Raw genomic sequence first — 57,086 nt, 5'->3', positions numbered from 1 at the left:
AATCCGGCAGCATTCATGTCCGGCAACTCGCCATCGACCATGACCAGGTCCCAAGGCTCGCCGACATAGCCCAGCGCCGCCTTGCCACTGTCGACACAGGTCAGATCGACACGCCACGGCAGCATGATGCTTTTCAGAAGCTGCTGGCTGATGAGGTCATCCTCGACCACGAGAATGCGCTTGCCGACCCAGAGACGCTCCGCCTCGGCCAGGGCGCGTCCATCCAGCGCCGGTGATCTGCCGGCAAGTGGCTGGGGCATGCCGCGCAGCCCGCTCTCCATGGCCTGGGCGGCATCGCGGGCCTGGGCAACATAGTGCTGCTGCTCATCATCAAGCGGTGTGCTGGCGAGCAGCTCCAGCATGCCGGAAACGCCATGCAACGGCGTGCGTATGTCATGTGACCACTTGCCCCAGGCCGCCTGCTGGCTCAGCAGTTGCTGCCAGCGCTGTTCGCGTTCCCGCAACTGCTGCTGCAGATCCTCGATGACGCCGAGCTGACGCGCCGCTTTCTGCTGCCGGCTCAGCTGCTCGGCGTAACGGGCACCCTGCCCCCAGACCAGTGCGCCGATCAGCAGCAACACGGCAATGCCCAGAAGCACGGCACGAAAGATCAGCCCCAGCTCGGTGCGCAGGATGAGTCCGCCATCAAAACCGACACTGACCCGCCCTATGCGCTCCTGTGCCGGCGCCGTCACGCCGTCGAACCAGTCATCCTCGGCCGGCAACGCCAGCGGCTGCAGGATGTCGGCCTCATAACGCTTGACGTCCTCCGGCATCACCGTCAGCGCGTTTTTGCGCTGCAGCCAGAGTGCACCGGAATGGTCCGTGATGGTCAGGCTGACCACGCCGGGGTACTCGAGGAAGCGCCTGACTGCACCATCCAGCAACCCCGGCTGATTGGAAAGCAGCGCGTAATCGGCACCCGCCGCCAGCTGGCTGGTGAGCTGGCGGGCTGAGGCTTCGAAACGCTGGTTCTGCTCGACCACATGACTCCAGGTCGTCAGCGACAGAATCAGCACCATGACCAGAATCGCAGGCAGGGTACCCAGCAGCAGCAGACGGCGACGCCAGCGCAAGGGATTCATGTGCCACCTCGAACCGGTACGCAGGGAACACGCGAGAGATCCACGGCCAGCGAGCGCGCCACCTGGACATTGCAGACCACTTCGCCAGGCGTCAGCGTGCGCGCAGGCAGGAACGTGCCTGTGCGCTGCCAGTAGCGAAACTGCTCGACAACTGCCGCGATGAGGTCGGCCTTGGGGACGGCACGGGACGCCACGGCGCCTGCCGCGACAAACGCCGGTGTCGGACCGATCCAGGGCCGCTGATGGCGATAGGCGGAGAGCAGGATGACCTTGGCGGTTTCACGCGAGAAGAACCTGGTGTCACTGATGCCGAGCAGCACATCAACCCGCTGGGCGAGCTCCGCCACATCGCGGGCAGTCGGCATGCCGGACAGTCGTCTGGCCACAACACGAGTCTCGCCCGCCTCCTTGCGCAGCGCCAGCACCTCGGCTTCATGCGCCGGAGGATAGAGCACACCGACACGCTGCAGACCGGGAAGCACGGTACGCGCCAGCTGCCACTGCGCGACCAGGTCAACGCCCCAGTACAGCGCCGAGTCTCCAGCACGCAGAGGCCAGTCCGATGCATTGCGGGCAAGCACCAGCTGCGGACGCGAATCAGCGCGTTGCCGCGATGCCGCATCGTCGGTACCCGCAAGCCAGCGCAAGGTGACGGCCGCAGCCGCACCATCGCCGGCATCGGGAACCCAGACAATGTCGGGCGCCGCTGCACGCAAGGCGCGCAGGGCAGGCTCGGGTGCACCCACCACCTGCACAGTCAGGGCCGCATGCAATCCGGGGGAGACGCAAAGACAAAGCCACACCAGCATGGCATGAAGCACGTGCTGAACACACCTGCGCCAGCGCAGCTGCGGGGCCATCATCCGTGACTGCCTCCTGCCTGATGCCTCAATAACGCCACGCTGCACTCGCCCAGATTCGATGCCGGCTGTCGACACCGTTGGCGGTGCGCAGCTCCGGATCATCGGTCAAACGGTACTGGGCAGTGACACCCAGATCGAGCTGCTGGCGCTGGCCTAGCGGAACCACACGTCCGATGTGCAGATCCAGCCGATCATAGAAGTATTGCTGACTGTCGTTCAGGTCGTTGTAGAAGTTGTAGGCGACACTGCCTCGCCAGCCATCCGGATCCATGAGTGACCACATCAGACTACCACTGTGACGGGCAAAGATATCCGTGTTGTTGCTTTCCGGCTGTCCCTTGGGGGCATCGATGTCGAGATGCGAATAGTTGAGCAGCAGGCGCTGAAAGGGCGTCAGACGCCACTGGCTGCCCAGCTCGGCTCCCTGCAGGACATAGTTCTCGATGGGTCCAAGGATGAATTCGTCCAGACCAAGCGTGTTGTCGACCAGCTCCAGATCGTCGCGGAAGAACTTCACGTCGGCTGCAACGCGACTGAACTGGGCGACATACGCCAGTTCATGGGAGCGGATGCGCTCGGTACGCGCCGTGCCGTCAGACTTCACGCGCTGATAGAACACGCCATCAAAGCGGGACTGCGACCGGTCTGCCGTACGTGCCTCGAATGCGGCATCGACCTGGTTCTCGAAGATGTCGGGCGTGTGCACCGCTTCGGAATACCCCAGACGCAGGGCCTGACGCGGATCGAACTGCCAGGACAGGGCCGCTCGCGGCGAAAAGTAGCTGCCGGCGATGTCGTCACGCTCGACGTTGCCACCCAGATTCAGCAGCCATTGATCGGCGAATCGCCACTCGATGTGCGAGAACAGCGACATCACCGTGGATGATGCCGACCCCTGCAGATAGGTTTTTGACGTGGTACGTCCCAGCAGCGCCTCGCCCCCCAGCACCATGCGGAAGCGCTCATTTGGCGTCCATGTGTTGCTGAGCTCGATGTCAGTGCGCTGGTCGCGGTAGCTGACATCGGTGTTGTAGTCCAGCAGCGGCAAGGTCGGCTCACCGGTCTGCGGATCAATTTCCAGCATGCTGATGGTCAGCAGACAGGTGTCACGCAGTGCGGCATTGGTCAGCAGCGGGCCTGGATTGGTACAGGCCGCGACCGGGTCATCGACAAAGGCACGGGCCTGATCCGGATCCTCACGCTGCAGCCGATTCAGCTCGGGTGACACGACGACATAGGGCAGCCTTACTTTCCACGGCTCGTCACGATCAAAGTGATTGAAGGAGACCTGGGCATTGAAGGTATTGCGCTGCCCGATTGGCTGCAGCAGGTTCATCGTGGCATGCGCGTTGTCGACGGTTGCCACCGGCAATTCACGGTACAGATCCTGGTTGTTCAGTCGCTCCTGCTGGGCCGTCGAGCGCGCCCCGCCAATGCTGAAGGTGAACTCGCCATTCTGTGCCGTGGTCCACACGCCCTTGCCATAGAGGCCTTCGCTGCGCGTGTCGTCACGATAGGACGCCTCACGCTTGAGGTTGGTGTCAAAGCCCCGATCGCCGCGACGAAACGCCGACCAGGACCAGTCGCCACCGAGTCCGGACAACGAGAGCCGGGCAAAACTGTCACCAATGCCATCCTCGCCAGCACGATGCACCAGCTCGGCATTGGGGACATCCTGCGGATGTCGGGTGATGATGTTGATGACCGCGTAGAAGCTGTTGGCACCGTGCGTGGCCGAAGACGGGCTGCGCACCACCTCGATGCGTTCGACGTCCTCGATGTCCAGGGGCAGGCCGATCCAGTCCACCACCGCGAGACCGGTCTGGTACAGCGAGCGCCCGTCGACCTGCACCTGCATGCGGCGGTTGCCGAAGGTGGAGGTACCGTGATAACCGACGTAGGCCTCGGAGCCGGACTCGCGAGCGACGATCATGCCCGGCACCAGGCGCAGCACGTCGTAGATCTGGCGTGCGCCGGAGGCGCGGATGGTGGCACGGTCAATGACCGTGACCGCCGATGGCGCATCCAGGGGCGACTGCTGCAGACGCGTGGCCGAGATCACCGAAACCGGCGACACCTCTGCCGGTGCCTCCTCGAACCCGAGATCATCGGCCTGCGTCAGTGTCGGGCCGACGATCAGCCCGAGGCAGGCGAGGCGCAGCAGATCAGCGTTTCTTTTCGCGCTTCTTGTGGAACTGGACATGGCGGCGTCGGCGCTCGGCTTGGGCTTCGGTCAGCTTGTTGACCCTATCCTTGAACGGGTTGTCCGTGGTCTTGAACTCGAATTTGACCGGCGTGCCCTGCAAACGCAAGGCCTTGCGGAAGACGTTCTCGAGATAGCGCTTGTAATCCTTGGGCACCGATTCGGTCTGGTTGCCATGAATCACGAACAGCGGCGGGTTCTGGCCACCCATGTGGCAGTAGCGCAGCTTGATGCGACGACCGGACACGAGCGGCGGCTGGTGCTGCTCGAGCGCATCCGCCAGCAGCTGGTTGAGGCGGTTGGTCGGAACCTTGATCATGGCCGAGTCGTAGGCGCGGTGGATGGACGGATACAGATCCCCCACGGCGGTGCCGTACTTGGCCGAGATCAGATGGATCTTGACGTAGGGCAGGAAGTCGAAGCGACGCTCCATGTCGTTGCGCAGCTTCTTCTTCTCGTCATCCGTCATGCCGTCCCACTTGTTGATGGCGATGACCAGCGCGCGCCCGGTTTCCAGCACGAAGCCGAGCAGGTTGAGGTCTTGGTCGACGATGCTTTCGTGGGCATCCATGACCATGACCACGACATGCGCGTCCTTGACCGCCTGCAGGGTCTTGATCACCGAGAACTTTTCCACGGTCTCGTTGACGCGGCCACGGCGTCGGATGCCGGCGGTGTCGATCAGCGTGTAGCGCCGCTCCTGGCGCTCGAACGGAATGTAGATGCTGTCGCGGGTGGTACCCGGCATGTCGTAGACCACCACGCGCTCTTCGCCGAGCAGGCGGTTGACCAGCGTCGACTTGCCCACGTTGGGGCGTCCGATGATGGCGATCTTGATGCCGGCCTCGGGGTCCTCGACGTCCGGATCATCCTCGGGGTAGTCCGCGAGAATGGTCTCGATCATCTGGGTCACGCCACGGCCATGGCTGGCGGCAATGCCGTGCAGCTCGCCGAGGCCGAGGCGGTGGAAGTCGGCCAGCGCGACCTCTTCCTGGATGCCGTCAATCTTGTTGACCACCAGCTGCACCTGCTTGTTCAGCGTGCGCAGCTCGGTGGCGATCTGGGTGTCGGCGGGGGTCAGGCCGGCACGCGCATCGACCAGGAACAGGACGATGTCGGCCTCTTCGATGGCCAGACGCGACTGTTCGGCCATGGGCGCATCGATGCCCTGCTCCGATTCGCCGATGCCGCCGGTGTCGATGACGATGAAGGACTTGTTGCTGATGCACGCGTCACCGTACTTACGGTCACGCGTCAGGCCCGGCAGGTCGGCCACAAGGGCATCACGGCTTCGCGTCAGCTGGTTGAAAAGCGTCGACTTGCCGACATTGGGGCGCCCGACCAGGGCAAGCACAGGTTTCATCAATCATCCACTCAGGGTTTCAGGTCCCAGGCCGCCAGTCTGCCTTCGACAGACAGGGTAAGCAGCTGGGGTGCATCTACAACAACGCTCATCAGGGGCGCGCCAGCGGCACGCTTGCGACCGCGCGGGGCACCATCACGGGGGCTGAACACATGCAGCCAGCCATCGCTGTCGCCTACCACCACCAGACCGCGCCAGATGACCGGGGCCAGCAGCTTGCGACCCTTGAGGCCATCCTGCAGCCAGACCACGGCACCGGTGATCTTGTTGATGGCCGCCAGCGAGCCATCGGCATCGACTGCATAGACATGGGCGCCGTCAAAGGCGACGCTCTGCGTGGTGGAGACATTGATCTGCCAGCGGCGACGCACCTGCTGGGTATCGGTGGCGGTGAGCTGCGACTGGTAGCCGGCGGTGTACAGGGTCCCGTTGCTGTCGAGCACGAGGTCACCATCGATGTCCATCAGGCGCTCGAGTTCGCCACGACCGCGCGAACTGGTGACACGGGTCTGCCAGACCGGCAGGCCGTTCTTGAGGTCGAGCTGGTACAGGTCGCCCTGGCCACTGACCGCGAACAGCTTGTCACCGGACGCCACCGGGGCCGCATTGCCGCGCAGTGACAGCGGCGGCACCGGGGTGTCGAACTTCCAGCGCGGCTGACCGGTGTCACGGGCAAAGACCTGGATGCGACCATCCAGGGTCTGCACGATGACATCGGTGGCAGTGATGCGCGGCACCGACAGCAGCGAGGCGCCCAGCGGCGCGCGCCAGACCGGCGAGCCATCCTTGCTGCGCAGCACCAGCAGGTCGGACTGATCGGTGCCGACGGCGAGAATGTCACCATCAACCGCGACGCCACCGGTGATGCCGGTGGTCAGACGGGCCTTCCAGCGCAATGCGCCACTGGCGCGCCCGATGGACTTGATCACGCCATCGCGACTGGCGGCATAGACAGCGGGCGCCTCGACTGCCGGCTCCAGCGAAAGAAACTCGTTGTCTGCGCCATCCCCCACCGAAGCGGACCAGCGCTTGTCGATCTCCACGCCCTTGCCGGCGATCTCGGGGAGCGGGGCAGCACCCGATGACGCCGGGTTGCTGCTGCAGGCGCCGAGGGCCAGGGTTGCGAGAAGTGCCAGGGCCAGTGGCAGACGGGTCATGGCATTCATTGGGCAGTCTCCTGTGACACTGCGGCCTCGGCAGCCTTGCGCGGCACCGGAGTCAGGCCGACATCGGCAAGCTTGAGCTCAAGCACCGGGCGCTGCTCGTTGCGCGCCGCCAGCGCCCGGTCAGCCTCGGCATAGGCCTTGGCAGCAGCGGCCCGATCATTCTTCTGCAGGGCGAGATCGCCACGAATCTCCGCCACCAGCGGCAGAAGTGCCGGCGAATCGACTGCCTGCAGCTGCTCCTCGGCCGCCTTGAGATCGCCCTTGGCGATCAGCACGCGCGCCAGGCGGGTACGCACCAGCAGCACGGTTTCCGCATCAGGCTTCTGCTCCAGCACCCAGCGCAGGTGCTTTTCGGCCTGAGCCAGCTGACTGGTCTCGACGGCATGACGGGCCAGCATCAGGGCAGCATCGACGGCATAGGGCGTGCTGGCATGTTCATCCATGAGCTGACGCGCGAGACGCTGCAAATCGGTGTTGGCGGCCTTGTCATCGGGATTGGCCAGGCTGCGCTGGGCAGCCGTGTTCATCTGCTGCTGCAGGGTCTGCGCCACGGTAGCCGAATTGATCTGCTCGGCCTGCCACCAGCGCCAGCCAGCCACGCCGGCACCCGCCACCGCCACCCCCAGAAGCAGTGACATGCCATAGCGCTGCCACCAGGTCTTCAAGCTCTCGACGGCTTCATCTTCGTTGTAGGCCACCCGCAATCCCTCATTCTTCGTTGTCGTTGAGAACCGCAGACACGGTCGCGACCACGTCGGTCAACGCCACGCGCTGCTGGTCACGTGCTTCACGCAGCCATTTCAGGGTACAGACCCCGGCCGCCAGTTCCTCGTCACCCATCATCAGGGCCAGACGGGCACCCGATTTGTCGGCCTTGCGGAACTGCGACTTGATGCTGCCACCGCCGCAGTTATACACGATTCGCGCCCCGCCACAGGCATCACGCAACGACTCCGCCAGCTGCATCATGGCCGGCACCGTGGCATCGCCCAGCGCCATGACGAAGACGTCGGCCTCGGCGGCCGGGGTCTGAGGCGCGACAGCCTCCAGCAGCAGCACCAGACGCTCCAGTCCGATGGCAAACCCCACCGCGGGCGTGGCCTGGCCACCGAGCTGCGACACCAGGCCGTCATAGCGACCACCGGCACACACCGTACCCTGCGATCCCAGTGCCGTGGTTACCCACTCGAACACGGTCTTGTTGTAGTAGTCGAGACCACGCACCAGCGAGGGGTTGACCCGGTAGCTGATCCCGCAGGCATCAAGCAGGCCGCAGAGACGCTGGAAGTGCTGGCGCGAGCCCTCGTCCAGGTAGTCGGTCAGCACCGGGGCATTGGCCAGGATCGCGCGCGTGGCGGGATCCTTGCTGTCGAGAATGCGCAGCGGGTTGCTGTGCAGGCGACGCTGCGAGTCGTCATCGAGCTGGGTGCGGAACTGCTCGAGATAGGCCACCAGCGCGGCGCGATAGGCGGCACGCGCTTCCAGCTCGCCGAGACTGTTGATTTCCAGCGTCACGACGTCGCTCAGGCCCAGCTCGCGCCACAGGCGGGCACTCAGCAGGATGAGCTCGGCGTCCATGTCGGCACCGCTCTGGCCGAAGGTCTCGACGCCGAACTGGTGGAACTGGCGGTAGCGGCCCTTCTGCGGACGCTCGTAGCGGAACATGGGGCCGGCATACCACAGCTTCGGGCTCTGGTTGTGGGTCAGGCCATGCTCCAGGCAAGCGCGCACACAGCCGGCCGTGCCTTCCGGGCGCAGGGTCAGCGACTCGCCGCTGCGATCCTCGAAGGTATACATCTCCTTCTCGACGATGTCGGTGACCTCGCCGATGGCGCGCTTGAACAGGGGCGTCGGCTCCACCACCGGCAGACGGATTTCCTGATAGCCATGGCGCTGCATCAGCCCGCGCAGCACCGACTCGACCTGCTGCCAGCGCGCCGTGCTGTCGGGCAGGATATCGTTCATGCCACGAATGGCGTTTATGCGACTCATCAAACCATCCCAGTCAGGCGGTCGCTGACGACCCCCTGATCACTCAATGCGTTATTCAGCGGCCGTGCGCGTGATCAGCCGCGCGGCGTCCGCCTCTTTCTCGGCCACGCGCTCGCGCACCATGGCCTCGATCTCGTCGACCAGCTTGTCGGTGTCGATGAGGTGGCTCTTTTCGCCATTGCGGTACACCAGCGAGCGCGGCAGCGCGCCGACCACGCCGATATCCGCTTCCTTGGCCTCGCCCGGGCCGTTGACCTTGCAGCCGATCACCGACACGTCCATCGGCGTGCGGATATCCTCGAGCCGTGCCTCCAGCGCGTTCATCACGCGGATGACGTCGAACTCCTGACGCGAGCAGCTCGGGCAGGCGATGAAGTTGATGCCGTTGGAGCGAATCCCCAGCGACTTCAGGATATCGAAGCCGACCTTCACCTCGTCCTCCGGTTCAGCCGCCAGCGACACGCGCAGGGTGTCACCGATGCCGTCCAGCAGCAGGCCGCCGAGCGCGATGGCCGACTTCACCGTGCCCGAGCGAAACACGCCGGCCTCGGTCACGCCCAGGTGAAGCGGGTTGTCGATCTGCGCCGACAGCAGACGGTAGGCATCCAGCGTCAGGAACACGTTGGATGCCTTCACGCTGACCTTGAACTCATGGAAGTTGAGACGATCGAGGATGTCGATGTGGCGCATCGCCGATTCCAGCAGGGCCTGGCCGGTGGGCTCGCCGTACTTCTTCTGCAGGTCCTTCTCCAGCGAGCCGGCGTTGACGCCGATGCGCATGGAGATGCCATGGTGCCGGGCCGCCGCGACGACCTCGCGTACCTTGTCATCGGAGCCGATGTTGCCCGGGTTGATGCGCAGGCAGTCCACGCCCTGCTCCGCCACGGCCAGCGCGATGCGGTGGTCGAAGTGGATGTCCGCCACCAGCGGCACGCCCGGCACACGCTTGCGGATATGCCCGAAAGCCTCCGCGGCCTCCATGGACGGCACCGACACCCGCACGATGTCGGCACCCGCCGCAACGCAGCGCTGGATCTGGCCGACCGTGGCCTCGACATCGCAGGTCTCGGTGTTGGTCATGGTCTGCACCGTGATCGGGGCATCACCACCCACGAACAGGTTGCCGACCCGGATCTTCCGGGTCAGACGACGCTTGATGGGGGACTCATGCATGGTGTCAGGTTCCTCGTGCGGCTGTTCCGGACTCAGCGTGCCAGACGGAAGCTGGCGATATCACCACGCGTGTAGGGCTTCAGATTGACCGCCTTGCCATTGCGCGCCATCGACGTGACATGGACATTGCCGATGTTGATGGTGAAGGGCGGCTGGCCGCTGACCGATACGGTCTGACCCGGGTTCTTCAGGCCATAGACCAGCTCCTGGCCAGTGGCATCACGCACGCTGATCCAGGAACGACCGGAAAAATTGAAGCTGAGATTGTCGATGCTGGGCGCAGCCGTGGCAGGCGCCGCCGGGCGAGTCGAGGCAGTGGTTGCCGTCGATGGCACGGCAGCCACCGGCTTGGCTGCCACCGCAGCCGGAGCTGTCGCTGGCGCCACCGGAGCCACGGCCTGGGTCGCGAGCGGACGCGCGGCAGCAGGCGCCGCCGCCGAGGGAGCCGGCAGCGCAGATGCCGGAGCAGACGGTGTGACGCCAGATGCAGGCACGGTCGCCGGAGCCGTTGCCGGTGCCGGCGCAGTTGCAGGTGCGGTTGCTGGCGTAGTGGCCGGAGCAGGCACAGCCCCCGGTGCTGGCGCTGGCAGCGGCAGACCATCCGGACCGGTTTGCGGGGCCACCGGGGTTGCCGCCGCCGGATCGGTCACGACAGGCGTCGGCTCCGGGGTCAGCGGCTCGGGCAGGGAAGCAGACAGCTCGTCAGAGGGGAGGTCCAGCACGATGGGCTCTTCCGGATCGACCACCACGGCCTCGGGCTCGTCGGCCTGCCAGAACAAGGCACCGAAAAGCAGCGTCAGCAGCAGCAGGATGGCGCCCCAGGACATCAGACGCGCGACACTGAACTGGCGCGCCTGGCTAAGGAACATTTGCTTGGGCAGCTGACGACTGCCGGCACGCACCGCCTCGCTCGCCGAGCCGGCCAGCACGGTGCTGCCCAGCGGCGACACCGCACCGCCTGCCTGACGATCGAATGCCGCCACCAGCACATCACTGGCAATGCCGAGCATGTCGGCATAGCGGCGGATGTAGCCGCGAACAAAGGTGGTGCCCGGCAGCGCCGCGTAGTCATTGGCTTCCAGCGCCTGCACATAGCGCACCGACAGCTTGGTTTCTGCAGCCACCTGTTCGACGCTCAAGCCCTGCTGACGACGCGCATCGGCCAGCTTCTGCCCGGGCAGATCCGCAGGCGGCAAACCGTTTGAGGGGCTCAGCGATTCATCACTCACGTTCACGGAAATTCATCCTCGAAACAATCAGGTTCAGGTATTGGAGGTACGGATAATTTCCTGATCACGGGTTCGCGCCTGCCAGCGTTCGGCACGGCGAGTCCGGTCCTTCACCTGGCCAACCAGCTGACCACAGGCGGCATCGATGTCATCGCCACGCGTGGTGCGTATGGTGGTGGTGAACCCGGCCCGGATCAGGCGGTTCTGGAACTCGACAATGCGCTCACGCGGCGTGCTGCCATACGGTGCATGCGGGAACGGATTGAACGGAATCAGGTTGATCTTGCTGGGCACGTTGTGGAGCAACCGGGCAAGCTGGTCGGCATGCTCAGGCTGGTCATTGACGCCATCGAGCATGACGTATTCCATCGTCACCTTGCGACGACCGACATCGCTGCCCTGGTGATGGATCAGCCAGCGCCGGCAGGCCGCCATCAGCTCGCTCAGCGGATACTTGCGGTTGATTGGCACCAGCTCGTTGCGGAGTTCGTCGTTGGGCGCGTGCAGTGACACCGCCAGCGACACGTCCATGGTCTGGGTGAGCTTGTCGAGCATGGGCACCACGCCGGAGGTCGACAGCGTGACGCGACGCTTGGACAGGCCGTAGGCAAAGTCATCCAGCATGATCTGCATGGCCGGAACCACGGCATCGAAGTTGAGCAGGGGCTCGCCCATGCCCATCATCACCACATTGGTGATGGCGCGGGTACGCGTCAGCTCACCATCAGCGTTGCGACCGCTGAAGGCGCCCTCGTCGAGGTAGGACTTGTTGGCAATCCAGACCTGGGCAATGATCTCGGCAGGTGTCAGGTCACGCTGGAAGCCCTGCTTGCCGGTCGAGCAGAAACTGCAATCGAGGGCGCAGCCGACCTGCGAGGACACGCACAGGGTCTTGCGATCACCATCGGGAATCAGCACGGTTTCCACCATGCTGTTGTCACCGACCTTGATGACCCATTTGCGCGTGCCGTCAGCGGAGAAGTTCTTGTAGACCACTTCCGGCACACAGACCTCGGCGTGCTGCTCAAGCTTGGCACGCAGCGTCTTTGCCAGGTTGGTCATGGCGGCAAAGTCAGCCACGCCCTGCTGGTGTATCCACTTCATGACCTGGCCAGCGCGAAACTTCTTCTCGCCTATCTGCTCGAAAAAGACTTCCATCTGGGCACGACTCAGGCCCAGCAGATTGACGCGACGGCCGGCGGCCAGATGTTCGGCAGTGCTGACGACCGGGGTGGCCTCGGGCACGGAAACAGACTCTTGCATACCACTCTCGACGGGTTGCTACACCAGTTATGTCGACGCTGCAGGCGCGGTGCCTGTGAGCGCAAAGGCCGCAGTACGTCGTACCGCGGCCTTGTCAGTCCGTGACAGCCACTCCGCAGAGCGACTGACTGCCCCGCTGCGCCATGCGCACCGGGGCTGGCGTCACCTTAGCGGGTACGCGGGCAAACTTCCAGCGCGCTGAAGAAGTACGACACTTCACGTGCTGCGGAGGTGGTGGAGTCCGAGCCGTGGGCAGCGTTCTCGTCGATGCTGACGGCGAAGTCGGCACGAATGGTGCCCGGAGCGGCATCCTTCGGATTGGTGGCACCGAGGATGTCACGGTGAGCCAGCACGGCGTTCTCGCCTTCCAGCACCGACACCACGACCGGACCCGAGGTCATGAAGGCGACCAGGTCGTTGAAGAAGCCGCGGCCGGCGTGCTCGGCGTAGAAGCCCTCGGCTTCGGCCTTGGACAGGTGCTTCATCTTGGTGGCGACGATCTTGAGGCCGGCGGCTTCAAAACGGCTGAAGATGGCACCAATGGCGTTCTTGCCAACGGCGTCCGGCTTGATGATGGACAGAGTGCGTTCGACGGCCATGATGGGCTCCATGCTCAAAAGTGATGTGAATCGCGTCTTGCCGGGTCGGCAGACAATGGGCGCGAATTATACGCGGGGTTTCGTGTCACTGCCATGTCTGTTTTTGCTGGCAGCACCATGCGCCTAACCAGAACCTGCAATAACGAACATGTTGATCAGTGGCGCCTGCCCGCCCGTGGGATTGTGCGAAACACGCCGTGAATACACTCCTGTAGGCTCGGCTCGGCATCCATGCCTCGCACGGTTTCGCAAAATGCCACGAGCGAACAGGCTATGACCAGGGCGCGCTGAGCAAACGTCAGATAACACCGATTGCTGAGCTGGACGGGTATCGGAGCTGCGGTAAAACCGTGCGAGGCATGGATGCCGAGCCGAGCCCCAGGGAAGGGTTCACGCGTGTTTTAACGCAGCTCCGATACCCGTCCAGCGCCGATCCAGAGTGTGCTCAGACCTCGTCCATCCACGCCATCTGGATGGCCTCGAGGATCTTCTCGCCGCAATGCCCGGGGTCGTCAGCGAACTCGGGAAGCGCCATCACCCACTGCATGAGATCAGTGAAGCGGATGGTCTTCGGGTCGACGTCGGGATGCGCCTCGCAGAGCGCGATGGCGATATCCAGGGTATCGGTCCATTTCAGCGACATGATTGCTCTCCCGTGAACTGCCGGTGGCAGCTCAGTGCTTTTCGGCAGCGTGATTGAGGGTATAGCGCGGAATCTCCACCACCAGATCCTCGTCGCCGACGATGGCCTGGCAGGACAGGCGCGAATCGGCCTCCAGCCCCCAGGCCTTGTCGAGCAGATCCTCTTCCAGCTCGTCGAGCTCGTTGAGGGAGTCGAAGCCCTCGCGCACGATGACATGGCAGGTGGTGCAGGCGCAGGCCTTGTCACAGGCGTGCTCGATGGCCAGACCCTGGCGCAGGGCGGCATCGCAGATGCTTTCGCCGGTCTCGGCCGTGATGACCGCACCCTGCGGACAGATTTCATGGTGCGGCAGCACGATGATGCGAGGCATGTCAGCCCTCCAGTTCGGTCAGGTTCTTGCCGGCGAATGCCTGACGTATGCCGGCATCCATGCGGCGCGCGGCGAGCAGCTCGCCGGCATGGTTGAGACGCTCGGCGGACTGCGTGATGGCCGCGCTGTCCGCAGCGGCAGCCAGCGTCTTGAGCTCGGCGATGGCACGCGTCAAGGCGGCAACTTCATGCGCATCCAGCAGCCGGCCGTCCTCAGCCAGCGCCGCCTCGGTGGCCAGCCACAGGCGCTCGGCTTCAGCACGCGCCTCGGTCAGGCTGCGGGCCTGCATGTCGGCGACGGCATGCTGCTGGGACTCGCGCAACAGGCGCAGGATGTCCTCGTCAGCCAGCCCCCAGGACGGTTTCACCACGATCTCGGCACGAACCCCGGTGGATGTCTCTTCGGCGGTGACACTGAGCAGACCGTCGGCATCGACCTGGAAGGCGACGCGGATGCGTGCGGCACCCGCCACCATGGGTGGAATGCCGCGCAGCGTGAAACGCGCCAGCGAGCGGCAGTCGGCGACCAGCTCGCGCTCGCCCTGCACCACGTGCAGGCTCATGGCGGTCTGGCCATCCTTGAAGGTGGTGAACTCCTGGGCACGCGCGACCGGAATCGGCGTGTTGCGCGGGACGATCTTCTCGACCAGCCCGCCATAGGTCTCCAGACCCAGCGACAGCGGGATGACATCCAGCAGCAGCAGATCGCTGTCGGGCTTGTTGCCCGCGAGGATGTCGGCCTGCACCGCCGCACCGATGGCGACCACCTGATCCGGATCAAGATGCGTCAAGGGTGGACGACCGAAGAACTCGCCGACACGGCGGCGCACCAGCGGCACGCGCGTGGAGCCTCCGACCAGCACGACCTCGGCGAGATCGGCCGCCTTCAGGCCGGCGTCACGCAGCGCACGCCGGCAGGCGCGCAGGGTCTCGTCCACGAGCGGGGCGACGAGCTGCTCGAAGGCATCCCGCGTGAGCACGCCTGTCCAGTCGGCAGGCGCCCCACCGGTGCCGGCGGCCAGCTTGAGCTCGACGGACTCACGCTGACTCAGCGCCTCCTTGACCTTGCGTGCGGTCATCTGGAGACGGCGCTGCACATCGGCATCGGGGTTGACGATGCCGGCCGACGCCATGATCCAGCCAGCGATGGCATGATCGAAATCATCCCCGCCGAGCGCGGCGTTGCCACCGGTGGCCAGCACTTCGAACACGCCCTGATGCAGTCGCAGGATGGAGATGTCGAAGGTGCCCCCGCCCAGATCGTAGATGGCATGAATGCCTTCCGCCTGGCGGTCGAGTCCGTAGGCGACGGCCGCCGCCGTAGGCTCGTTGAGCAGACGCAGCACCTGCAAGCCGGCAAGCCGGGCGGCATCCTTGGTGGCCTGGCGCTGGGTCTCGTCGAAATAGGCCGGAACGGTGATCACCGCGCCGGCAAGCTCGCCACCCAGCGCCTCTTCAGCGCGCAGCTTGAGCACCCGGAGGATTTCGGCGGAGGCCTCAACCGGGCTGCGCTCGCCAGCGATGGTACGGAAATAGGGAACGCCGTTGTCGTGCAGCGTGATGTCGTAGGGCAGCTGGGCGCCCAGCTGATGCAGCACATCCAGCCCGCGCCCCATGAAGCGCTTGACCGAGATCAGCGTGTTGAGCGGATCCTGCGCAGCGCCTTGACGGGCCCTCTCGCCAACCTCGACATGACCATCTGCCAGATAGCGCACCACGGACGGCAGCAGCACCTGCCCGTCATGGTCAGGCAAGACACGCGGCAGTCCGCTTTGCATCGTGGCCACCAGCGAATGCGTGGTGCCGAGATCGATGCCGATGGCCAGGCGATGTTGATGCGGGGCCTGGCTCTGGCCCGGTTCCACGATTTGCAGCAACGCCATCAGAGCTCGTCCAGTTCGTCTTCCAGGCGCTCGCGCTCAGCCTGGATCTCCGCCAGCAGGCGGGACATGAAATGCAGCTTGCGCAAGGTGTCGGCCGCCTCGCTCCAGTCCTGCGCCGCGTAGTCGATGGGAAACTCGCGCAACAGATTGTCACGCCACTCGGCCGCATCGGCTTCGAGTGCATCCAGGGTTTCCAGCGAATCGGCCTCGTCCAGCTGCTCGCGCAACTCCATCTGGGTCATCAGGAAGTCGGTGTCGGCGATGGTGCTGCGTTCGCCATCAATGCCGTGGCCGGCCAGCTGCAGCAGATAATGCGCGCGCTTGATGGGATCGCGCAGCGTCTCGTGTGCCGCATTGATGTACGCCGCCATCTGCAGGGCATGCTGCTGGCCGGCCGCGTCGTCCTGGGCGTGACGATCAGGGTGGTGCAGACGCTGCAGTTCGCGCCAGCGCGGCTGCAGCGCGGCAACATCAATGACAAACCCTGTCGGGAGGCCGAACAGCTCGAAATAGCTGGAGCTCAGATCCACAAGACGGTCTCCTGTCAGACGGTGAAGGATTCGCCGCAGCCGCACTCACCCTTCTGGTTCGGGTTGCTGAACTTGAAACCTTCGTTCAGGCCTTCCTTGACGAAGTCCATCTCGGTGCCATCGAGGTAGGCCAGGCTCTTGGGATCGACAATGACCTTGACGCCAAAGGACTCGAACACCTGATCGGCCTCCTCGACCGCATCAACGAACTCGAGAACGTAGGCAAGGCCGGAGCAGCCGGAGGTCTTGACGCCGACACGCACGCCCTCGCCCTTGCCACGCCCTTGCAGACAGGCCTGGACATGGCGCGCAGCCGGTTCGGTCAGGGTAATCGCCACGAACAGTCTCCCTGGGGGCCGGATCAGGCGCCCTGCTTCTTGCGGTAATCGGCGATGGCTGCCTTGATGGCGTCTTCGGCCAGCACCGAGCAGTGGATCTTCACCGGCGGCAGGGCCAGCTCTTCGGCAATCTGGGTGTTCTTGATGCCGGCGGCCTCGTCCAGCGACTTGCCCTTGACCCACTCCGTCACCAGCGAGCTGGAGGCGATGGCGGAACCGCAGCCATAGGTCTTGAAACGGGCGTCACGGATGATGCCGTCGTCGTCCACCTGGATCTGCAGCTGCATGACGTCGCCGCAGGCCGGTGCACCGACCATGCCGGTGCCGACATGAACATCCGCCTTGTCGAGCTTGCCGACGTTGCGCGGGTTCTCGTAGTGATCGATGACTTTTTCGCTGTAGGACATGTTCTTGACTCCTTGTGCAGGCCGGGCGCGCTCAGTGCGCGACCCAGGCCACGGTGCTCAGGTCGATGCCGTCCTTGTACATGTCCCAGAGCGGAGACAGGTCACGCAGGCGATTGACCGCCTGACGGGCATACTGGATGACGAAATCGATGTCGGCCTCGGTGGTGTAACGGCCCATGGTGAAGCGGATCGAGCTGTGCGCGAGCTCGTCGCTCAGGCCCAGGGCACGCAGCACGTAGGACGGCTCCAGCGAGGCCGAGGTGCAGGCCGAGCCGGACGACACGGCGATGTCCTTGAGCGCCATGATCAGCGACTCGCCCTCGACGAAATTGAAGCTGACGTTCAGGTTGCCGGCGATGCGCTGCACGGCGTCACCGTTCAGGAACACCTGCTCGAGATCCTGCAGACCGGCCCAGAGCGTGTCGCGCAGCACGCGCAGACGAGCCTGTTCCTCGTGCATTTCTTCCCTGGCGATGCGGAAGGCCTCACCCATGCCGACGATCTGGTGGGTGGCCAGGGTGCCCGAGCGCATGCCGCGCTCATGGCCGCCACCGTGGATCTGCGCCTCCAGACGGACGCGCGGCTTGCGGCGCACATAGAGCGCGCCGATGCCCTTGGGACCGTAGGTCTTGTGCGCGCAGAAGCTCATCAGGTCGACCTTCATGGCATCAAGGTCGATGTCGATCTTGCCGGTCGACTGCGCGGCATCGACATGGAACAGGATGCCGCGGGCGCGGGTGATCTCGCCGATGGCGGCGATGTCGGTGATGGTGCCGATCTCGTTGTTCACGTGCATCAGCGACACCAGGATGGTGTCCGGACGCAGCGCCGCCTCGACCGCTGCCGGCTGGATCAGGCCGGTGCCCGGCTCGGGATCCAGGTAGGTGACGTCGAAGCCGTCACGCTCGAGCTGGCGGCAGGCATCCAGCACGGCCTTGTGCTCGATCTTCGAGGTCAGGATGTGCTTGCCCTTGTTGCCGTAGAAGCCGGCCACGCCCTTGATGGCGAGGTTGTTGGATTCGGTGGCTCCCGAGGTCCAGACGATCTCGCGCGGATCGGCATTGACCAGGGCGGCGACATGGCCGCGCGCGGTCTCCACGGCTTCTTCGGCCAGCCAGCCATAGGCATGCGAACGCGAGGCCGGGTTGCCGAAGTTACCCTCCATGCGCAGGCAGTTCATCATCGCCTCGGCCACGCGCGGATCAACCGGGGTGGTCGCGGAGTAATCGAGATAAATCGGACGCTTCATGCCTGACCTCTGTTCATCAAAATTCGTGTATCCGGGGTTCCGGACACCGTGATCGCGCTCAGCATGCCGGCGCGATCATCCGGGATGTTTCGTTTTCCTGCCGCCGCCGCACCTGGGCTTCGCTCTGCCGGATGGCAACGGCCTGCACCTCGCCGCGCGAGAGCAGTTCCTGCAGGGTGATGCCTGACAGGAAATGATGAATCTGCTGGCTCAGATCCGTCCACAGTTCATGGGTCAGACAGGTCACGCCCTGCTGACAATCGCCCTGCCCCTGGCAGCGCGTGGCATCCACCGACTCGTCGACCGCATCAATGATCTCGGCGACATGGATCAGACCGGCAGCGCGCGCCAGCTGGTAGCCACCACCGGGGCCGCGCACGCTGGACACCAGGCGACCCTTGCGCAGCTTGGCGAACAGCTGCTCCAGATAGGACACCGAGATCGACTGTCGATCGGAGATGTCGCCGAGACTCACCGGGCCTTTTTGCGCGTGCAACGCCAGATCCAGCATGGCCGTCACGGCATAGCGGCCTTTCGTGGTCAAACGCATGAACTGCTCCTGTGAGTCTTCCTTGATCACAGCGTATTAAATCTGACTAAATTAGTCAACTATTTAGCCCACTAAAGCGGTCGGGATTTTAGGCAGTCGGCATCAAGAAAGCCAGAGCGCAGCGCCGGCTTTTTGTCTCGGGTGCGATGACCCGCAGGCACGAGCGCTATACTGCCAACCTCGTGATTGCGGAGAAAACCCGGTGAATGCCTCCCAGCCCTGGCTGATCGTGCTGGTTCTTGTCGCCATCAGCGCCTTCTTTTCGCTGTCGGAAATCTCGCTGGCGGCAGCTCGCCGCATCAAGCTCACGGTACTCGCCGACGCCGGCGATGCACGCGCGGCCGCTGTGCTGGCGCTGCAGGCCAACCCGGGCTACTTCTTCACCGGCATCCAGGTCGGCGTCAATGCGGTCGCCATCCTCGCCGGCCTGTTTGGCGAATCCCTGCTGACCCCGACCTTCACCCTGCTGCTGGGCCTGCTCTATCAGGGGCCATGGCTGGACAGCATCAGCCTGGCACTGTCCTTCGTGGTGCTGACCAGCCTGTTCATCCTGTTTGCCGACCTGCTGCCAAAGCGCCTGGCCATGCGGGCGCCAGAACAGGTCGCCATGCGCATCATCGCGCCCATGCAGGCATTCATCACGCTCTGCCACCCCCTGGTGTGGTGCTTCGACTCCCTGACTCGCCGTCTGTTGCGCCTGGCAGGCATCAACGAACGCACCGGCGATGACATCACCACGGATGACATCCAGGCCATGGTCGATGCCGGCACCCAGGCCGGCCTGCTGCTGCGCAACGAACAGCAGGCCATCGACAACATCTTCGAGCTGGAGTCGCGACTGGTGACCTCGGCCATGACCACCCGCGAAAGCGTCAGCTACCTCACCCTGCAGGACAGCGAGGACGAGCTGAGGGCACAGATCATGCGTCACGTGCACTCCAAGTTCCTGGTCTGCGACGACGTCATCGATCGCGTGGTCGGTTACGTGGAATCCAAGGACCTGCTCAACACACTGCTCAGCCAGCAGCCGCTGGCACTGCCGCAGTCATCCGCCGTCAAGCCGGTGCTCAGCGTGCCCGACTCGCTGAGCCTGTCGGAGCTGCTGGCGCAGTTCCGCGCCAGTCGCGAGGACTTCGCGGTGGTGCTCAACGAATACGCGCTGGTGGTCGGGGTCGTGACGCTCAATGACGTCATGAACACGGTGATGGGTGATCTGGTGACGCTGAACCAGCAGCAGATCGTGCGTCGCGATGACGGCAGCTGGCTGGTCGACGGCTTCACCCCGGTCGAGGACGTGATGCGCACGCTGGAGATCACGCACTTCCCCGACGACGAGCATTACGAAACCATTGCCGGCTTCATGATGTACCAGCTGCGCAAGGTGCCGCGCCTGACCGACCATGTCGATCATGCCGGCTACCGCTTCGAGGTGATCGACGTCGACAACCACCGCATCGACCAGCTCCTGGTGACCCGCAACGCACCCTGATGCCGGTCCGCGCCGGTTGATCAGACACGCGTCTCCGGCAGTGCGCCAGCGCTGCTGCCGGCATCTGCATTGACGGTTGCCAGGGTTTCGGCGCGCAGCGCATCCGGCTTCTGGTCGCAGACATTGATGCCGGCTTCCTTCAGCGCCTTGCAGAACATGTCCATGCGCGCCTCGTTGGCCTGCATGTGGTCAAGCAGGTCGCGCATGGCCTCGATCACGGGATCAGGCAGGTCCGGGTTGGCGGCATAGGCCTGGAAGCCGATGCGCGCGGCATACTCCCGGCGTGCCTGTTCCTCGGCATCGACAACCTGGCGCTGGATGATGCGTCCCGGCGTGCCGACCACGGTGGCGCCCTCCGGTACCGGCTTGACCACCACGGCATTGGAGCCGATGCGGGCATTGCTGCCGACGGTGATAGGCCCGAGCACCTTGGCACCGGCACCGACGACAACGCCATCGCACAGCGTCGGATGACGCTTGCCGGCATCCCAGGAAGTGCCGCCCAGCGTGACACCGTGATAGAGCGTGACGTCATCGCCGATCTCGGCGGTCTCGCCGATCACCACGCCCATGCCGTGATCAATGAAGAAGCGACGACCGATGCGAGCCCCCGGATGGATCTCGATGCCGGTCCAGAATCGCGACAGGGTGGAGATGAAGCGCGCCAGCCCCTTCCAGTCCGCGAGCCAGAGCCGGTGCGCCAGGCGATGCGCCATGGCGGCATGCAGACCGGGGTAGTTGAGCAGGACCTCGAATCGGGTGCGCGCCGCCGGATCACGGGCGAAAACCGAGTCGATGTCTTCCTTGATGCGAGCGAACATCGGCAGTCCTCAGGCCGGTGGTTGGGAAGCCGGACGCCGGCTGCGGTTCGTGTCAGCCGCCAGCTCCAGCACGCGCTTGAAGAAGCCGCGCAGCAGATTGTACTCGGGCCGGTCGAGACGCGTGCGCCCGAACAGGCGACGCAGGCGGGTCATGATCTGGCGGGGGTTGTCCGGGTCGAGGAAGCCGACTGCGACCAGGGTCTGCTCGCAGTGGGCGTAGAAACCCGCCATGTCGTCGGCGGTGACCAGCTCCTCGTCCCAGGGCACGAAGGTCATGGGCATCTGTGTCAGATCATCGCCAGACAGCGGATGGGTTCCTGTCCGGGACCGCCGAGGGGGTGGAGAGGCAGTCGGGACACGCCGTGAATACATCCATGTAGGCTCGCTGGCGCCATCCATGGCGCCAGACGGTCCCGTCAGCCCCCCCACCCCCTCGGCGTACTCGCGGCGGTCGCGATCGAGATCCTGTCCGTCGTGCCACCACTCCAGATGCGCCATGCGCGTCTCGTAGGCCAGCACCTGCACCGCCGCGGCGACATTGAGCACGCCGTACTCGCTGTCAGTCGGGATGAAGACATGACCGTGGCAGAGCTGCAGCTCCTCGTTGGTGAGGCCGCGATCCTCGCGACCGAACACGAAGGCCACGGTGGCGCCACTGACGCCCTGCTCGCAGGCAATGCGCCCGGCGCTGCGGGCGTCGACCTGGGCAATGTTGATGCTGCGATTGCGGGCGCTGGTGCCGAACACCAGCTGGCAGTCGGCGATGGCCTCCTCGAAGGTATCGACGACGCGGGCACGCGCGAGGATGTCGGATGCCCCCGAGGCCAGCGCCGTGGCGTCGGCATGGGGAAACTGGCGCGGCGCCACCAGCACCAGGTCGGTGAGGCCCATGGTCTTCATGGCGCGCGCCGCCGAGCCGATGTTGGCCGGCAGCGAGGTGTTCACAAGGATGATGCGGGTCGAGATGTTCATGGGGTCAGCATGTTACACTATTGCCATCCCTGTTCTTTAAACCGAGTTTTCCTTCATGCAACCCATGCTGACCATGGCGCTGCGCGCCGCCAATCTTGCCGGCGACATCATCGCCAAGGCCGCCGACCGCCTTGATCTGGTCGATGTGCAGGCCAAGGGCCTCAACGATTACGTGACCCAGGTCGACAAGGCCGCTGAACGCGCCATCGTGGATTTCGTGCGCAAGACCTACCCGACCCATGCCATCCAGGCCGAGGAATCGGGCAGCAGCGCCGGCAAGGGTGAAGGAGCAGACTGGTTGTGGATCATCGATCCGCTCGATGGCACCACCAACTTCATCCACGGCTTCCCGCAGTACGCGGTGTCCATCGCCGTTCAGTTCAAGGGCGTCACCGAGCATGCCGTGGTGCTTGATCCGCTGCGGCGCGAAGCCTTCACCGCCAGCCGCGGCAGCGGCGCTGCCATGAACGGTCGCCGCCTGCGCGTGTCCGAGCGTCGCAGCCTGGATGGCGCGCTGATCGGCACCGGCTTTCCGTTCCGTCCCGACCAGATGCATGCGATGGATGGCTATCTGCAGATGTTCAAGGCCGTGGCCTCGCAAACCGCCGGCCTGCGTCGCGCCGGCTCGGCAGCCCTTGACCTGGCCTATGTCGCGGCTGGACGTCTGGATGGCTTCTTCGAATTCGGGCTGGCACCCTGGGACATCGCCGCCGGCGAGCTGATCATTCGCGAAGCGGGTGGGCTGGTGTCGGATTTCACCGGTGGCCACGGCTACCTGACCAGCGGCAACATCGTCGCGGGCAACGCCAAGGTCTTCAAGGGCCTGCTCACCACCCTCGCCCCGCATCTGCCGGAAGCACTCAAGCGCTGATGTCCGGAACTCGCTGACTGCCTCCGCGGCAGTCAGCGGAGTCAGACAGCGTCGGCCACTTACAAGCCCTTGAAGGCTCGCGAAAAGCCGATGCGAAGGGTGTTTTCCTCATAATCCGGCTGATTGAGCAGCGTGCGGTCGTCGGTCGTCATGTCGGCCCAACGCGCCTCGAGAAAGATCTTGCCGCGGCGCAGCGGCGCAAAAATCCCCACCGTGCCCTCGAAACCGTTGCGCTGCTCGAACTGCATCATGCCCGTGCGTGCGTACGCTGACAGGCGCTCGCCGAAGCGATAGGTGCTGTCCACGCCAACGCCGAGACCCAGGTCGCTATCCTGGCTGGCCTGGGCACGGTCTGTCAGGCTGTAGCGTATGACCTCGGCCTTGGGGGACACTCGCAGGCCATTCGCCTCGCCCATGTTCCAAGCCAGGCCGCCGCGATCCTGCGAGATGGTGGCACCCGCAAGCTGCTCGCATTCCGGCGTCATGCACGTGAAGGATTCACGCTCCTGGCTCAGGCTGTACAGTGCTGCTCCGGACTCGGTCTGCTTGACGCCCCCCTCCATGAGGTCGAGCTCGCAGCTCAACACGCGATCCTCAGGACGAATCAAGGCCTCGATGCCGGCCTGCTCGCCCCGGAACAACCCCTGCATTGAAAACAGCGGCTGCAACTCGGCCGCCTGCAGGCAGACCGGGAGACAGCAGAGCAAGGACAAGGTGCGTTTCATGCCGGGCAACTGGAAATCTTTTGAAACACGTTGCCTGATTGTACAGAAAAAGCAATGACAGACAGGTTAAATTTTGTACGCAGGCGAACACCCCTGTCGTCAGCGCCCCGCTGAAAACGGGGCGCCGAAGAGCGGATCAGGGCAGCTCGTCCTCGGCCTTCTTGACCTGGACGATGAAGTCATCGCGCGAAATGCCGGCGAACAGCGCATAGGCCGTGGCGATGTAGATGGACGAGTAGGTACCGGCAAAGAGACCGATCAGCAGGGCCACGGCGAACCAGTGCAGGGCCGGACCACCCACGAAGAGCAGCGCCAGCACGACCAGCACCACGGTCAGCACCGTGTTGATGGTACGGCTCAGCGTCTCGGTCAGGGAGATGTCGATGACCTCGACGGTGTCGGCCTTGCGCAGCTTGCGGAAGTTCTCGCGAATGCGGTCGAACACCACCACGGTGTCGTTCAGGGAGTAGCCGATCAGGGCCAGCACGGCGGCCAGAACGGTCAGGTCGAACGGCAGCCCGAAGAGCGCGAACAGCCCCACCGTGAACAGCACGTCATGCACCAGCGACAGCACGGCACCAATGGCGAACTTGTACTGATAGCGAATGGACACGTAGGCCATCATCATCGCCAGCGAGAGGCCGACGGCAATCAGCGAGTTCAGGTAGAGCTCGTCACCGATCTGGGCACCAACGCTGTCGACCTGCATGACGCGTGCGGGGTTGGCGGGTGACGACACGGCCTCGGCCATGCGCTGCGCCACCGAAGCGGCATCACCCGGCTGGTTGGGCAGACGCACCTGGATCGAGGTGGCGTCACCGAGGTACTGCACCACGGCATCCTCGTAGCCGGCCTCGTCGAGGGCACGGCTGACCTCGGCCTGGTGCGCGGCCTGGGCGAAACGGAACTCCACCGAGGTCCCACCGGTGAAGTCCAGACCGAGATTCAGCCCCTTCAGCACGATGGCGACCAGACCGACCAGAACGATGGCGCCGGACAACACCGCCATCAGGCGGCGGTAGCGCATGAAACGGATGACACGCACATCAGCCATGATGCTTCCTCAAATGCTCAGACGGGCGACGCGGCGGCCGCCGTAGATGACCTGGATGATGGCGCGCGTCACCGTGATGGCAGTGAACATCGAGGTCAGGATGCCGATGGCCAGGGTGATCGCAAAGCCCTTGATGGGACCGGTGCCGATGGCGAACAGGATCACGGCGACGATCAGCGTGGTCAGGTTGGCATCGAGAATGGTGCCGTAAGCACGGTCATAGCCGGCGACGATGGCCGCCTGTGGCGACATGCCACGGCGCAGCTCCTCGCGTATGCGCTCGCCGATGAGCACGTTGGCGTCCACCGCCATGCCGACGGTGAGCACGATGCCGGCGATGCCCGGCAGCGACAGCGCCGCGCCGATGGCGCCCATGACCGCCACCAGGATGGCGACGTTGAGGAACAGCGCGACATTGGCAATCAGACCGAAGCCCTTGTAGACCACCAGCATGAACAGGGCGACGAGGGCAAAGCCGATCTGGGTCGACAGCACACCCTTCTCGATGTTGTCCTGGCCGAGGCTGGGACCGATGGTGCGTTCCTCGACGAAGTACATGGGTGCAGCCAGCGCGCCGGCGCGCAGCAGCAGCGCAAGCTCCTGGGCTTCGGCCGGCGAATCCAGGCCGGTGATGCGGAACTGCGAGCCCAGCATGGACTGCACGGTGGCGACATTGATCACGCGCTTTTCGACATAGGGGTCGCGATGCTCGACGGTCTTGCCGTCAGCACCGGTCTCGAAGCGGATGCGCTGCTTGTTCTCGACGAAGAGAACCGCCATCTGGCGCCCCACCGAATCACGGGTGGCATCGGCCATGAGGCGGCCGCCGCGGGCATCCAGATTGATGTTGACCTGGGGTCGCGAGAACTCGTCAAAGCTGGACTGGGCGTTGGTGACGCGCTCGCCGGTGACGATCTTGCGCTTCTCGAGCAGCACCTGGCCGCCACGATTGAACTCGAAGCGCTCGGTGCCCGGCGGCGTCATGAAGCCGCTGTCTTCCTGGGCGCTGGTAAAGCGGAACTCGAGACTGGCGGTACGACCGAGGATGCGCTTGGCTTCGGCGGTATCCTGCAGACCGGGCAATTCGACAACGATGCGGCTGGCACCCTGACGCTGCACCAGTGCCTCGGCGACACCGAGTTCGTTGACGCGGTTGCGCAGCGTGGTCAGGTTCTGGTTGACCGCGTAATCGGTGATCTCGCGACGCTTGTCGAGGCTGACCTCGAGCAGCAGGGCCGGCTGGTCCTCGACACGGGTATCGCGCATCAGGAATTCGGCGAACTGGCGACGGATGAAATCCTTGGCCAGCTCGCGGGCGGTCTCGTCGGCAAAGCGCAGCTCGAGCGCGCCTTCAGGCAACTCGGAGACACCGCGATAGGCCAGCTTCTGCTCGCGCAACTGGCGCTTGATGTCAGTGACGTAAGTTTCCTGACGCTGCTCGAGCGCCTTGGCGACATCCACATCAAGCTTGAAATGCACGCCACCGCGAAGGTCCAGACCCAGCTTCATGGGCTTGGCGCCGAGGATGGACAGCCACTCCGGCGTGGTCGGTGCCAGGTTCAGCGCCACCACGTAGTTCTCGCCGAGGGCTCGACGCAGCACGGCCTGGGCCTGCACCTGCTGCTCCGGCGTTTTCAGGCGCAGCAGCACACCCTTGGCCTGTACCTCGTCGCCATGATGCGGGATGCCGGCCTCGTCCAGCGCAAACGCGGCGCGCTTGAGCAACGACTCGTCCACCGCCGTGCCAGCCTGTGCACCCGAGACCTGCAGCGCCGGCTCGTCAGGGTAGAGATTGGGCAGCGCATAGAGCAGGCTGACAGTCACCACGAAAAAGATCAGGACGTATTTCCAGGCGGGAAAACGCATGGGGAGCACCTACGAAGACAGCGGACGGAGGCGGCGTCGCTGCGGCTGGCAGCAACGCCGTGAACAGCGGATCAGAGGCTCTTCAGGGTGCCCTTGGGCAGGCTGGCGAGCACGGCGGCCTTCTGGATCTTGACTTCGACGCTGTCGGTCAGCTCGACCACCGCGTAGTCGCCTTCCAGCTTGGTGATGCGACCGAGCAGACCACCGGCGAACACCACTTCGTCACCCTTCTGCAGTCCGTCGACCAGCGCGCGCATCTCCTTCTGGCGCTTGGCCTGGGGACGCCAGAGCAGGAAGTAGAAAATGACCACGAAACCCAGCAGCATGACGATCTGGCCCGTCGCGCTGGGTCCTGCGGCAGCGGCCGGAGCGGCGTTGGCATAGGCATCGGAAATCAGGAAACTCATCACGTCACTCCAGTTTCAGTCGTTGAGCGGCGGCACGGAAAGCCCGCGCCGTGCATAGAAGTCGGCCACAAAGGGCTGCAATCTACCGTGTTCGATGGCCTCGCGCAAACCCGCCATGAGGCGCTGGTAGTAGCGCAGGTTGTGTATGGTGCCGAGCTGGGCACCGAGCATCTCGCCACACTTGTCGAGGTGGTGCAGGTAGGCGCGGGAGAAGCCGGTGCAGGCCTCGCAGTCACAGTGCGGGTCCAGCGGTCCGGTATCGGTCTTGTACTGGCTGTTGCGAATTCTCACCACGCCGTCGGTGACGAAGTAGTGACCGTTGCGGGCATTGCGGGTGGGCATGACGCAGTCGAACATGTCGATGCCGCGGCGCACGCCCTCGACCAGATCCTCGGGCTTGCCGACGCCCATGACATAGCGTGGCTTGTCCGCCGGCAGGTGACCGGGCAGGAAGTCGAGGATGCGGATCATGTCCTCCTTGGGCTCGCCCACCGACAGGCCGCCGATGGCATAGCCGTCAAAGCCGATCTGCTCCAGACCGGCCAGTGACTTCAGGCGCAGGTCCTCGTACATGCCACCCTGGACGATGCCGAAGAGCGCATTCGGATTGTCACCATGAGCCTGCTTCGAGCGTGCCGCCCAGCGCAGCGACAACTCCAGCGACCTGTCGGCTTCGGCATGGCTGGCCGGATAGGGCGTGCACTCGTCGAAGATCATCACGATGTCGGAGCCGAGATCACGCTGGATGCGCATGCTCTCCTCCGGACTCAGGAACACCTTGCTGCCATCCACCGGCGACTGGAAACGCACCCCCTCCTCGGTGATCTTGCGCAGCTTGCCCAGGCTGAACACCTGGAAGCCGCCGGAATCGGTGAGGATGGGGCCCTGCCACTGGGTGAAGTCATGCAGGTCGCCATGTGCCTTGATGACCTCAGTGCCCGGACGCAGCCAGAGATGGAAGGTGTTGCCGAGGATGATCTCGGCCCCGATGGCGTGGATGTCGCGCGGCAGCATGCCCTTGACGGTGCCATAGGTGCCGACCGGCATGAAGGCCGGCGTCTGCACGCTGCCGCGATCAAAGACGAGCTCGCCGCGACGGGCCTTGCCGTCGACGGCTTTGAGAGTGAATTTCATGAACAGGACTCGGGGTTGAGCGGTGCCGCCGCACCGGGGGCGATGAACATGGCATCGCCGTAACTGAAGAAGCGGTACTGCTGGCGCACGGCCTCGGCATAGGCTGCCAGCACCGACTCGCGACCGGCGAGCGCCGACACCAGCATGAGCAGCGTGGACTCGGGCAGATGGAAGTTGGTGAAGAGGGCATCCACCAGCTGCCAGCGGTAGCCGGGTGAAATGAATATGCGGGTGTCGCCGGCATGCGGCCGCAGGCTGGCGAGCACGTCTGGCAGGGCCGGCTGGACGCTGCGCGAACCGGCGCCTGCCGCCTTCGACCAGCCCGCGGGATCAATCCCGAGGCCGGCCCAGGCAGCTGACTCCAGTGCACGCACACTGGTGGTGCCGACGGCGACGACACGTCCGCCACGGGCCTTGGCAGCACGAACGGCAGCCACGACATCCTCGCCCACGGTCAGCCATTCGGCATGCATGACATGATCGGCAATGTCATCGGCCCGCACCGGCTGGAACGTGCCCGCGCCGACATGCAGCGTCACGAACGCGGTTTCCACGCCACGCGCACGCAGGGCTGCCAGCAGCGCTTCGTCAAAATGCAGCCCGGCCGTTGGAGCCGCCACCGAGCCGGCCTCGCGGGCATAGACGGTCTGGTAGCGTTCGTCGTCGGAGGCCTCGGCGGCACGCTGGAAATACGGTGGCAGCGGCATGGCGCCGATGCGCGCCATGATGCCATGCCAGGATTCGACGGCCAGCAGCACGAAAAGGTCATCGGCACGGCCATGCACGGCAACCGCAGTCCCGTCCGACAAGGTGATGACCGCGCCCGGCTTGGGCGACTTGCTGGCACGCACATGGGCCAGGGCGACATGCCCCGGCAGACCGGCGTCCTGCGGCAGGCGCTCGATGAGGATCTCGACCTGGCCGCCACTGGCCTTGCGTCCGAACAAGCGGGCCGGCATCACCCGTGACTGGTTGAACACCAGCAGGTCTCCGGCACGCAGCAGATCCGGCAGCTCGCGAACGCCGCCATGACGCCAGGCACCTGTCACGGCGTCCAGACAGAGAAGGCGCGCGGCACTGCGCTCCGGCAAGGGATAGCGGGCAATCAGATGATCGGGAAGCTCGAAGCTGAAGTCGGTGCGATGCATGCCGGCGGACAACCACTGCGGTAATGGGGCGCTGCTGCGCAAGGTCGCGCATTATAGCCGGATCCGTCCGCCAGCCCAGCCGGTCGGGCCGTCGCGCCGGGAAGTTGCCTTGACGTCCGGCCCTCCCCCGCTATACTTCGCCGACCTTCCCTGCCGGGATGGCGGAACTGGTAGACGCAGCGGACTCAAAATCCGCCGGTGGAGACATCGTAAGGGTTCGATTCCCTTTCCCGGCACCATGACAACGCGGCGTGCTGCGTGCCCAGGCGGCACAGGACATTCAAGCACATGGCCCGTTCAAACACCGGCTTTCGCAGCCGCAAGACCCCACGACACGCCGTCAGCACACGCGCACCCGAAACGCCTGCCATCCTGCCCCGCGCCGGCATCGGTGTGCGCCTGATCGCCCTGGTCTACGACAGCCTGCTGCTGATCGCGCTGGCGGCCGTGGTCAACACCGTGCTGATTGCCATCGCAACCCCGAGTCAGGCCGCCGACACCAGCACCCTGACCGTGCTGCCGGCAGGCGTGCGCTACGGCCTGCTGTTCCCTGCCACGGTCGCCATCATCTTCGCGTTCTACGGCTATTGCTGGACACGCAGCGGACAGACACTGGGCATGCAGACCTGGCGCCTGGAGGCGCGACGCGTGGATGGCAACCTGATGACGTGGGCAGACAGCCTGCGCCGCTTCCTGTCAGCCGCCGCCGTTCCGGCCTTGTGCGGACTGACTTCCTGGCTGCTGCGTGGCGATCAGGCCGCGCTCGGCATCAGTGTCGCGGCCGGGCTGCTGTTCAATTACCTGTGGCGCTGGCTGCCGCTGGCATCCGGCGCGCAGGGTCGCTGCCTTCATGATGTGCTGTCGCAAACCGATGTGCTGCGCCGGCCGGCCGGCGCCACGCCGAAGCATCGCTACCGCTTTCTCGGCCTGTTTGGCGACAAGGAAAACTGAGACTGACGCACTCACGCTGCCTGCCGGGCTGGCAGCGTCACAGCGAGCCGACGTAGATCAGGGTGGCCACCGCCACCAGCAGCAGGATCATCCCCATCATCACCGGCCACGACCACCGGGGCATGGCCAGCGATCGGCGCCAGACCGGCAGCACGGGCGCCACGGCCCCCTCCTCCTGGCTGACGGCATCGGCCGGCTGCCCGGCAACGGCCTCGACATCCTCGGGCAGGTGCTCCCAGACCGCATCCACGGACTCCAGCAGCTGACGCCGCTCCTGCCAGGCCGATGTCGGGTCGAGCTCGCCCGCCAGCTGCAGCCGCACCAGATCCCTGAGCGCCGCATTCACCACCACCAGATCCTCACGCAGGCTCATGCGCCACCTCCACACCGGGTCTGGCGCCACGTGCATGATCGGCATCCACGCCGACATCCAGCAGGACCAGGCTGAGGTTGTCACGTCCGCCTGCCGCCAGCGCCTCGGCCACCAGCTCACGCTGGGCCTCGGCCGGATCGCGGGCAAGCCAGTGCGCAAGACGCTCGGGAGGCAGCTCGGCATGCAGACCGTCACTGCAGATCAGGTAGCGATCACCGTCCTCGACGCGCAGCACGGCAAAGTCAGGCAGCATGTCATCCGCACCGACCAGACGGGTGAGATCGGCCTGCGGCCCGTTGACGTGATCCTCGCTGAGGCAGCTCAGCCGCCCGTGACGCCAGCGATAGACGCGCACATCACCGACCCAGCACAGCAGCGCCCAGCGCTGCGTGATGCGCAGGATGGCAACCGTGCAACCCAGCGTGCGCGCCGGTTGCAGCTCGGCCGCGTAGTCGCGCAGCTGCTCATGGACGGCGAGCAGGACATCCTCGATCTGGTCGACGGCATCAGCCAGCCCCTGCGCCAGACGCAGGTGAGTGAGCGCATGCGCGAGCGCGGCACTGGCGACCTGGCCGGCATCGACACCGCCAAGACCGTCAATGACTGCCCACAGGCCGTCGTCGTCACGCAGCACCAGGGCATCCTCGTTGTGCGCCCTGCGATTGCCCATGTCCGTGGCGGACCAGCGTTGCCAGCCGATCATGTCAACGCACCCGGTACAGCGCGTAGCTGCCCGCCAGCAGGCACAGCCCGATGGGCAATGTCACCGCCAGCAGCGGCGACCAGTGGAACAGCAGGCTGGCAAAGCCGATGGCATCCTGGCCGTAGCGGAACACGAGGCCGAAAAGCACACCGATGATGATGCGCAACCCCAGCGTGACCGAGCGCAGCGGTCCGAAGATGAAGGAACAGGCCACCAGCACCATGGAAAACACGGCTACCGGACTGAACACCTTCTTCCAGAATTGCAGCTCGTAGGCGCCGGCATCCAGCGCCTGCTCCTTGAGGTAGTTGGCGTAGTCACGCAGATCGGCGAGGTGCAGCTGCTCCGGCGGTGCCGACGCGACACGCAGGAAGTCCGGCGTCAACGCGCTCTGCCAGGTGTCCGTGGCCTGACGACTGACACGGGCATCACCCGACGCCAGCAGCTCGGTCCGGCGCAGATCGCTGAGCTGCCAGTGGTCGCCGTTGAAGGCGCCGGATGCCGCGTGCACGGCTTCAGTCAGGCGGCCCTGCGCGTCATAGCGGTAGCGCGTGACACCAAGAATGGCGCCATCCGGCGACACCAGCTGAATATTGATGAGCTCGTCGGCCTCACGCTGCCAGTAGCCGGTGATGCGGCCGGGCTGGTAATCACGCCCCAGCGCATGCGCCTTCAGCACCTCGGCGCGCTGATCCGTCCAGGGCACCACCTTCTCGCCCAGCAGCAGGCCCAGCAGAATCATCAGCAGGGCACCACGCATCACCCACCAGACGATACGGCCGGTACTGACCCCGGCGGCGCGCATGACGGTGAGCTCGGAGCTCGACGCCAGCGAGCCAAGCCCGACCAGCGCACCGATGAGGGCGGCCATGGGCAGGATCTCGTAGACATGTCGCGGCAGCACCCAGAGCACGTACTGGAACGCCTTGAGCGCACCGTAACCGCCCTTGACGTTCTCCAGCTCGCCAATGAAGGAGAACACCAGGTCCAGACCCAGCAGCAGCACCTGCACCATGAGCATGGCCATCAGCACCGTGAGGCTGACGTGACGGGAAAGACGGGTCATGCCGGCACCTTGCGTCGTGGCGTCCAGAGCAGCAGCACCAGGGCCAGGGCCAGATACAGGACATGAACGGCCATGAAGCCCCAGGCGCCGACATCCTCCTTCTCGACACCATTCCTGACCGCGATCAGCAGCACCACATAGCTCAGGTAGAGCACGATGGCAGGCAGCAGCTTGAGATAGCGGCCCTGACGGGGATTGACCTTGGCCAGCGGCAGCGCCAGCAGCGACACCACCGGCACCAGCAGCACCAGCGACCAGCGCCAGCCCCACTCGGCAGCCGCCTTGGGGTCGGCATGACGCTGCGCCAGCAGCACACCCGACGCCAGCGCACGCACGCTGTCCACCGGGGTGTCCGTGAGATCGACCTGCTTCAGGCGCATGCGGTAACTGTCAAAGCGCATGCGCTGCACCTCGGCATCACCCGGGCGCAGCTCCCAGCGCTCGCCATTGACCAGCTCCACGGCCTGCGGACCGAGCACCGGATCATTCACGCGGCGCCCCTGCTCCGCCTGCAGCAGCACCTGGCGCGACTCGCCGCCATCACGCCCCGGACGGGTCTCCAGAATCATGATGTCGCGCAGCAGGGACTTGTCGTCACTCAGATCGGCATAGAGCATGCGATCACCCACCGGCTGGAAGCGCCCGGGCTGGATCAGCTCGAAGGTGCTGCGCTCAGCCTGCTCGGCCTTCAAGCGCTCCGACTCGGCATAGCCCAGCGGCGTCAGCCAGATCGCCAGTGCGGCGGTGGCAACGGTGACCAGCACGGTCACCGGCACCAGCCAGCGGATCAGATGCGCCGGCCCCATGCCGGCGGCGGCCAGCACCGCCATCTCGTTGTCGAGATAGAGCCGGCCGAGGCCCAGCAGCAAACCGACAAACAGGCCCAGCGGCAGAATCAGCTCAAGGAAGCCGGGCATGCGATAGAGCATGACCGAGGCCAGCAGATCCACCGCGATGCGGCCGCTGGCGGCACGCTCGAAGAACTGGATGAGACGGCCGCTCATCAGGATGACGGTGAGCAGCCCGGCCACCGCCAGCGTGGTGGCAAGAACCTGCGTACCGATGTAACGGCGGATGATCACACAAAGATCCCCGAGAAGGCCTGTCAGGACAGGGTCAGCATGCAGGCGACGGCCCGCACACGCATGGCAACCAGCGCTGGCAAAACACCGGCTGACCAGTAAACTAGCCCTCGATTATAAACAACCCACCAGCTTTGTCTTGCCCGTCATGACAAGCTGCTTCGGAGACAGGATTCATGGAACTTGCCGTTGCCGTTGTTGCGCCGCAGGCGCTGGCCGAACACAAGACGCCCGCCCTGGCTGTCGCCGTGCAGGGCAAGTCCCTGAGCGCCAGCGCACGTGCCCTTGACGAGGCCAGCGCCGGCGCCTTGCAGGCTGCACTGGCGCGCAGCGGCTTTGAAGGCAAGCCGGGCCAGACCCTGGCGCTGCACAGCCTGCCCGGCATCGCCGCCGGTCTGGTGCTGGTGGTCGGCGCCGGTGACGCCGCCGAAGTCAGCCTGCAGGCCTGGCACAAGCTGGTGGTCTCGGCCGTGAAGGCGCTGCCGGGCAAGCTCGGCAAGGCCACCTCGACACTGGCCGAGTTGCCTGTCGCCGGCCGCGACCTGGCACAACGCATCAGCGACCATGCCCGCTTTGCCATCGAGGCCGGCTACCGCTTTGACGAATACAAGTCGAAGAAGCCGGCCGCCACTGATCTGCTTGGCAAGCTGACCCTGGGCATTGCCGAACGCGGCGACCTCAAGGCCGCCAAGGACGCCCTGACCTGGGGCCGCTGCATCGGCGAGGGTCAGAGCTTTGCACGCGACCTCGGCAACCAGCCGGGCAATGTCGCCTACCCCGGCTATCTGGCCGAGATGGCGCGCGCCCTGGGCGAGGATGGCGACATCCAGGTCGAGGTGCTGGGCGAGGACGAGATGCGCAAGCTCGGCATGCACTGCCTGCTCTCGGTCTCGGCAGGCTCGCAGCATGATGCCCAGCTCGCGGTCATGCGCTACCAAGGCGGCAAGGCCAAGGATGCCCCCGTGGTGCTGGTCGGCAAGGGCATCACCTTCGACACCGGCGGCATCAGCCTGAAGCCGGGCGCCGGCATGGACGAGATGAAATTCGACATGTGCGGCGCCGCCTCGGTGCTGGGCGTGATGGCGGCGGTCAAGCTCGCGAAGCTCAACCTCAACGTCATCGGCGTCATTGCCTGTGCCGAGAACATGCCCTCCGGCACTGCCACCAAGCCGGGCGACATCGTGCGGACGATGTCAGGCCAGACCGTGGAAATTCTCAACACCGACGCCGAAGGCCGCCTCGTGCTCTGCGATGCCCTGACCTATGTCGAGCGCTTCAAGCCGGCGGTGGTGGTCGACATCGCCACCCTTACCGGGGCCTGCGTGGTGGCACTGGGCAAGGTTGCCTCGGGCCTGTTCTCGCCCAGCGATGCGCTGGCCGAGGAGCTGCTGGCTGCCGGCCAGCGCGCCGATGATCGCGCCTGGCGCCTGCCGGTCTGGGATGACTACCAGGAACTGCTGGATTCGCCCTTCGCCGACATCGCCAACATCGGCGGTCCGACCGCCGGTTCCATCACCGCTGCCTGCTACCTGGCCCGCTTCACCAAGGCCTATGCCTGGGCCCACCTCGACATCGCCGGCACCGCCTGGCTCAGCGGCAGCCAGAAGGGTGCCACCGGACGCCCGGTACCGCTGCTGCTGGAGTTCCTGCGCGCCCGTGCCGCCGACTGATCCGGCCGTGGAGATCACCTTCTACGTGCTGCCACCGGACGCGCCCCTGACGGCGCGTCTGGGCACGGCCTGCCGGCTGGTCGACAAGGCCTGGCAACAGAACCGCCAGGTGCTGATCCAGACCGCCAGTCGCGCCGAAGCCGAGACGCTGGACGAGCAGCTGTGGTCGTTCCGGCCCGAATCCTTCGTGCCGCATCATCTGGTTGGCGAGGGACCGACGCCGCCGCCACCGGTACGCATTGGCTGGGAAGCGCTGCCTGCGGAAAGCCGCGACATCCTGATCAATCTCGGCGCCGACATTCCCGACGGCTTCCAGCGCTTCCAGCGTGTCATCGAGATCGTTGCCGGCAGCGATGCCGAACGCGAGGCCGCCCGCACGCACTGGAAGGCCTATCGCAAGCTCGGCTATCAGGTGCAGGCGCACGAGCTCAAGGCCTGACATGGATGCCCTGCTGATTGCCTCGCCACTCAGTGCCTGGCTGGTCATGCTGGCCCTGAGCGCACGTGCCGCCAGCGAGCCCGGCGTGTCTGCCCGCAGCTGGCTCACGGCACGTCATCTGGTGCTGGCCTACCTGCTGCCCACGGCCTTCCTGCTGATGCTCGAGCACAAGGGCCTGATCAGACCCGACATCCGTCTCGGCCTGCTGATCTGCCTGCTCTCCGGCTGCGGCACCTCGGGGGCGGCACTGGCGCGCGGCAGCGGTGGCTCCGCCACTGCGGTGGCCTCCCTGATGCTGGCCAGTGCCGGCCTCGCGGTCGTGCTGCTGCCGCTGGCGGTGCTGCTCGGCGTCGGCAATGACGCCGCCCTGGCCAGCGCCGGCACCGTGCTGGCGGTTCTGCTGCTGGCACAGGGCCTGCCCTACCGGCTTGGTCTGCTGCGTTTCCGCGCGCATCCGCCATCACCCCGGCTGCAGGCAGGGCTGGATCGCCTGGCCTCGGTGTCGGTGCTGGCCCTGATTGCCCTGATTGCCTGGCGCGAACTGCCGCGCCTGCTTGATCATCCCGGCGTCACCCTGGCGGCTGCAGGCACAGCCATCCTGCTCGGACTGGTGGCCCGGCCCGCCACCACCCCGCACGAGGATCTCGGCAGCATGCTGGTGATCCGCAATCTCACCGCCGCCAGCCTGGTGGCCAGCCAGCTCACTGACGCTTCGGAGGTGATGACGGCCCTCTGTGCCTTCGGACTGGTGATGTATCCGGTGGCGCTGATCCAGGTCTGGCGCGCGCACGTGACACGCAAGGTGGCACGCGGACTGCTATAATCCAAGGTTTCGCCGGGCCGACGCTGACGGCCCGAGACACCCTCTTTCCGCTTTCTGCCGCGAGACCTTCATGAATCACATCAGCATGGATCAAACCAGCATGGATTCGACGTTCAATCCTGCCGACATCGAACGCCGCTGGGCCGAACGCTGGGAAGCCGAAGGCTGCTTCAAGCCCTCCGGCACCGGCACGCCCTACTGCATCATGATCCCGCCGCCGAACGTGACCGGCTCGCTGCACATGGGCCACGGCTTCAACAACGCCATCATGGACGCGCTCGTGCGCTTCCACCGCATGCGCGGCCACAACACGCTCTGGCAGCCCGGCACCGACCACGCCGGCATCGCCACCCAGATGGTGGTCGAGCGCCAGCTCGCCGCCAGCGGCGTCAGCCGTCATGACCTCGGCCGCGACAAGTTCCTCGACAAGGTCTGGGAATGGAAGGAGCAGTCCGGCGGCACCATCACCCGCCAGATCCGCCGCCTCGGCTCGTCGGTGGACTGGTCGCGCGAGCGCTTCACCATGGACGAAGGCCTGTCGCGCGCCGTCCAGGAGGCCTTCGTGCGCCTGCATGCGGACGGCCTGATCTACCGCGGCAAGCGCCTGGTGAACTGGGACCCCAAGCTGCACACGGCGATCTCCGACCTGGAAGTGCTGTCGGAAGAAAAGACCGGCTCGATGTGGCACTTCCGCTACCCGCTGGCAGACTCGGCAGCGGGTGCAGGCGGCGAGGCCGGCCGGGACTACCTGGTGGTTGCCACCACACGTCCGGAAACCATGCTTGGTGACACCGCCGTCGCCGTGAACCCGGACGACGAACGCTACACCCACCTGATCGGCAAGATGATCCGCCTGCCGGTCACCGGCCGTCTCATCCCCGTCATTGCTGACAGCTACGTTGACAAGGAGTTCGGCACCGGCTGCGTGAAGATCACGCCAGCGCACGACTTCAACGACTATGAAGTCGGCAAGCGCCACGACCTGCCGCTGATCAACGTGCTCGACCGTGATGCCGCCATCCTGGCCACCTTCGAGGTCATGGCCGGCGGCAGCTTCGCGCCGCTGCCCGCCGAGACCTGCCCAGCCGCCTACGCCGGCCTCGACCGCTTCGCTGCGCGCAAGGCCGTCGTCGCCCAGGCCGAAGCCGAGGGCTGGCTGGAGGAGATCAAGCCGCACGCACTCAAGGTGCCGACCGGCGACCGCTCCGGCGTGGTGGTCGAGCCCTGGCTCACCGACCAGTGGTACGTGAAGGCCGCCGTGCTCGCCAAGCCGGCGCTGGAAGCCGTCGAGGACGGTCGCATCAGGTTCGTGCCCGAGCAGTACCAGAACATGTACTACGCCTGGATGCGCGACATCCAGGACTGGTGCATCTCGCGTCAGCTCTGGTGGGGCCACCGCATCCCGGCCTGGTATGACAACGCGGGCAAGGTCTATGTCGGTCACAGCGAAGCCGAGGTGCGCGCGCAGCAAGGCCTCGGCGCCGAGGTCGCCCTGCGCCAGGACGACGACGTGCTCGACACCTGGTTCAGCTCGGCACTGTGGACCTTCTCCACGCTGGGCTGGCCGGACGAGACGCCGGAGCTCAAGACCTTCCATCCCACCGATGTGCTGGTCACCGGCTTCGACATCATCTTCTTCTGGGTCGCGCGCATGATCATGATGACCATGCACTTCATGAAGAACGAGGACGGCTCGCCGCAGATCCCGTTCAGGACCGTCTACGTGCACGGCCTGGTGCGCGACGGCGAAGGCCAGAAGATGTCCAAGTCCAAGGGCAACGTGCTCGACCCGCTGGACATCATTGACGGCATCGCGCTCGACGACCTGGTCGCCAAGCGCACCACCGGCCTCATGCAGCCGAAGATGGCCGAGAAGATCGAGAAGGCCACGCGCAAGGAGTTCCCGGACGGCATCCGCGCCTTCGGTACCGACGCCCTGCGCTTCACCAACTGTGCCCTGGCCTCGACCGGCCGCGACATCAAGTTCGACATGAATCGCGTCGAGGGCTACCGCAACTTCTGCAACAAGCTGTGGAACGCGGCGCGCTACGTGCTGTCGCAGACCGACGGCAAGGATTGCGGACAGGACGAGTCACTGCCGCTGGCGCGTTCGGTGGCCGATCGCTGGATCATCTCGCGCCTGCAGGAGACCGAAGCCGCGGTCATCGCGTCGATGGCCGAATACCGCTTCGACCACGTCGCGCAGACCATCTACGACTTCGTCTGGAACGAGTACTGCGACTGGTATCTGGAGCTGACCAAGCCGGTGCTTGCCGCCGACACGACCGCCTCCGTGGAGGAGCAGCGCGCCACCCGCCGCACCCTGGTGCGCGTGCTGGAAACCATCCTGCGCATCACCCACCCGCTGATGCCCTTCATCACGGAAGAGATCTGGCAGCGCGTGAAGCCGCTGGCCGGTGTCAGCGGCGAGTTCCTGATGCTGGCGCGGTTCCCGGAGCCGGACCTGAGTCGCGTGGATGCCGAGGCCGCCGCCGAGGTGGCCTGGCTGCAGCAGGTCATCGCCGGCCTGCGAAACATCCGCGGCGAGCTGGGCATCTCGCCGGGCAAGCCGCTGCCGCTGGTGATCGCCAATGCCTCCGCGGAGGACGCCGCCCGCCTGACACGCCAGAGCGCCTTGCTGCGTTTCGTGGGTCGACTGGAGGGCATCACCGTAGTCGCCAGCGAAGCCGAGCTGCCGCCGGTGTCGACGGCGCTCGTGGGCACGATGACGCTGGGCGTGCCGCTGGCCGGCCTGATCGACGTGGGTGCCGAACTGACCCGCCTCGACAAGGAGATCGCGCGTCTTGGCCAGGAAGTGGCCCGTGTCGAGGCCAAGCTGTCGAACGAGTCCTTCGTGGCTCGTGCGCCGGCCGACGTGGTTGCCAAGGAGCGCGACAAGATCGCCGACAACCTGCGTGCCCAGGCTGCCATGCAGGCCCAGCGCGACAAGATCGCGACGCTGGCCTGATAGCGGCTGCAGAAACGAAAAAGCGCCCCGAGGGGCGCTTTTTTCATGGCCATCGGCAAGGCGGTGACAGATGAATATGGTGCCGCAAAGAGGAATCGAACCTCCGACCTACTGATTACGAATCAGTTGCTCTACCGACTGAGCTATTGCGGCATGCCGGCGCTGGCGCAGGCAGGTGGGCGATTCTAGCGAGCCACCCCGCCAGTGACAAGTCGCCCGACCAGCGGCCAGCGCCGATCCGGCATCGTGTCTACCTTCTCGTCACAGCCCTGTCGACGGAGAGCGCAGACATGCCAGGACCACGCCCGCAAGCCGGTTTCAGCCTCATTGAACTGATGATTGTCGTCGCCATTGTCGCGGTACTCGCGGCCGTGGCCATTCCGCAATACCAGGACTACGTCACCCGGGCACGCTGGAGTGGCAACCTGACGCAGCTCGAACCGGTCAAGCTCGCCATCGCCGAATGCCTGCAGCAGAACGGCGGCGATGCCACCGGCTGCGACTCGGCGGCCGAGCTGGGCATGGCGGCACTGCCGCAACCACAGCATGCCAGTGCCGCGATGACACTGACCGCCGCGGATGCCAGCTCGCTGACCGCCACCGTGCTGGGCACGGCCAGTGCCGGCAACTGCCGGGTTGATGCCGTCGCCAGCCTCGATGATGGCCAGCTGCGCTGGACCCTGGGCAATGTCGCCAATGCCGGCAATCCGGCCTGCACCCGTCAGCAGACTGGCGTAGGTGGCTGAGATGCCGGGCCACGGCATGCTGGCCGCCACACCGTCATTGCCTGAGCAGGATGACCAGGTGCAGGCCTGGGTCGACGCCTTGCTCGCGGGTGCTCGCGCCAGCGGCGCGTCGGACCTGCACATCGACCCGCGTCTGCAGGGCGCCCAGCTGAGGCTGCGCATCCATGGCCTGCTGCAGGACTGGCTCTGGGTCCCGCTGCGCTGGCAGCAACGGCTGGTCGCCCGCCTCAAGATGCTGGCCCGGCTCGATCTGGCGGAACAGCGGCTGCCCCAGGATGGTCGCCTCAATGACGGCTGCCAGGGCTCCATACGCATTGCCAGCCTGCCCACCCTGCATGGCGAGAAGCTCTGCCTGCGCCTGACCGGGGATGAACAGCGCCTGCAACTCGATGACCTGAACCTGCCAGCGCCCGTGGCCGATGCCCTGCGCAAGGCGCTGGCTCATCCTGACGGACTGATCCTGATCACCGGGCCGACCGGCTCCGGCAAGACCACCACGCTCTACGCCTGCCTGCAGGCACTGGACCGTCAGACACGCCATCTCGCCACCATCGAGGACCCCATTGAACATGTCCTGCCGGGCATCAGCCAGACCGCGATCCAGCCACGCATCGGGCTGGATTTCGGCCAGGTGCTGCGTGCCCTGCTGCGGCAGGATCCCGACGTGATGATGGTGGGCGAGATCCGCGATCCGGCCACGGCGGAGATGGTGGTCCAGGCTGCCGAGACCGGCCATCTGGTGTTGTCGACACTGCATACCGGATCGGCATTGGAGGCGCTGACCCGGCTCAGGCACCTGGGCGTTCCGCCCTGGCTGCTGGCTGACAGCGTGCGCCTGGTGCTGGCCCAGCGTCTGGTGCGGCAGCGCTGTCCGCACTGCGCCCCTGAGCTGCCGGGCCAGGCCGGGCGCGGTTGCACGCACTGTCATCAGGGTTATGTCGGACGTCTCGGCCTGTACGAATGTCTGCTCATGACGGTGCCGCTGGCCCACGCGCTGCAGGCCGGCGCGGAGCCGGGACAGCTGCTTGAGCTGGCCCATGCAGGCGGACTGCCGACACTGGCCGCCAGTGCCCGCGACGCCATCGCGTCCGGCCTGACCACCTACGATGAAGTGCAGCGGGTGCTGGGACCGTGCGCCTGCCCGGCCTGACCGCAGGTGCACGCACGCCGGATGCCTGGGCGCGCCAGCGCTGGCTGGCACAGCTGGGCGCCCTGCTGCAGGCCGGCATCGCCTTGCACCCGGCATTGCGTCTGCTGCAGGCACAGCAGCCGGTACAGGAACAGGCCTACTGGTCACCGGTACTGACCCATCTTGAGCAGGGTCAGCCTCTGTCCGCCTGCCTTGAACAGCGACAGGCACTGGGCGTCGGTGATCTGGCACTGCTGCGGGTGGCCGAGCAGACCGGGCAGTTGTCGAGCCAGCTGCAGCGACTGGCACAGCTGCAGGCGCGACGTCTGACACTGCAACGAGAACTGCGTCGGGCGCTGCGCTACCCGGTGCTGGCCCTGTCCGGCGCCATGCTGGTGGCCGGCTTCCTGCTCACCCAGGTGGTTCCCGGCTTTGCCGAACTCTATGCCAGCTTCGATGCCGAACTGCCCCTGCTGACACGACAGGTCCTGCTGCTCTCGCAGCTGCTGCAGCAACTGGCGCCAGCCATGCTTGCCGCCCTGCTTGTGCTTGCCGGTCTGTTGCGCTGGCAGCTGCCGCAACGACCCGGCTGGCGTCACATCCTGCACCGCCTGCTCTGGCATCTGCCACTGACCGGCCGACTGACCCGCTGCTACTGGCTGGGCTGCTGGCATCGCACCCTGCATGACAGCCTGGCCGGCGGACTGCCGCTGGAGGTCGGCCTGAGCCAGGCCGCCGCCCGCGTTCAGGAGTCCGCGCTGGCAGGCGCACAGGAGGACATCCGGCGCGGCATCAGCCAGGGCCAGCCACTGAGCAGCCTGCTTGCCGACCGCGCGGGCTATCCGTCCCTGTGCCGCCAGATGGTCGCCGTGGGAGAGGAATCCGGTATGCTAGCCACCTTGCTGGATGCACTGGCCAGCCAGTTCGAGCAGGACTTCCGGGATGGCTGCGCGCAGGCCATCCAGTGGCTGGAGCCCCTGCTGATGCTGTTTCTGGGTGCGCTGGTCGGCCTCATCGTGCTGGCGCTGTACTTGCCGATGTTTCAACTGGGACAGGTGGTGTGATGACCCCCGATGTGCAACTGCTGCTGGTACTCGCCAGCGGCCTCATCCTCGGCAGCTTTGCCAATGTCGCCATCCATCGCCTGCCGCGCATGATCGAGCTGGCCTGGCGCAACGAGCTGCGTCAATTCGAGCGCGAACAGCAGGGTCTGGACCCGCTGCCGGACAGCGAGCTGGAGCAGCTTTCGCTGAGCCGCCCGCGTTCACACTGCCCGCAGTGCAAGACCACGCTGCCGCCGCACCATCTGGTGCCGGTGCTGAGCTGGCTGCTGCTGCGTGGCCGCTGCGGTCACTGCCAGGCACGCATCCCGGTACGCTATCCGGTGGTCGAACTGCTGTCCGCGCTGCTGGCCTGGGGCAGCTGGCACAGCCTGGGCTGGACACCCGAGGCGGCGGCGGCCTTCCTGTTCCTGGAAACCCTGCTGGTGGCCACCCTGATCGACTGGGACAGCCAGTGGCTGCCCGACCTGGTGACCCTGCCGTTGATGTGGGCCGGCATCCTGCTGGCCAGCCTGGGCTGGAGCCCGGTCGCGCTCAGCCTGGACCTGGCGGTCTGGGGTGCCGTTGGCGGCTACCTGTTCCTGTGGATCATGGCCGCCCTGTTCAAGCTGTTCACCGGCAAGGACGGCCTCGGCGGCGGGGATACCAAGCTGCTGGCCGCGCTTGGCGCATGGCTGGGCCCGATGGTACTGCCGGCCATCCTGCTGCTGTCCTCGCTGCTGGGCTTGCTGATGGCATTCTGGCTGCGCTGGCGCCGCAAGCAGCAGGGCACCTTCCCCTTCGGTCCGGCGCTGAGCCTGGCCGGTGTCGTCTACTTCGCCCAGGCCCTGCTGGCCGGCTGACCGGAGCAACTCGCGACATGGCATCCCGCATTCTCGGCGTCACCGGCGGCATAGGCTCCGGAAAGACCGCCGCCACCGACCATTTCCAGCGCCTTGGCATCACCGTGGTCGATGCCGACGTGGTATCGCGCGAGGTGGTGCAGCCGGGGCAGCCGGCACTGGCCGCCATCGCAGCCCACTTCGGTACCGAGGTCATCGATGAACATGGCGCGCTGCGCCGCGCCGTGCTGCGCGAGAAGGTGTTTGCCGATCCTGCCGAGCGCAAGGTGCTGGAGTCAATCACCCATCCGGCCATCCGGGAGGCCCTGCAGCGGCAGCTGGCCGCCGGGACTTCGCCCTACGTCATCCTCGCCTCGCCGCTGCTGTGGGAAAGCGGTCAGGCCGAGATGGTGCAGCGCACCCTGCTTGTCGACGTGCCCGAGGCGGTGCAGCGTGCCCGTGCCAGCAGCCGTGACGGCGTCAGTCCGGCACAGATCGATGCCATCATGGCGGCACAGTGGCGGCGCGAGCAGCGCCTGGCACGCGCCGACGACGTGCTCGACAACACCGGCACGCTGGAGGCCCTGCAGCAGGGCGTGGAACGCCTGCATCAGACCTATCTGGCCTGGAGCCGTGACGAATGAGTCCGAAACATGACCTGACTGACGGCGCGGTGCGCATGATCGCCTGCCCGCATTGCCGGCAGCCGGTGCGCTGGGAGCCGGCATCGCGCTTCCGTCCGTTCTGCAGCGAACGCTGCCGCCTCATCGACCTCGGTGCCTGGGCCAGCGAACGCTATGCCATTCCGGTGAGCTCATCGCTGGACGACGAGGTGTCAGACGAGGACGGCAGCGACCTCAGGCAAACCCGCTGATCCCCATCACGCCCTGCCCGCCCGACTCGCGCGCCCGAGCGACATCCGCCGGGCGCAGACCGCCGAGGGCATAGACCGGCAGGGTCGCTGGCGCCACCCAGTCAGCCCAGGTGTCCCAGCCCAGTCCCGGCGCGTCAGGATGCGAGGACGTCGGCAGCACCGGCGACAGTGCAACGAAATCCATGCCCAGACGCGACGCCAGCGCCAGTTCGTCCGGGTTGTGCGCGGCCATGGACAGCCAGTGGTTGCGGCGTGGTCGCTGCAGCAGGGCTGAATCACTCGCGGCCGCCACGGCAGCCGGAAGGTGCACGCCAGCCGCCGCGGGACAGTGCTGCAGCCGGCGCGGGTCGCCATGCAGCATGACCGGGATGTTGCGCGTGGCGGCCAGCGCCACCAGCTCGCCTGCCAGCGGCAGGTAATCGGCGTCCGGCCAGTCCGGCAGGCGCAGCAGCCAGCCCTGATCCGCAAAGGCGCTGTCGGCAGACTGGCGCAGACATGACAGGGCCCAGGCGCGCACGGCAGCGGCATCGGGCAGCGCGGGCGTGATGCGCCACAGCGCAGGCAGACGCGCCGCCGCGACGATGGGCACGTTGGCCGCCGGAAAATCCAGCGTCACCAGATCCTGCAGCGGCCACCAGCGTATCGTCTGCCCTTCCCGTCCGACATCACCCGACACGGCATCGGCACCTGCGAAGGCATCGACCAGCCAGACCGACAGGGTCACCGACTTGTCCGGGTAATCATGGGCAATGCGGATCAGCGGCTGGTAGCACGTGGCGGTGATGCCCAGCTCCTCGTGAAGCTCGCGCACCAGCGCGACCGGTTCGGGTTCGCCGGGCTCGACCTTGCCACCGGGAAACTCCCACAGCCCGCCCTGATGGACGCCGTGCGGGCGGCGAGCGAGCAGCACACGACCGTCATGACCGCGGATGACCGCCGCCACGACCAGGACGCGCTTTCTGCTCATGCCTGAAGACGCGCCGCTACCGTCAGGAACGGTAGTCGGCGTTGATCTTGACGTAGTCGTAGGAGAAGTCGCAGGTCCATACCGTATCGGCACAGCTGCCACGGCCCAGGTCGATGCGAATGGTGATTTCCGGCTGCTGCATCACCGCGGCGCCCTGCGCCTCGGTGTAGCTCGCGGCCGCGCCACCGTTCTCGCACAGCAGCACGTCATCGAGCCAGACATTGATCCGGGTGACGTCCAGCGCCGGCACGCCGGAGCGGCCGATGGCAGCAAGAATGCGGCCCCAGTTGGGGTCGGAGGCAAAGAAGGCGGTCTTGATCAGCGGCGAATGCGCCACGGCATAGGCGACGTCGCAGCACTCGTCGGTGCTGCCACCCCCCTCGACACGTACCGTCATGAACTTGGTGGCACCTTCGCCATCGCGCACGATGAGCTGTGCCAGACGCAGGAACACGCGCGCCACGACCTCGCGCAGCGCGGCGTAGAGCTCGCCATCAGCCGCGGTGACCGGGGCATTGCCGGCCTTGCCGGTGGCCACCAGCACGCAGGCGTCGTTGGTCGAGGTGTCGCCGTCGATGGTGATGCGGTTGAAGGAGGCCTCGTTGACCTCGCGCAGCAGTGCCTGCAGCACCTCCTGCGTCACCGCCATGTCGGTGGCGACATAGCCGAGCATGGTGGCCATGTTGGGGCGGATCATGCCGGCACCCTTGGAGATGCCGGTCACCGTGTAGGTGATGCCGGCGACCGTGAACTGCTCGCTGGCGCCCTTGGGCAGGGTATCGGTGGTCATGATGCCGCTGGCCGCCGCCGTCCAGTTGTCCGCGTCAAGCGCCGCCAGCGCGGCCGGCAGTCCGGCCTGCACGCGCGCCACCGGGAGCAGCTCGCCGATGACGCCGGTGGAGAACGGCAGCACCTGGGCCGGTTGCACACCGGACAGGCTGGCCAGGGTCTCGCAGGACAGCTCGGCGGCAGTCATGCCGGGAGCGCCGGTACCGGCATTGGCATTGCCGGTGTTGATCAGCAGGTAGCGCGGGGCGGCAGCCGCCAGATGGCGGCGGGCCAGCTGCACCGGCGCGGCGCAGAAGGCGTTGGTGGTGAACACGGCGGCCGTGGTCGCACCCTCGGCCAGCTCGAACACCACCAGATCGCGACGGTTCTTGTAACGCACGCCCGCCTCGGCAATGCCGATACGAACGCCGGGCACCGGGTGCATCACCGGCAGAGACAGATCACCCACGGGCATGACGCGCTCCTTGTCGAATTCAGGCCAGCTGGCCGTGACATTGCTTGTACTTGCGACCCGAGCCGCAGGGGCAGGGATCGTTGCGACCGATCTTGGCACCGGCGCGCACGAAGGGCTGGTCACCGGCAGCGGCCGCCGCATCCGCAGCAGGCGGAACCGGCAGCGGTTCGCCGGCTTCGATGGCGGCCATCTCGGCTTCGGCCTGGGCGGCATCGGCATGCTCGAAATGGATGGCCATGGCAGCGGCTTCGGCCTCGCGCTGGGCCTCCATCGCGGCGACTTCCTCTTCGGTGGGCACATGCAGGCGCGCCAAGGTCTGCACCAGCTCGAGCTTGACCGCATTGATCAGCTGCTCGAACAGCTCGAAGGCCTCGCGCTTGTACTCCTGCTCCGGATTCTTCTGGGCATAGCCGCGCAGGTGGATGCCCTTGCGCAGATAGTCCATGGCCGCCAGATGATCCTTCCAGTGGCGATCGATGACCTGCAGCATGAGCTGCTTCTCCAGCGAGTCGGCGACGCTGTCCTCCATGCGCGCACGCTTGCTGCGCCATGCGCCCAGCAGCTCGTCGCGAATCTTCGCGCGCAGGCTTTCCTCGTGCAGCTTGTCGTCCTCGTCCAGCCACTGCTGCAACGGCAGAGTGATGCCGAAGTCAGCTGCCAGCGCCTCGGTCAGGCCCGGAATGTCCCACTGCTCTTCCAGGCTCTGCGGCGGAATGTAGGCATTGATGACGCTGTCGATGACATCGGCATAGATCAGATCGATGTTGTCGCGGATGCTGCCGGTCTTGAGCACGTCATCGCGCTGGGCGTAGATGGCGCGACGCTGCTCGTTGGCGACGTCGTCGTACTTGAGCAGGTTCTTGCGGATGTCGAAGTTGCGCGCCTCGACCTTGCGCTGCGCGCCCTCGATGGACTTGGATACCCAGGGATGCTCGATGGCCTCGCCCGGCTTCATGCCCAGCGACTTCATCATGCTCTTGACCCGCTCGCTGGCGAAGATGCGCATCAGGTCGTCTTCCAGCGACAGGTAGAAACGGGTCACGCCCGGATCGCCCTGACGACCGGAACGGCCGCGCAGCTGGTTGTCGATGCGGCGTGACTCGTGGCGCTCGGAGCCGATGATGTGCAGACCGCCCGCCTCCATCACGCGGGCATGATCCGCTTCCCAGGCGCGCTTGAGCGCCTCGGTCTGTTCCGGCGTGATGGCGTCGCCAAGCTTGGCCGCCTCGGCCTTCCAGTTACCGCCGAGCAGGATGTCGGTACCACGACCGGCCATGTTGGTGGCGATGGTGACCGTGCCGGAACGACCGGCCTGGGCGACGATCTCGGCTTCCTGCTCATGGAACTTGGCATTCAGCACGCGGTGCGCGATGCCGGCCTTGTCGAGCAGACCGGAGAGCAGTTCGCTGGTCTCGATGGTCGCGGTACCGACCAGGATAGGCGCGCCCTTGGCGCGGAATTCCTGGATGTCCTTGACGATGGCCTCGAACTTCTCCATCGGGCTGAGGAACACCAGGTCATCGAGGTCCTGGCGCACCATCGGACGATGGGTGGGAATGACCACCACATCGAGGCCATAGATCTGGCGGAACTCCGGGGCTTCGGTGTCGGCGGTGCCGGTCATGCCGGACAGCTTGCGATAGAGACGGAACAGGTTCTGGAACGTGGTGGTGGCCAGGGTCTGGTTCTCGGCCTGGATGCGCACGCCCTCCTTGGCCTCGACCGCCTGGTGCAGGCCTTCGGACCAGCGCCGTCCCGGCATGGTGCGGCCGGTATGCTCGTCGACGATGACCACGTCGCCGTTCTGGATGATGTAGTGCACGTCACGGTGGAACAGCACATGCGCACGCAGTGCGGCATGCACGTGATGCAGCAGATTGAGATGCGCCGGCGAGTACAGGCTCTCGCCCTCGGCGAGCAGCTCCATCTCGACCAGGCAGGCCTCGACATGCTCGTGACCGGCCTCGGTCAGCTCGACCTGGCGCGACTTCTCGTCGATCCAGTAGTGACCGCCGTCGGCCTGGCCTTCCTCGGCCTGCCGGGTGAGACGCGGGATCAGCGTGTTGATCAGCTGGTACAGACGCGAGGAGTCCTCGCTGGCACCGGAAATGATCAGCGGCGTGCGTGCCTCGTCGATGAGGATGGAGTCGACCTCGTCGATCAGGGCATAGGCGTGACCACGCTGGAAGCGATCCTCGAGACGGAACGCCATGTTGTCGCGCAGGTAGTCGAAGCCGAATTCGTTGTTGGTGCCGTAGGTGATGTCGGCGCGGTAGGCGGCGCGCTTCTGGTCGCCGGGCTGCTGCGAGCGCACGACGCCGACGCTGAGGCCGAGGAACTCGAACAGCGGACGGTTCCACTCGGCGTCACGCGCGGCCAGGTAGTCGTTGACGGTGACCACGTGCACGCCCTCGCCCGAGAGGGCATTGAGGTAGGCCGGCAGGGTCGCGGTCAGGGTCTTGCCTTCACCGGTTCGCATTTCCGCAATGCGACCCTCGTGCAGGGTGATGCCGCCAATCATCTGCACATCGTAGTGCCGCATCCCGAGCACGCGCTTGGCTGCCGTGCGGCAGACCGCAAAGGCCTCGGGCAGCAAGGCGTCAAGCGACTCGCCCGCCTTGAAGCGCTGCTGGAACTCGGCCGTGCGCGCCTTGAGCTGGACATCATCGAGAGCGTCGGTGGCTGCCTCCAGGGCATTGATGCGCTCGACGATCAGTCGCATGCGCTTGAGCTCGCGGTCGTTCTTGGTTCCGAACAGGCCACTGACTAGGCGTGAAAACATGGTCAACACTCGATGATGGCGGACAAATCAGCGCAACATTCTACCGACTTTCGCCAGTGGCGGCACCACGATCGCGGAAATGAAAAGGCCCGGACATGCCGGGCCTTCATGAACAGCAGCAAGGATCAGCGCTTTGCCAGGGTCAGCACGCTGCTCGGGTCGATGTGCTTGCCGTTGCGCAGCACCTCGTAGTGCAGGTGGGTGCCGGTGGAACGGCCTGTCGATCCCATGTAGGCGACCAGCTGATCCTTGGTGACAATGTCACCGGCCTTCACGGCCAGCGCACGCGCGTGGGCATAGCGTGTCACCAGACCATCACCGTGATTGATCTCGACCAGGTTGCCGTAGCCGGCACGCTGGCCAGCAAAGGTCACCACGCCGTCAGCCACCGAAAACACGTCGCTGCCTTCGGGACCGGCAAAGTCGATGCCGCCGTGAAATGCCGTGCGACCGGTGAAGGGATCGGTACGGTAACCGAAGCGCGAGGTCATGTAGCCGTCGCGTACCGGGGAGTTGTCGAGATCGACATGGGCATGACGGCGCCCCTGCAGAACACTGCCGAGCGCGCGCAGCTGGGCTTCGCGCACCGCCAGCTCTTCGGACAGGCTGCCGATGCGGCGTTCGAGATTGTCACCATCCAGGCGAATGCTCAGCGGCTCTTCAGGACCGCCCATGGGCGGCTTGCTGCTGAAGTCGAACTCGTTGCCCTTGAGATCCGCCTGCTCGACCAGATGCTCGCCCAGTGCATCGATGCGCATCATGCGCGCCTGCATTTCAGCCAGACGTGCGCTCATGGCACGCAGCTCTTCCTGCTGGGCGGCATCAGCCGCGCTCAGCACAGGGCCCGTCTCGGAACCGAACAGCTGCTGCGCGGACCAGTAGGCACCAGCGCCCAGCAGGCCGGAAACCGCGAGCAGAACACCCGCCGCTGTTGCCAGCAGGCGGGGCTGGAGATGCAGAGTCAGGGGGCGCCCCTGTCTGCGGCTCAAAAAAATCACGTTCATCGTAAACAGCACCTCATTTCAGGCTAACCTGCAGCCACGAGGAGTGGGTCGACATCATGCGCCACAATCAACCTGTGACACTTGCCAAGCTGCTGGACAGTCATGCCTTGACACGGTCGCGTCAGCGTCATGGGCTGACACGCGAGCATGAAGCAGTCTGGCAGTCGGTAGTCGACGTTTCACTCCGGTCTGGCTGCCGGTTGCATGGCTTGCGCGAGGACACGCTGACACTGGCCGTCGACTCCGCGACACAGGCCAGCCAGTTGCGCTACCTCCAGCGCATAATCCTGCAGCAGCTGCAAATTCACCCGGCATTCAGCCAGGTGCAGAAGCTGCGGATCGTGGTGATGCCACGGGCTGTTCAGCCGACAAGGAAAGCAGTGAATCCGCTGCCCAGACTGAGTCGCACGACGGCAACACACCTCCGGCAAATTGCTGATTTGCTGGAGGATCCGGAGCTTAGCGAACGTCTGCAGCGCTTGGCAAGGCATGTACAACGCTGAAAAAATGTGCAAGCAGGCGGCCGTGGAACCAAGATAAAGTTCCACAAAACCTGCCAATCCGGTTAAATTTCAGTCAGTTAGACCTGCAGGCACGCACAGGATCAGTGCACGGCATCCGCACGCACATAGGTGATCGGCGTCAGACTTTCGTCATCAAATGTCACAATTTCCCAGGCATCGGGGTTGTCGACCATGGCGCGAAGCAGCTTGTTGTTCATCGCATGGCCGGCCTTGTAGCCCTCGTAGGCGCCCAGGATGCCCATGCCGAACAGATAGAGGTCACCGATGGCATCGAGCATCTTGTGACGCACGAACTCGTCCTCGAAGCGCAGCCCCTCCTCGTTCATGACACCGTCTTCGCCGACCACGATGGCGTTGTCCATGCTGCCGCCGAGCGCCATGTTGTTGGCATGCAGGTACTCGATGTCACGCAGGAAACCGAAGGTGCGGGCGCGGCTGACCTCGTTGACGTAGGCGGTGGTCGAGAAGTCGACGCTGGCCCATTTGTGGTCGTCATGAAAGGCCGGGTGATCGAAGTCGATGGTGAAGGAGACCTTGAAGCCGTCGTAGGGATCGAAGGCGGCGATCTTGTCACCGTCACGCACTTCGACACGGCGGGTGATGCGGGCAAAACGCTTGGGCGCGTCCTGCTCGGCGATGCCGGCAGCCTGGATCAGGAACACGAAGGGACCTGCGCTGCCGTCCATGATCGGGATCTCGGGGGCACTGACATCGATCACGGCGTTGTCGATGCCAAGGCCCGCGAGAGCCGACATGAGATGCTCGACGGTTCCGACACGCACGTCGTCATCCACCACCAGGTTGGATGACATGGTGGTCTCGCGCACCAGGTCGGCACGGGCCGGGATCAGCACGGGCGGATCGAGATCGGTACGGCGGAACACGATCCCGGAGTCCACAGGTGCCGGCCGCAGGGTCAGGTAAACCTTTTCCCCGCTGTGCAGGCCCACGCCACTGGCGCGGATGACTTGTCTTACGGTGCGTTGTCTGAGCATTTGTTACAAATTATTTCAAGGCCAGACCCATCGTAACAGACCCGGCCACCCGCCTCAATCTGCCTGCCGACGAAGGAAGGCCGGGATGTTGAGCAGGTTCATGTCGCTGCGACGCGCACCGCCGTTGGCGACCTTCTGGTTGCGCAGATAGGCCGGCGTGTCGAGATCGGCATAGGGATCATGGCTCGGTGCGGCGGCCGAGGCGGCAGTGGCGACCTGGGCGGCCGGCTGGCCAGCAGCCATGGCGGCGGCCGGGGCAGCAGGCGCAACGGCAGCAGCGGCGGCAACCGGTGCCGACGGCACCAGGCCAAGACGCTGACCGATGCTGGCACGACCCACCATGTTGTGCTGGATCTTGGGCAGACCGGTGGCCACCACGGTGACGCGGATCTCGTCGCCCAGGGTTTCGTCGAGAATGGTGCCGATGACCACGGTGGCCGACTCGGAAGCAAACTCGGAGACGATGTCGCCCACCGTGGAGAACTCGTCCAGACCCAGGCTTTCGTTGGCGGCGATCGACACCAGCACGCCACGGGCACCCTTGAGCTGCACATCATCGAGCAGCGGGCTGTGGATGGCCATCTCGGTGGCGATGCGGGCGCGCTCTTCACCCTTGGCGGAGCCGGTACCCATCATGGCCAGGCCCTGCTCGGACATCACGGTGCGCACGTCGGCAAAGTCGACGTTGATCACGCCCGGATTCAGGATCATGTCGGCGATGCCCTGCACGGCGCCCTGCAGCACGTTGTTGGCGGCCTTGAAGGCATCGACCAGCGAGACCTTGCCCAGCACCTGCAGAAGCTTGCCGTTGGGAATGGTGATCAGCGAGTCGACATGGCTGGCGAGCTGCTCGATGCCATGATCGGCAACATCCATGCGCTTCTTGCCCTCAAACGGGAACGGCTTGGTGACCACGCCGACGGTGAGGATGCCCATTTCGCGTGCCACTTCGGCAATCACCGGGGCACCGCCGGTACCGGTGCCACCACCCATGCCGGCGGTGATGAAAACCATGTCGGAGCCGGCCAGCGATTCGCGGATGCGGTCACGGTCCTCGACCGCGGCCTGACGACCGACTTCCGGATTGGCACCGGCACCGAGACCGCGGGTGACGCCGTCACCGAGGTGCAGCAGGGTCTTGGCACTCATCTTGTTGAGCGCCTGCTTGTCGGTGTTGGCGCAGATGAAGTCGACACCCTGCACCTGGCTCTTGACCATGTGCTCGACCGCGTTGCCGCCACCACCACCAACGCCGATGACCTTGATGACCGCAGAACCCAGTTCGGGAATGTTGTCTGCCAGTTCGAAAATGTTCGTCATGTTGTTTCTCCAGTCTCCGAGAGACGTGTGCCGTTTATGTGTTGCTTGCCGTGAGGCATTCCCTGCCCGATTGGCCGGTCATCCTGACCGGCATGTCGCCTTGAGATCAGAAGTTGCTGGCGAACCAGTGCTTCATCTTGCCGAAGAACTCGCCATAGCCCTCGCCGTGACGGGCATTCCGGGTGCCGCTGTTGCTGCCGGTGAGTGCCAGCTTCTGCTTGCCGTACATGAGCAGGCCGATGCCGGTGGCATAGACCGGGTTGTGCAGGTATTCGTCCATGCCGCCGACACGCAGCGACTGCGGCATGCCGATGCGCACCGGCAGATGAAAGATGGATTCCGCCAGCTGCACGGCGCCATCGATCTTGGCCGAGCCACCGGTCATGACGATGCCGGCGGCCAGCTGATCGGCGTAACCGCTGCGCTCAAGCTCGTGCTGGACCAGGCTGAACAGCTCCTCGTAGCGCGGCTCGACGACAGCAGCCAGGGTCTGGCGTGCCAGGGTGCGGGCCGGACGATCGCCCATGCCGGGCACGCTGATGGTCTGCTCCGGATCCACCATCTGCGGGACCACGCAGGCATGCTTGACCTTGATCTCGTCAGCTGCCGGCGTCGGCGTGCGCAGCGCCATGGCGATGTCATTGGTGACCTGGTCGCCCGCGATGGGAATGACCACGGTGTGGCGGATGGCGCCACGCATGAAGACGGCAATGTCGGTGGTGCCGGCGCCGATGTCGATGAGGCAGACACCCAGCTCCTTTTCATCCTCGGTGAGGACGGCATGGCTGGAGGCCAGCTGCTCGAGAATGACCTCGTCGATCTCGAGACCGGCGCCGCGCACGCACTTCTCCAGGTTCTGCGCGGCGTTGGCCGAGCAGGTCACCAGGTGGATGTGGCCTTCAAGACGGACACCCGCCATGCCCAGCGGACTGCGCACATCGCCCTGGTCATCGACCACGAACTCCTGCGGCAGCACATGCAGGATGCGCTGGTCAACCGGATTGGCGCCGGACTTGGCGGCGTCGATGACGCGATCCAGATCGCTCTGCATGACCTCGCCATCGCGGATGGCAACCACGGCCTCGGCGTTGCGACCGCCGATGTGGCTGCCGGCAATGCCGATGAAGGCCGAGTGGATCTTGCAGTCAGCCATCAGCTCGGCTTCGCCGACCGCGCCCTGGATGGCCTCCATGGTCTGATCAATGTTGACCACCACGCCCTTGCGCAGACCCTTGCAGGGCCGCGAACCGACGCCGACGATCTCCAGCGTCTGCTCACCCGGATTCACCTGGCCGACCAGGCAAACCACCTTGGAGGTGCCGATATCCAGTGCGACGATCATCTGTGGTTGTGACAATTGGTTTGCCATGTCTTCCATCCCGGTCACCAGGTGACCCATCTGCTCTTCAAAAAAATCCCGACAACTCGTCAGCCAGCCTCAAGGCTCAGCTGGCGCGCCGCCACCCGATGGCCACGCCGTTGCGATAACGCAGGTCCACGCGCGCCATGCTGGCCACATCCGCGGCCAGCTGACGGTCATACAACACGATGAAACGAGCCAGCTTGGCCAGACTGTCCTGTCCGTCCACCAGCAGCTCGATGTCGCCTTCAAGGCCGACCACCCAGCTCATGCGATCGGTCAGGTGCAGGCGCTCTATGCTCAACCCGACCTCACGCAGCACACGCTCCATGGCCTGGTACTGCGCCAGCACATAGGCGGACTGGGCACGCTGGCCGGACAGAACCGGCAGACGCTCGACGCCCTTGGCACGCTGCGGCCGGAACACCTCGCCTTGCGCAGTGAGCAGACCGGAGTCACCCCAGCGTGCCACGGCAACCTTTTCCACCACCTCGACGCGGACGCTGTCCGGCCACTCCCGGCTCACCTGCACCGAGGCCACCCAGGGAAAGCGTCTTGCCGCCTGCACCAGGTCATCCAGATTGACGGTGAAGAAGCTGCCACGCACGCTGCGCTCGAGTGCCAGCTGCAGGCCGGCGCGATCGAGCTGGGCCAGCTGCCCGTCGATGCGCACGCTGCGGATGGGTGTCTCGCGCTGCCAGTCCTGCACCAGATGCATGACGCCCATCACCATCACCACCACCGAGGCCAGCGACACCACCGCCATCAGTCGCGACAGCCAACGCGCCGAGCGCGTCGATGCGGCGTCGACGCCCTCTTCGCGTGGCTCACGGCGTGCTGCAACGGGACGGCGGGTGGCCTGCTTCATGGCGAGCTCCGGAGTTACGCCAGGGTTCCGGCCAGGATGGCCAGCACCAGGTCGGTGAAATCCATGCCGGCCGCCTTGGCAGCCATGGGCACCAGCGAGTGATCGGTCATGCCTGGCACGGTGTTGATTTCCAGCAGCCAGAAGCGGCCGTCACGGTCACGCATGGCATCGATGCGACCCCAGCCGCGCGCACCCAGCACCTGGAAGGCCTCGAGCGCGATCTGCTGCAGCTGCTGCTCTTCCTCGGCAGCCAGTCCGCAGGGAATGCGGTACTGGGTGTCGTTGCGCTGGTACTTGGCTTCGAAGTCGTAGAAATCCTTGGCCGGGATCATGCGGATCACCGGCAGCGCACGCTCGTGCAGAATGGCCACGGTGTACTCGCTGCCCTCGATGAAATGCTCGGCAATCACCTCGCCGTCATGCCCGGCAGCAACCTCGTAGGCACGGGCCAGCTCGTCGACGCTGTAGACCTTGGCCATGCCGATGCTGGAGCCTTCGCGAGCCGGCTTGACCATCAGCGGCAGACCCAGGGCCTCCACCACGCCGGCGAAGTCCATGCCGGCATGCAGACGACGGTAGGTCGGCGTGGGCAGTCCGCAGCCCAGCCAGAGCTGCTTGGTGCGCGCCTTGTCCATGCCGATGGCCGAGGCCATGACGCCACTGCCGGTATAGGGCACGCCGAACTGCTCGAGCACGCCCTGGATGACACCATCCTCGCCGCCACGGCCATGCAGCACGATGAAGGCACGGTCGAAGCCCTGCACTTCCACGATGTCGCGCTCGGCCGGGTCGAAGCCATGGGCGTCGACCCCGACAGCCTGCAGCGCCTTGAGCACGGCAGCACCGCTGATCAGGGAAATCGGACGTTCGGCTGCAGTACCGCCGAAGAGCACCGCAACCCGACCGAACTGCTTCACATCCAAGGCTTTCATGTCTTCTCTCACTTCTTCTGGCTGCCGAGATACAGGCCGTGCTGGGCCAGATCGACAGCAATGGCGCCGACCGTGCCGGCACCCTGGGTCAACAGGACATCGCCGGGCTGCAACAGGCCGGGCAACAGCTGCGCCAGTTCATCAGCGCTCTCGATGAAGACCGGATCGACCACGCCGCGGGTACGGATGCTGCGCGACAGCGCGCGACCGTCGGCGCCGGGAATCGGCTTCTCGCCGGCACTGTAGACATCGAGCAGGAGCAGCTGGTCAACCGTGGACAGCACATGCACGAAGTCATCGAAACAGTCGCGCGTGCGGGTGTAGCGATGCGGCTGGAACATCATCACCAGGCGGCGGCCGGGATAGGCCTGACGGGCAGCGGCGATGGTGGCGGCGACTTCGCGCGGGTGATGACCGTAGTCATCCACCAGCTGCACGCCACCGGCCTCGGCGAGACGCTGGAAGCGGCGACCGACGCCCTGGAAGTTGCCCAGGGCGCTGACAATGGCCGCATCCTCGACCTCTTCATCGGTCGCGATGGCGATGGCGGCCAGCGAGTTCAGGACATTGTGCATGCCCGGCAGGTTGAGCGCGACGCGCAGCGGCTCATGACCGGCACGCAGCACGGTGAAGTGGGTCTGCAGGCCTTCCTGGACGACATCGATGGCGCGAATGTCGTTGTCGGCATCAAAGCCGTAGGTGATGGTCGGGCGACCGATCTTCGGCAGCAGCTCGCGCACCACCAGATCATCGCCGCAGACCACGGCCAGTCCGTAGAACGGCAGGTTGTGCAGGAACTCGATGAAGGTGTGCTTGAGCACCTCGAAATCGCCGCCGTAGGTGTCCATGTGATCGGCATCGATATTGGTGACCACGGACGCCATCGGCTGCAGATGCAGGAAGGAAGCATCCGACTCATCAGCCTCGGCCACGAAATAGCGGCTGCTGCCGAGCTTGGCGTTGGTGCCGGCGCTGTTGAGCAGGCCGCCGATG

Annotated in this window: 55 protein-coding genes and 2 tRNA genes (2 of these 57 only partly in view); 15 read left to right on the top strand and 42 right to left on the bottom strand. The window is 65.5% G+C overall.

What is annotated here, in order from left to right:
• From F595_RS0109745 to iscR, 19 genes are all read right to left on the bottom strand, one after another.
• Positions 1-1,085, bottom strand: the 5' portion of a protein-coding gene (locus F595_RS0109745; RefSeq protein ID WP_084682970.1) for a histidine kinase dimerization/phospho-acceptor domain-containing protein. The gene continues 190 nt to the left of window position 1, outside the view; 1,085 of the gene's 1,275 nt are visible here — the first part of the coding sequence; its start codon is at positions 1,083-1,085; its stop codon lies beyond the left edge, outside the window.
• Positions 1,082-1,894 carry a hypothetical protein gene (locus F595_RS0109740; protein WP_156873858.1) on the bottom strand — a complete coding sequence of 271 codons (813 nt, stop codon included), beginning with the start codon at positions 1,892-1,894 and terminating at the stop codon, positions 1,082-1,084. Before F595_RS0109740 ends, F595_RS0109745 begins: the two co-directional genes overlap by 4 nt.
• 79 nt (positions 1,895-1,973) lie before the next feature.
• On the bottom strand, positions 1,974-4,151 hold the full coding sequence (locus F595_RS0109735; protein WP_084682967.1) for a TonB-dependent receptor plug domain-containing protein: 2,178 nt from the start codon (positions 4,149-4,151) through the stop codon (positions 1,974-1,976).
• Positions 4,114-5,514, bottom strand: coding sequence for a ribosome biogenesis GTPase Der (gene der / locus F595_RS0109730; RefSeq protein WP_022956681.1), 1,401 nt, complete (start codon positions 5,512-5,514; stop codon positions 4,114-4,116). The genes F595_RS0109735 and der overlap by 38 nt, the downstream gene beginning before the upstream one ends.
• Before the next feature lie 11 nt (positions 5,515-5,525).
• On the bottom strand, positions 5,526-6,680 hold the full coding sequence (gene bamB, locus F595_RS0109725; protein WP_022956680.1) for an outer membrane protein assembly factor BamB: 1,155 nt from the start codon (positions 6,678-6,680) through the stop codon (positions 5,526-5,528).
• On the bottom strand, positions 6,677-7,378 hold the full coding sequence (locus F595_RS0109720; protein ID WP_022956679.1) for a YfgM family protein: 702 nt from the start codon (positions 7,376-7,378) through the stop codon (positions 6,677-6,679). Before F595_RS0109720 ends, bamB begins: the two co-directional genes overlap by 4 nt.
• A gap of 10 nt (positions 7,379-7,388) precedes the next feature.
• Positions 7,389-8,675, bottom strand: coding sequence for a histidine--tRNA ligase (gene hisS, locus F595_RS0109715; protein ID WP_169447011.1), 1,287 nt, complete (start codon positions 8,673-8,675; stop codon positions 7,389-7,391).
• Positions 8,676-8,723: 48 nt separating this feature from the next.
• A complete protein-coding gene (gene ispG, locus F595_RS0109710; RefSeq protein ID WP_022956677.1) occupies positions 8,724-9,845 on the bottom strand; it encodes a flavodoxin-dependent (E)-4-hydroxy-3-methylbut-2-enyl-diphosphate synthase in 1,122 nt (373 codons plus the stop codon).
• 32 nt (positions 9,846-9,877) lie between these two features.
• Positions 9,878-11,080, bottom strand: coding sequence for a helix-turn-helix domain-containing protein (locus tag F595_RS14250; RefSeq protein ID WP_084682964.1), 1,203 nt, complete (start codon positions 11,078-11,080; stop codon positions 9,878-9,880).
• A gap of 27 nt (positions 11,081-11,107) precedes the next feature.
• A complete protein-coding gene (gene rlmN / locus F595_RS0109700; RefSeq protein WP_026913465.1) occupies positions 11,108-12,337 on the bottom strand; it encodes a 23S rRNA (adenine(2503)-C(2))-methyltransferase RlmN in 1,230 nt (409 codons plus the stop codon).
• Positions 12,338-12,504: 167 nt separating this feature from the next.
• On the bottom strand, positions 12,505-12,936 hold the full coding sequence (gene ndk / locus F595_RS0109695; protein WP_026913464.1) for a nucleoside-diphosphate kinase: 432 nt from the start codon (positions 12,934-12,936) through the stop codon (positions 12,505-12,507).
• Between the two features lie 445 nt (positions 12,937-13,381).
• On the bottom strand, positions 13,382-13,579 hold the full coding sequence (gene iscX, locus F595_RS0109690; RefSeq protein WP_022956673.1) for a Fe-S cluster assembly protein IscX: 198 nt from the start codon (positions 13,577-13,579) through the stop codon (positions 13,382-13,384).
• A gap of 31 nt (positions 13,580-13,610) precedes the next feature.
• Positions 13,611-13,949 (bottom strand): ISC system 2Fe-2S type ferredoxin, encoded by a 339-nt coding sequence (fdx, locus tag F595_RS0109685; protein ID WP_022956672.1) that lies wholly within the window; start codon positions 13,947-13,949, stop codon positions 13,611-13,613.
• A gap of 1 nt (position 13,950) precedes the next feature.
• Positions 13,951-15,831, bottom strand: coding sequence for a Fe-S protein assembly chaperone HscA (gene hscA, locus F595_RS0109680; RefSeq protein ID WP_022956671.1), 1,881 nt, complete (start codon positions 15,829-15,831; stop codon positions 13,951-13,953).
• The gene (gene hscB, locus F595_RS0109675; RefSeq protein WP_022956670.1) at positions 15,831-16,361 is read right to left on the bottom strand and encodes a Fe-S protein assembly co-chaperone HscB; all 531 of its coding nucleotides are present in this window, start codon (positions 16,359-16,361) and stop codon (positions 15,831-15,833) included. The genes hscA and hscB overlap by 1 nt, the downstream gene beginning before the upstream one ends.
• Before the next feature lie 14 nt (positions 16,362-16,375).
• Entirely contained in the window at positions 16,376-16,699 is a 324-nt protein-coding gene (iscA, locus tag F595_RS0109670; RefSeq protein ID WP_022956669.1) for an iron-sulfur cluster assembly protein IscA, read from the bottom strand.
• A 23-nt stretch (positions 16,700-16,722) separates the two neighbouring features.
• Entirely contained in the window at positions 16,723-17,106 is a 384-nt protein-coding gene (gene iscU / locus F595_RS0109665; protein WP_022956668.1) for a Fe-S cluster assembly scaffold IscU, read from the bottom strand.
• Between the two features lie 31 nt (positions 17,107-17,137).
• Positions 17,138-18,355, bottom strand: a complete 1,218-nt coding sequence (locus tag F595_RS0109660) for an IscS subfamily cysteine desulfurase (protein WP_022956667.1) — start codon at positions 18,353-18,355, stop codon at positions 17,138-17,140.
• Between the two features lie 58 nt (positions 18,356-18,413).
• Positions 18,414-18,905: a Fe-S cluster assembly transcriptional regulator IscR gene (iscR, locus tag F595_RS0109655; protein WP_022956666.1), complete on the bottom strand. Its 492-nt coding sequence runs from the start codon at positions 18,903-18,905 to the stop codon at positions 18,414-18,416.
• A 202-nt stretch (positions 18,906-19,107) separates the two neighbouring features.
• On the opposite strand from iscR, the gene F595_RS0109650 reads away from it, so the two are divergent.
• Positions 19,108-20,394 (top strand): hemolysin family protein, encoded by a 1,287-nt coding sequence (locus F595_RS0109650; protein WP_022956665.1) that lies wholly within the window; start codon positions 19,108-19,110, stop codon positions 20,392-20,394.
• A gap of 20 nt (positions 20,395-20,414) precedes the next feature.
• On the opposite strand, the gene cysE is transcribed toward F595_RS0109650, so the two are convergent.
• Both cysE and F595_RS14880 read right to left on the bottom strand, forming a co-directional pair.
• Complete coding sequence (cysE, locus tag F595_RS0109645; protein ID WP_022956664.1) at positions 20,415-21,215, bottom strand: serine O-acetyltransferase; 801 nt, start codon at positions 21,213-21,215, stop codon at positions 20,415-20,417.
• 9 nt (positions 21,216-21,224) lie between these two features.
• Positions 21,225-22,187, bottom strand: coding sequence for an RNA methyltransferase (locus tag F595_RS14880; protein WP_022956663.1), 963 nt, complete (start codon positions 22,185-22,187; stop codon positions 21,225-21,227).
• A 55-nt stretch (positions 22,188-22,242) separates the two neighbouring features.
• On the opposite strand from F595_RS14880, the gene suhB reads away from it, so the two are divergent.
• Positions 22,243-23,058 (top strand): inositol-1-monophosphatase, encoded by an 816-nt coding sequence (gene suhB, locus F595_RS0109635; RefSeq protein ID WP_026913461.1) that lies wholly within the window; start codon positions 22,243-22,245, stop codon positions 23,056-23,058.
• 59 nt (positions 23,059-23,117) lie between these two features.
• On the opposite strand, the gene F595_RS0109630 is transcribed toward suhB, so the two are convergent.
• The 6 genes from F595_RS0109630 to queA all read right to left on the bottom strand — a co-directional run bounded on the left by F595_RS0109630 (position 23,118) and on the right by queA (position 29,392).
• Complete coding sequence (locus F595_RS0109630) at positions 23,118-23,783, bottom strand: hypothetical protein (protein WP_156873857.1); 666 nt, start codon at positions 23,781-23,783, stop codon at positions 23,118-23,120.
• A gap of 136 nt (positions 23,784-23,919) precedes the next feature.
• The gene (gene secF / locus F595_RS13665; RefSeq protein WP_022956660.1) at positions 23,920-24,837 is read right to left on the bottom strand and encodes a protein translocase subunit SecF; all 918 of its coding nucleotides are present in this window, start codon (positions 24,835-24,837) and stop codon (positions 23,920-23,922) included.
• Between the two features lie 9 nt (positions 24,838-24,846).
• Positions 24,847-26,703 carry a protein translocase subunit SecD gene (secD, locus tag F595_RS0109620; RefSeq protein ID WP_026913460.1) on the bottom strand — a complete coding sequence of 619 codons (1,857 nt, stop codon included), beginning with the start codon at positions 26,701-26,703 and terminating at the stop codon, positions 24,847-24,849.
• 71 nt (positions 26,704-26,774) lie between these two features.
• A complete protein-coding gene (yajC, locus tag F595_RS0109615; RefSeq protein WP_022956658.1) occupies positions 26,775-27,110 on the bottom strand; it encodes a preprotein translocase subunit YajC in 336 nt (111 codons plus the stop codon).
• Between the two features lie 15 nt (positions 27,111-27,125).
• Positions 27,126-28,244, bottom strand: a complete 1,119-nt coding sequence (tgt, locus tag F595_RS0109610; protein ID WP_022956657.1) for a tRNA guanosine(34) transglycosylase Tgt — start codon at positions 28,242-28,244, stop codon at positions 27,126-27,128.
• Positions 28,241-29,392 (bottom strand): tRNA preQ1(34) S-adenosylmethionine ribosyltransferase-isomerase QueA, encoded by a 1,152-nt coding sequence (gene queA / locus F595_RS13660; RefSeq protein ID WP_022956656.1) that lies wholly within the window; start codon positions 29,390-29,392, stop codon positions 28,241-28,243. The genes tgt and queA overlap by 4 nt, the downstream gene beginning before the upstream one ends.
• Positions 29,393-29,544: 152 nt before the next feature.
• Here queA and F595_RS0109600 point away from each other — a divergent pair.
• Positions 29,545-29,631 (top strand) — tRNA-Leu (locus F595_RS0109600).
• A 49-nt stretch (positions 29,632-29,680) separates the two neighbouring features.
• The gene (locus F595_RS13655) at positions 29,681-30,343 is read left to right on the top strand and encodes an RDD family protein (RefSeq protein ID WP_022956655.1); all 663 of its coding nucleotides are present in this window, start codon (positions 29,681-29,683) and stop codon (positions 30,341-30,343) included.
• Positions 30,344-30,380: 37 nt separating this feature from the next.
• Here the strand turns inward: F595_RS13655 and F595_RS0109590 are convergent, their stop codons facing one another.
• From F595_RS0109590 to lptF, 4 genes are read right to left on the bottom strand one after another with little or no spacing between them, the layout of a single operon-like run.
• Entirely contained in the window at positions 30,381-30,716 is a 336-nt protein-coding gene (locus F595_RS0109590; RefSeq protein WP_022956654.1) for a hypothetical protein, read from the bottom strand.
• Entirely contained in the window at positions 30,703-31,419 is a 717-nt protein-coding gene (locus tag F595_RS13650) for a PP2C family protein-serine/threonine phosphatase (protein ID WP_022956653.1), read from the bottom strand. The genes F595_RS0109590 and F595_RS13650 overlap by 14 nt, the downstream gene beginning before the upstream one ends.
• A 1-nt stretch (position 31,420) precedes the next feature.
• Complete coding sequence (lptG, locus tag F595_RS0109580) at positions 31,421-32,485, bottom strand: LPS export ABC transporter permease LptG (RefSeq protein WP_022956652.1); 1,065 nt, start codon at positions 32,483-32,485, stop codon at positions 31,421-31,423.
• Positions 32,482-33,567, bottom strand: a complete 1,086-nt coding sequence (lptF, locus tag F595_RS0109575) for an LPS export ABC transporter permease LptF (protein ID WP_022956651.1) — start codon at positions 33,565-33,567, stop codon at positions 32,482-32,484. Before lptF ends, lptG begins: the two co-directional genes overlap by 4 nt.
• Positions 33,568-33,743: 176 nt before the next feature.
• On the opposite strand from lptF, the gene F595_RS0109570 reads away from it, so the two are divergent.
• The 4 genes from F595_RS0109570 (at position 33,744) to F595_RS0109555 (ending at position 39,467) form a co-directional block, all read left to right on the top strand.
• Complete coding sequence (locus F595_RS0109570; RefSeq protein ID WP_022956650.1) at positions 33,744-35,237, top strand: leucyl aminopeptidase; 1,494 nt, start codon at positions 33,744-33,746, stop codon at positions 35,235-35,237.
• Positions 35,224-35,676 carry a DNA polymerase III subunit chi gene (locus tag F595_RS0109565; protein ID WP_022956649.1) on the top strand — a complete coding sequence of 151 codons (453 nt, stop codon included), beginning with the start codon at positions 35,224-35,226 and terminating at the stop codon, positions 35,674-35,676. The genes F595_RS0109570 and F595_RS0109565 overlap by 14 nt, the downstream gene beginning before the upstream one ends.
• Position 35,677: 1 nt before the next feature.
• Positions 35,678-36,499, top strand: a complete 822-nt coding sequence (locus F595_RS0109560; protein ID WP_022956648.1) for a hypothetical protein — start codon at positions 35,678-35,680, stop codon at positions 36,497-36,499.
• 100 nt (positions 36,500-36,599) lie between these two features.
• On the top strand, positions 36,600-39,467 hold the full coding sequence (locus F595_RS0109555; RefSeq protein ID WP_026913459.1) for a valine--tRNA ligase: 2,868 nt from the start codon (positions 36,600-36,602) through the stop codon (positions 39,465-39,467).
• Positions 39,468-39,544: 77 nt separating this feature from the next.
• On the opposite strand, the gene F595_RS0109550 is transcribed toward F595_RS0109555, so the two are convergent.
• Positions 39,545-39,620, bottom strand: a tRNA-Thr gene (locus F595_RS0109550).
• 137 nt (positions 39,621-39,757) lie between these two features.
• On the opposite strand from F595_RS0109550, the gene F595_RS0109545 reads away from it, so the two are divergent.
• From F595_RS0109545 to F595_RS0109520, 6 genes are read left to right on the top strand one after another with little or no spacing between them, the layout of a single operon-like run.
• Entirely contained in the window at positions 39,758-40,213 is a 456-nt protein-coding gene (locus tag F595_RS0109545; protein ID WP_022956646.1) for a pilin, read from the top strand.
• A gap of 1 nt (position 40,214) precedes the next feature.
• Entirely contained in the window at positions 40,215-41,363 is a 1,149-nt protein-coding gene (locus F595_RS13645) for a GspE/PulE family protein (protein ID WP_051144692.1), read from the top strand.
• Positions 41,345-42,406, top strand: coding sequence for a type II secretion system F family protein (locus F595_RS13640; RefSeq protein ID WP_022956644.1), 1,062 nt, complete (start codon positions 41,345-41,347; stop codon positions 42,404-42,406). The genes F595_RS13645 and F595_RS13640 overlap by 19 nt, the downstream gene beginning before the upstream one ends.
• On the top strand, positions 42,406-43,245 hold the full coding sequence (locus F595_RS13635; RefSeq protein ID WP_022956643.1) for a prepilin peptidase: 840 nt from the start codon (positions 42,406-42,408) through the stop codon (positions 43,243-43,245). Before F595_RS13640 ends, F595_RS13635 begins: the two co-directional genes overlap by 1 nt.
• 17 nt (positions 43,246-43,262) lie before the next feature.
• Complete coding sequence (coaE, locus tag F595_RS0109525; RefSeq protein ID WP_022956642.1) at positions 43,263-43,868, top strand: dephospho-CoA kinase; 606 nt, start codon at positions 43,263-43,265, stop codon at positions 43,866-43,868.
• A complete protein-coding gene (locus F595_RS0109520; protein ID WP_022956641.1) occupies positions 43,865-44,098 on the top strand; it encodes a DNA gyrase inhibitor YacG in 234 nt (77 codons plus the stop codon). Before coaE ends, F595_RS0109520 begins: the two co-directional genes overlap by 4 nt.
• Here the strand turns inward: F595_RS0109520 and F595_RS0109515 are convergent.
• The 4 genes from F595_RS0109515 to F595_RS0109500 form a co-directional block, all read right to left on the bottom strand.
• Positions 44,082-45,065: a Nudix family hydrolase gene (locus F595_RS0109515; RefSeq protein WP_022956640.1), complete on the bottom strand. Its 984-nt coding sequence runs from the start codon at positions 45,063-45,065 to the stop codon at positions 44,082-44,084. The two genes, F595_RS0109520 and F595_RS0109515, sit on opposite strands and share 17 nt — an antisense overlap.
• 22 nt (positions 45,066-45,087) lie before the next feature.
• A complete protein-coding gene (argJ, locus tag F595_RS0109510; RefSeq protein WP_022956639.1) occupies positions 45,088-46,308 on the bottom strand; it encodes a bifunctional glutamate N-acetyltransferase/amino-acid acetyltransferase ArgJ in 1,221 nt (406 codons plus the stop codon).
• 19 nt (positions 46,309-46,327) lie between these two features.
• Positions 46,328-49,090 (bottom strand): preprotein translocase subunit SecA, encoded by a 2,763-nt coding sequence (secA, locus tag F595_RS0109505; protein ID WP_026913457.1) that lies wholly within the window; start codon positions 49,088-49,090, stop codon positions 46,328-46,330.
• A gap of 125 nt (positions 49,091-49,215) precedes the next feature.
• On the bottom strand, positions 49,216-50,094 hold the full coding sequence (locus F595_RS0109500; RefSeq protein WP_022956637.1) for a M23 family metallopeptidase: 879 nt from the start codon (positions 50,092-50,094) through the stop codon (positions 49,216-49,218).
• Between the two features lie 56 nt (positions 50,095-50,150).
• On the opposite strand from F595_RS0109500, the gene F595_RS0109495 reads away from it, so the two are divergent.
• The gene (locus F595_RS0109495; protein ID WP_022956636.1) at positions 50,151-50,597 is read left to right on the top strand and encodes a DUF721 domain-containing protein; all 447 of its coding nucleotides are present in this window, start codon (positions 50,151-50,153) and stop codon (positions 50,595-50,597) included.
• A 101-nt stretch (positions 50,598-50,698) separates the two neighbouring features.
• Here F595_RS0109495 and lpxC read toward each other — a convergent pair whose 3' ends face one another.
• The 6 genes from lpxC to murC all read right to left on the bottom strand — a co-directional run.
• The gene (lpxC, locus tag F595_RS0109490) at positions 50,699-51,613 is read right to left on the bottom strand and encodes a UDP-3-O-acyl-N-acetylglucosamine deacetylase (protein ID WP_022956635.1); all 915 of its coding nucleotides are present in this window, start codon (positions 51,611-51,613) and stop codon (positions 50,699-50,701) included.
• A gap of 54 nt (positions 51,614-51,667) precedes the next feature.
• The gene (ftsZ, locus tag F595_RS0109485; protein WP_026913456.1) at positions 51,668-52,924 is read right to left on the bottom strand and encodes a cell division protein FtsZ; all 1,257 of its coding nucleotides are present in this window, start codon (positions 52,922-52,924) and stop codon (positions 51,668-51,670) included.
• 115 nt (positions 52,925-53,039) lie between these two features.
• A complete protein-coding gene (gene ftsA / locus F595_RS0109480) occupies positions 53,040-54,302 on the bottom strand; it encodes a cell division protein FtsA (protein ID WP_026913455.1) in 1,263 nt (420 codons plus the stop codon).
• Positions 54,303-54,378: 76 nt separating this feature from the next.
• Entirely contained in the window at positions 54,379-55,161 is a 783-nt protein-coding gene (locus F595_RS13630; RefSeq protein ID WP_022956632.1) for a cell division protein FtsQ/DivIB, read from the bottom strand.
• Positions 55,162-55,175: 14 nt separating this feature from the next.
• On the bottom strand, positions 55,176-56,093 hold the full coding sequence (locus F595_RS0109470) for a D-alanine--D-alanine ligase (protein ID WP_022956631.1): 918 nt from the start codon (positions 56,091-56,093) through the stop codon (positions 55,176-55,178).
• A gap of 8 nt (positions 56,094-56,101) precedes the next feature.
• Positions 56,102-57,086, bottom strand: the 3' portion of a protein-coding gene (gene murC, locus F595_RS0109465; RefSeq protein ID WP_022956630.1) for a UDP-N-acetylmuramate--L-alanine ligase. It continues 449 nt past the right edge of the window; the window shows 985 of its 1,434 coding nt (coding positions 450-1,434); the start codon falls outside the window, past its right edge; the stop codon is at positions 56,102-56,104.

It is taken from the genome of Perlucidibaca piscinae DSM 21586 (assembly GCF_000420045.1).
Lineage (GTDB): Bacteria > Pseudomonadota > Gammaproteobacteria > Pseudomonadales > Moraxellaceae > Perlucidibaca > Perlucidibaca piscinae.
The sequence above is the reverse complement of the archived record's forward strand: the minus strand, read 5'-3'. Positions and strand labels throughout refer to the sequence as shown.

Coding starts and splice junctions, on each gene's coding strand:
- argJ (WP_022956639.1), bottom strand. CDS start 46,308: ATGCCCGTGGGTGATCTGTCTCTGCCGGTGATGCACCCGGTGCCCGGC.
- F595_RS0109740 (WP_156873858.1), bottom strand. CDS start 1,894: ATGCTGGTGTGGCTTTGTCTTTGCGTCTCCCCCGGATTGCATGCGGCC.
- cysE (WP_022956664.1), bottom strand. CDS start 21,215: ATGTTCGCTCGCATCAAGGAAGACATCGACTCGGTTTTCGCCCGTGAT.
- queA (WP_022956656.1), bottom strand. CDS start 29,392: ATGCATCGCACCGACTTCAGCTTCGAGCTTCCCGATCATCTGATTGCC.
- F595_RS13630 (WP_022956632.1), bottom strand. CDS start 55,161: ATGAAGCAGGCCACCCGCCGTCCCGTTGCAGCACGCCGTGAGCCACGC.
- F595_RS0109500 (WP_022956637.1), bottom strand. CDS start 50,094: ATGAACGTGATTTTTTTGAGCCGCAGACAGGGGCGCCCCCTGACTCTG.
- ftsA (WP_026913455.1), bottom strand. CDS start 54,302: ATGGCAAACCAATTGTCACAACCACAGATGATCGTCGCACTGGATATC.
- der (WP_022956681.1), bottom strand. CDS start 5,514: ATGAAACCTGTGCTTGCCCTGGTCGGGCGCCCCAATGTCGGCAAGTCG.
- rlmN (WP_026913465.1), bottom strand. CDS start 12,337: ATGCAAGAGTCTGTTTCCGTGCCCGAGGCCACCCCGGTCGTCAGCACT.
- yajC (WP_022956658.1), bottom strand. CDS start 27,110: ATGAGTTTCCTGATTTCCGATGCCTATGCCAACGCCGCTCCGGCCGCT.
- hscA (WP_022956671.1), bottom strand. CDS start 15,831: ATGGCGTTGCTGCAAATCGTGGAACCGGGCCAGAGCCAGGCCCCGCAT.
- F595_RS0109660 (WP_022956667.1), bottom strand. CDS start 18,355: ATGAAGCGTCCGATTTATCTCGATTACTCCGCGACCACCCCGGTTGAT.
- tgt (WP_022956657.1), bottom strand. CDS start 28,244: ATGAAATTCACTCTCAAAGCCGTCGACGGCAAGGCCCGTCGCGGCGAG.
- ispG (WP_022956677.1), bottom strand. CDS start 9,845: ATGCATGAGTCCCCCATCAAGCGTCGTCTGACCCGGAAGATCCGGGTC.
- F595_RS0109495 (WP_022956636.1), top strand. CDS start 50,151: ATGCGCCACAATCAACCTGTGACACTTGCCAAGCTGCTGGACAGTCAT.
- F595_RS0109570 (WP_022956650.1), top strand. CDS start 33,744: ATGGAACTTGCCGTTGCCGTTGTTGCGCCGCAGGCGCTGGCCGAACAC.
- iscU (WP_022956668.1), bottom strand. CDS start 17,106: ATGTCCTACAGCGAAAAAGTCATCGATCACTACGAGAACCCGCGCAAC.
- lpxC (WP_022956635.1), bottom strand. CDS start 51,613: ATGCTCAGACAACGCACCGTAAGACAAGTCATCCGCGCCAGTGGCGTG.
- F595_RS13645 (WP_051144692.1), top strand. CDS start 40,215: ATGCCGGGCCACGGCATGCTGGCCGCCACACCGTCATTGCCTGAGCAG.
- bamB (WP_022956680.1), bottom strand. CDS start 6,680: ATGAATGCCATGACCCGTCTGCCACTGGCCCTGGCACTTCTCGCAACC.
- iscR (WP_022956666.1), bottom strand. CDS start 18,905: ATGCGTTTGACCACGAAAGGCCGCTATGCCGTGACGGCCATGCTGGAT.
- secF (WP_022956660.1), bottom strand. CDS start 24,837: ATGGCTGATGTGCGTGTCATCCGTTTCATGCGCTACCGCCGCCTGATG.
- F595_RS0109630 (WP_156873857.1), bottom strand. CDS start 23,783: ATGAAACGCACCTTGTCCTTGCTCTGCTGTCTCCCGGTCTGCCTGCAG.
- F595_RS0109590 (WP_022956654.1), bottom strand. CDS start 30,716: ATGAGCCTGCGTGAGGATCTGGTGGTGGTGAATGCGGCGCTCAGGGAT.
- F595_RS13650 (WP_022956653.1), bottom strand. CDS start 31,419: ATGATCGGCTGGCAACGCTGGTCCGCCACGGACATGGGCAATCGCAGG.
- F595_RS0109555 (WP_026913459.1), top strand. CDS start 36,600: ATGGATTCGACGTTCAATCCTGCCGACATCGAACGCCGCTGGGCCGAA.
- F595_RS0109545 (WP_022956646.1), top strand. CDS start 39,758: ATGCCAGGACCACGCCCGCAAGCCGGTTTCAGCCTCATTGAACTGATG.
- F595_RS0109520 (WP_022956641.1), top strand. CDS start 43,865: ATGAGTCCGAAACATGACCTGACTGACGGCGCGGTGCGCATGATCGCC.
- fdx (WP_022956672.1), bottom strand. CDS start 13,949: ATGCCTCGCATCATCGTGCTGCCGCACCATGAAATCTGTCCGCAGGGT.
- iscX (WP_022956673.1), bottom strand. CDS start 13,579: ATGTCGCTGAAATGGACCGATACCCTGGATATCGCCATCGCGCTCTGC.
- lptG (WP_022956652.1), bottom strand. CDS start 32,485: ATGACCCGTCTTTCCCGTCACGTCAGCCTCACGGTGCTGATGGCCATG.
- F595_RS0109735 (WP_084682967.1), bottom strand. CDS start 4,151: ATGTCCAGTTCCACAAGAAGCGCGAAAAGAAACGCTGATCTGCTGCGC.
- F595_RS0109515 (WP_022956640.1), bottom strand. CDS start 45,065: ATGAGCAGAAAGCGCGTCCTGGTCGTGGCGGCGGTCATCCGCGGTCAT.
- F595_RS13655 (WP_022956655.1), top strand. CDS start 29,681: ATGGCCCGTTCAAACACCGGCTTTCGCAGCCGCAAGACCCCACGACAC.
- F595_RS13635 (WP_022956643.1), top strand. CDS start 42,406: ATGACCCCCGATGTGCAACTGCTGCTGGTACTCGCCAGCGGCCTCATC.
- F595_RS14880 (WP_022956663.1), bottom strand. CDS start 22,187: ATGAACATCTCGACCCGCATCATCCTTGTGAACACCTCGCTGCCGGCC.
- suhB (WP_026913461.1), top strand. CDS start 22,243: ATGCAACCCATGCTGACCATGGCGCTGCGCGCCGCCAATCTTGCCGGC.
- ndk (WP_026913464.1), bottom strand. CDS start 12,936: ATGGCCGTCGAACGCACTCTGTCCATCATCAAGCCGGACGCCGTTGGC.
- secD (WP_026913460.1), bottom strand. CDS start 26,703: ATGCGTTTTCCCGCCTGGAAATACGTCCTGATCTTTTTCGTGGTGACT.
- F595_RS0109560 (WP_022956648.1), top strand. CDS start 35,678: ATGGATGCCCTGCTGATTGCCTCGCCACTCAGTGCCTGGCTGGTCATG.
- secA (WP_026913457.1), bottom strand. CDS start 49,090: ATGTTTTCACGCCTAGTCAGTGGCCTGTTCGGAACCAAGAACGACCGC.
- coaE (WP_022956642.1), top strand. CDS start 43,263: ATGGCATCCCGCATTCTCGGCGTCACCGGCGGCATAGGCTCCGGAAAG.
- F595_RS0109470 (WP_022956631.1), bottom strand. CDS start 56,093: ATGAAAGCCTTGGATGTGAAGCAGTTCGGTCGGGTTGCGGTGCTCTTC.